Genomic DNA, 57,671 nt, shown 5'->3' on the forward strand with positions numbered 1-57,671 from the left:
CGCGTGTAGCTCAGCTGGATAGAGTACCTGGCTACGAACCAGGCGGTCGGAGGTTCGACTCCTCCCACGCGCACCATAATAAAAAGGCCCTGCATCAATGCAGGGCTTTTTTTTTGGTTAATTTTCATTGTCTTTCTCATCTTACTGCAACCGCTTTATCTCATAAAATTTGATTTTCACATCTTTATTCACTTATTACTCATGTCATGTTTAATCATCTATTTCATCAATTTGTTAAACCAATAAAGTGTGAGTGATTTTTATCATTGAATTATGAATTTGTTAATTTCAAAGTGAATATAGTGATTTTATTGGTGATTCATCAGATTATTATCATTTTTTTGTATTTTATTGATTTTGTTTAATTGGCTCTCTCAATTTTGGTAAGACCAATTTACAAAAAGATAGCATTGTTGGTGTAAATTGTTTATATTTTGTGACAGGATTTTAGGTTTACAAACTCAGTTTGCGGTTTTTACCATGAAATACACCTTCATTGAATAAGCGTTGAGTTTGAATATTTATGCTTCTTGAGTAGTCAAGTTATGTCTGTAGTAGTTAAGGATGTTGTTGTCTTGGTGCACGTTTTGTGACATTGCACCGTGATAGCACATTGAGGGACGGTACAGAATAGTCAACGTATTGGTTTGATGTTTAACAGATAAAGTGAGGACACATGACATCGATATCTGAGCAGTTATCCGATGCGCTAGGCATTATGGTAATGGGCATGGGTTTAGTATTTATTTTTTTGAGTATCTTAATCATCGGTATTGGCATTGTTGCCAAGCTTTTTCCGGCCCCAGTAGAGGTTCCTACGCTAGCAACGGTAAGTGCTAATGTGCCTAAACATACCGTCTTAGACCCTAAGCTGGTTGCCGCTATTACCTCTGCGATACATCAATACCGCGCGAAATAAATTTGGAGTCATTATGAGCAAGCCATTAGCATTAACCGATGTCGTCCTGCGTGACGCACATCAATCATTATTGGCAACACGTTTACGTATTGACGATATGTTACCTATAGCACCGTTATTAGATAAAGTAGGCTTCTGGTCACTTGAGTCTTGGGGCGGCGCAACTTTTGATTCATGCATTCGTTATTTAGGCGAAGATCCATGGGATCGTATTCGCGAATTGAAAAAATCCATGCCTAATACCCCGCAACAAATGTTGCTTCGAGGCCAAAATTTATTAGGTTATCGACATTATGCCGATGATGTCGTTACGCGTTTTGTAGAAAGAGCTCATACCAATGGCGTTGATGTATTTCGTATCTTCGACGCAATGAATGATGTCCGTAATCTTGAAACCGCGGTTAAAGCGGTTAAAAACGTGGGCGGCCATGCCCAAGGCACCATTTCATTTACCACTAGCCCTGTTCACAACATTGATACTTGGGTTGATATGGCTAAACGCCTAGAAGACATGGGCGCAGATTCTTTATGTATTAAAGATATGGCGGGTTTACTTAAGCCAATGCAAGCTTATGACCTCATTAGCCGCTTAAAATCACAAACGGACTTAATGGTGTCGATGCATTGTCATGCTACAACGGGCCTAAGCAGCGCTACATATCAAAAAGCGATTGAAGCGGGCGTTGATGTGCTTGATACCGCAATATCTTCAATGAGCCAAACCTACGGCCACAGCGCTACCGAAACGTTAGTGGCAATGGTTGAAGATACCGACAGGGCAACCGGTTACGATATGGTGTTGCTAGAAGAGATAGCAGCCTATTTTCGTGAAGTGCGTAAAAAATACGTCCGTTTTGAAGGTGCACTAAAAGGCATTGATTCACGTATTTTACGTGCTCAAGTACCTGGCGGCATGCTAACCAATATGGAAAATCAATTAAAAGAGCAGGGCGCAGCAGACAAAATGGATGCCGTGCTTGAAGAGATCCCGCGGGTACGTGAAGATCTTGGTTTCTTACCTCTCGTTACCCCAACATCGCAAATTGTTGGCTCACAGTCGGTGATCAATGTGCTGATGGGTGAGCGTTACAAGTCGATGACCAAAGAGACCGAAGGTGTACTAAAAGGCGAATATGGTGCGACGCCAGCGCCAGTTAATGCAGAACTACAAGCCAGAGTGCTAAAAGGCGAACAGCCAATTACGTGTCGCCCAGCCGATTTAATTGCACCAGAATTAGATAAGTTACGTGTCGAGCTTGCCGAAGCCGCCAAAGAGCAGGGCTTTAGTTTAGCTGCAGAATCAGATGACGATGTAATGACTTATGCGTTGTTCAATCAAATTGGTCTTAAGTTTCTTAAAAATCGCGGCAATCCGGATGCGTTTGAACCTGTCCCAAGTGCAGATGATTTACAAGTGAAAGCCGATAAAGGCCCACAAACCTATACCGTCGATGTCGATGGTCAACATTTTGTGGTCGAAGTGAGTGAAGGTGGTGAGATTGGTCACATCGCGCCAGCATCAGCTGCACCTATTACGGCAGCGTCTGCAACGGTCGCCTCAGCGCCTACGGGTGAGATTAAGTGCACCATGGCCGCGCCGTTATCGGGAAATATTTTCAAAGTGTTAGTCAGTAATGGTCAAGCGGTTAAAACCGGTGAAGTGATCATTATCCTGGAGGCGATGAAAATGGAAACCGAAATTCGTGCTCAACAAGATGGTGTTGTAACTCAGTTAGCGGTTAAGCAGGGTGACAGTGTAACTGTAGGTTCAACATTGTTGTCATTAGCATAAGAGGTCGAAATGGAAGGATTATTGGCTTTTTGGGCTGAAACGGGTGTCGCTAACTTTACTGGTGGCCAACTGCTAATGATGGCTGTTGGTTGTTTATTGTTATTTCTAGCGATAATTAAAGGATTTGAACCGTTATTGTTATTACCTATCGGATTTGGCGCCATATTAGCCAACATTCCTAATGCAGGTTTTACCGATGAAGGTGGCTTACTGTATTACGCTTACCATGTCGGGATTGAGACTGGGGTATTCCCATTGCTCATCTTCATGGGGGTGGGTGCATTAACTGATTTTGGTGCGCTAATTGCTAACCCTAAAACACTATTGTTAGGGGCAGCGGCGCAATTTGGGATTTTTGCCACTTTACTTGGTGCTATTGCCTTAAATTGGGTACCTGGGTTTGAGTTTAGTATGCAAGATGCTGCAGCTATTGCCATTATTGGTGGAGCAGATGGTCCAACGGCAATTTTCTTAGCGTCTAAACTAGCGCCTGAATTGTTAGGTGCTATTGCTGTTGCTGCATACTCATACATGGCGTTAGTGCCATTAATTCAGCCGCCGATCATGAAACTGCTAACCACTAAAGCCGAACGTGAAATTAAAATGGAACAATTGCGTGAAGTCAGTAAGAAAGAGAAGATTATCTTTCCACTGATGGTGCTAGGGTTAACCATTTTATTTTTACCTGCAGCAACCCCATTAATTGGCATGTTCTGTTTGGGCAATTTAATGCGCGAATCGGGCGTAGTGGATCGTTTATCGAAAACGGCGCAAAACGAGTTAATCAACATAGTGACTATCTTTTTAGGTCTTGCTGTTGGGTCTAAGCTATCAGCAGATCAATTTCTGCGTATCGAAACGCTAGGTATTTTAATCCTTGGCGCGGTTGCGTTTAGTATTGGTACTGCTTCTGGGGTATTGATGGCTAAATTAATGAGTAAGCTCTCTGGCGGAAAAATTAACCCACTTATCGGTGCAGCAGGCGTTTCTGCTGTGCCAATGGCTGCACGAGTAGTGAATAAGGTAGGTTTAGAGGCTAACAACCAAAACTTCTTACTCATGCATGCTATGGGACCTAACGTAGCAGGTGTGCTAGGCAGTGCTGTTGCTGCAGGTGTTTTGCTGGCAGTACTAGGCTAAAACTTACCAGATGATTCAAAAGCCAATGCCTTTGCGTTGGCTTTTTTGTTTTTATCTACTGGTACAAAATTACTTATACCTCTTTTGATGCATATTGGTGCACTTAAACTGTTTTATTGCACTGTAGTAGCATTACGTTATTTAATTGTTAAAATTAAAGTTATTCAAAATCAACCTGTTAATGTTTTGGCATGAAAAATGGATAGCAAAGGTTGTATATTTGATGAGCCATATCCAGTCTTTTTAGACAGTACAGGTTATCAATTTTACAACTAACTGACTGATAAATAATATTTAATAAATTCAATTTTAGCAAAGGCGCTATCGAGATATTCCTAAATGGATATCCGAAGCGCCTTTTTTTATTGTCAATTTTCATCACGGGGAAATAATATGAACTGGAAAATATCGTTAACTCAGCAGATTAAGTCTTTATTGCTGGGGGTCAGTATTGGGGCAAGTTTGTGTATCAACACTGTAAGTGCCGAAGTGGGCTTTCCTGAAAAAGAAGAGCTCAGGTTTGGTTTTATCAAATTAACTGATATGGCACCTATTGCGGTTGCTTATGAAAAAGGTTATTTCGAAGAAGAAGGTTTATACGTCACGATTGAAGCGCAGGCAAATTGGAAAGTGTTACTCGATGGTGTGATTGATGGTCGATTAGATGGGGCCCACATGTTAGCGGGTCAACCTATTGCTGCAACAATTGGTTACGGTACTAAAGCGCACATTATTACCCCATTTTCGATGGATTTAAATGGTAACGCAATTACGGTATCAAACGACGTTTGGGCCAAAATGAAGCCGCACATTGCTAAACAGGCAGACGGTTTTCCCGTTCATCCCATTAAAGCTGATGCACTAAAGCCCGTAGTAGAAGAATTTAAAGCGGCTGGTAAGCCATTTAATATGGGTATGGTGTTTCCGGTTTCTACACATAACTATGAATTGCGTTACTGGTTAGCCGCTGGTGGGATTCATCCTGGGTTTTACGCACCTCATAAAGGAGATACATCAGGGCAGATTGATGCACAAGCTTTGCTGTCGGTAACTCCGCCCCCACAAATGCCCTCGACACTGGAAGCGGGCACAATTAATGGCTATTGCGTTGGTGAGCCCTGGAATCAGCAAGCTGTGTTTAAAGGCATTGGTGTACCTGTGGTGACCGATTATGAAATTTGGAAAGATAATCCTGAAAAAGTGTTTGGTATTACAGCCGAGTTTGCCGAAAAATATCCAAATACCACTATACGCCTTACTCGTGCGTTGATCCGCGCCGCTAAATGGTTAGACGACAATAACAATGCTAACCGCCCAGAAGCGGTAAAAATACTGTCTCAATCTAATTATGTTGGTGCTGACTATGAGGTGATTGCTAATAGTATGACGGGTACGTTCGAATATGAAAAAGGCGATAAGCGCGCGGTTCCAGACTTCAATGTATTTTTTAGGCATCACGCAACTTATCCATATTACTCAGATGCGATTTGGTATTTAACTCAAATGCGCCGTTGGGGCCAAATTGAACAAGATAAATCTGACGATTGGTATAAAGACATCGCCGCAAAAGTCTATCGTCCAGATATTTATGCTAAAGCCGCGCAATCACTCATCGACGATAAGCTCATCCCCGCAGCTGACTTTCCAGATTTCAGTAAAGAAACCGGTTTCAAAGCACCGCAAACTCACTTTATTGATAACTTAGTTTATGACGGCAGCAAGCCTAATGCTTACATTAATTCATTTGTAATTGGATTAAAGCAAGGCGACAAGCTGTAACAACCCGTTAAGGAGTCTTGGATGAACAGTCTTTATTCTATTGCACAAAATCGCTTAATTGAACGAGGCAACATGGCAGTTGTTATGCTGAAAATAGCCGAGTTAAGTAGGGCGATACTATTACCGTTTATCGGCATTGCGATATTTTTAGCTCTGTGGGCGGTGACAGCTAATAGTATTGAAACCTCTCTGGGTAAGTTTCCGGGACCGGTTGCTGTCGTGTCGCAATTTGACAATTTGTATCAGGAGCATATAACTGAGCGCGAAAAGGCCGAGGCTTTTTATCAACGTCAAGAAACACGAAATGAGGCGCGTGTTGCTAACGATCCAAGTTATGTCGCCAAAGTACGTGCTTACACAGGTAAAGAAACTTTTTGGGATCAAATTGTCACTAGTCTAATTACCGTCATGAGTGGTTTTATTTTAGCGGCCATTATTGCTATTCCATTGGGGATTTGGATGGGGTTAAGCCGCAGTTTGCAGGCAGCAATTAACCCCATTATTCAAATTTTTAAACCCGTATCGCCACTCGCTTGGTTGCCTTTAGTTACCATGGTGGTCAGTGCGCTGTATGTCTCGCCGGATCCGCTAGTGTCTAAATCATTTATTAACTCCATGCTCACGGTCACCTTGTGCAGTGTTTGGCCAATGATTATCAACACTACAATCGGCGTGACGAGTATCGACAGCGACCTCATCAATGTCAGCAAAGTATTGCGGTTATCGGCAATAACCCATGTGCAAAAAATCGTCTTACCAGCATCTATCCCAATGATTTTTACCGGTATGCGCTTATCCCTAGGGGTCGCGTGGATGGTATTGATTGCCGCGGAAATGCTTGCGCAAAATCCGGGGCTTGGAAAATTTGTTTGGGATGAATTTCAAAATGGTAGTTCTGATTCATTAGCGCGAATTATGGCCGCGGTGGTTGTGATTGGCTTTATTGGCTTTTTATTAGACCGAGGCATTCTGGCCTTACAGCATTGGGTATCTTGGGATCAATGAGGGTAACAACATGAGCACATTTTTAGAGATTAGCGGCGTTGATATGGTTTTTCCCACGCCTACAGGATCTTTTACAGCGCTTAAAGACGTGAATTTGAAGATAAATAAAGGCGAGTTTATCTCTTTGATTGGTCACTCTGGTTGTGGCAAATCGACCGTACTGAATATTGTTGCAGGTTTATACCAAGCCAGCTCTGGTGGGGTCATTTTAAAAAGTACTGAAGTTAAAGCGCCAGGACCTGAACGGGCGGTGGTATTTCAAAATCATTCGTTACTCCCTTGGTTAAGTGCCTATCAAAACGTTGAGCTTGCTGTAAAACAAGTGTTTGCTGGCAAGATGAGCAAAACAGAAATGAAACAGTGGATTGAACATAACCTGCAATTAGTGCAGATGGATCATGCTATGCATAAACGTCCAGGAGAGATTTCTGGTGGAATGAAACAACGAGTCGGTATTGCAAGGGCGCTTGCTATGCAACCGGAAGTGTTGCTGATGGATGAGCCATTTGGAGCATTAGATGCGTTAACACGAGCACACATGCAGGACTCGTTAATGGAGATCCAAAGTCAGTTAAATAATACCGTGATTATGATTACCCACGATGTAGACGAAGCGGTGTTGTTGTCTGACAAAATTGTCATGATGACCAATGGTCCAGAAGCCACAGTGGGTGAAATTTTAACAGTCGACCTTCAAAGGCCAAGAAACCGCCTAGCGTTAGCTCAAGATACTGAGTACAACCGACTGCGTTCTGAGGTACTTAAATTCCTGTATGAAAAACAACGCAAGATAGAATCACTGTCAGCAACAAAACAAGTATTTAAAATGCAAGATAAATCACAGACACCAATTAATGAAGCCGTTAAAGTAAGCAACAGTTAGTTTGCTAGTCGCACTGTTACGCTTTACAGCGTGTTGATAACTTAACTTAAAATAACTATTTGGGATGTAAGATGAATAAAAAACTGCTTGCGAGTCAAGTTGCGGATAAGGCTTGCCTAAATTCTGCCTTTACAAAAAAATGTGCCTTATCAGTACTTAGTTGTTCACTATTACTGGCTATGGGAAATGCTTCTGCAGCGGATGTTAAAGTCACATCAATCGCTGATGCAGTGACTCAGGGAACAGCAAATGTAGATTTGAATTTGCGTTATGAATCTGTCGATCAAGACAATGCGTTAAAAGATGCTGATGCATTGACACTTCGGACTCGTTTAACCTTTGCGACCGCTGAATATTACGGCTTAACAGCTTTAGTTGAGTTTGAGGATTCACGCAGCTTAGCAGGGGTTAATGATTATAATGACGCGATTGGCAACAATGCTGATTACTCTGTGATTGCAGACCCTGAAACAACTGAATTAGACCAGGCTTTCTTACAATACAAGCGTAATGGTTTTACTGCTAAAGCTGGGCGTCAAGTTATTGCTATCGATAACCAACGTTTTATCGGCCATGTTGGCTGGCGTCAAGATCGCCAAACATTCGATGCCGTTACTATGCAATATGCAATGAATGACTTTAGCGTTGACTATGGCTATATCTACAAGCGCAACCGTATTTTTGCAGAAATAAAAGACATAGATTCAAAAGATCACATCATCAATGCATCATATAATTTAGGCTTGGGTAAGCTAAGTGCTTACGGCTATCTGCTTGAGGAAGATACCAACCTTGATAACGGCGTTGACACCTATGGCGTGCGCTTTGCTGGTGCTAAAGATATCGACAAAATCAAACTACTTTATACGGTAGAATACGCCACACAAGATGCCGATACCGCAACTACATCTTATTCTGCTGATTATTTATTGGGCGAAGTTGGCGTAGGTTTTAGCGGGCTGACCGTCAAGTTAGGATACGAGCTGCTTGGGTCTGATAATGGTGAATATGGTTTTGCAACACCGCTTGCCACTTTACACGCATTTAATGGTTGGTCTGATCAATTTTTAGGGACGCCAGCCCAAGGGCTAGCCGATACCTATGTGTCTATTGGTGGTAGTATTGTTGGTGGTAATTGGGCGTTGGTTTACCATGATTTTGAAGCTGACGAATCTAGCGCTACGGTAAACGATTTAGGCGACGAAATTGACGCCGTATTCAGTTTACCAATTGATAAAAATTATACCGTAGGTGTTAAATACGCCGCTTATTCAGCAGGCGATGCTGGAGCCGGTAAAGTTGATACTGATAAAGTGTGGCTTTGGGCAAACGCTAAGTTCTAATTTGGCAAGCTAGTGAAAAAAGCGAGTATCAATTGATACTCGCTTTAATCTTTTTTTACATTGCGTTTTTGTGTCCAGTTTTGAAATCTATTTACCCCCCTAAGCTCAACCAAGTCAGTTAACTATTCCTGCTACTATCTTATGTAGAGCCTAAAATTGCTGCTAATCCGTGGTCTCTAACGGTGCTAAATTAGACTGGCTTAGATAAAATTCACTGCCTGCATAATCAATTTATAATCTAAAGAACTTTAGTCATAATGCATGCTCACCATCATCACCATCATCACTATCATCACTATCTTGTGTTCCTTTTGGGTTGTTATCGTATAATATCTGTTTAACTATCTTGTTAATTAGGCTAAGGAAAGCACAGCACATGAAAAAATGGTTCGCGTTACTCGTTATAATTTTTTCGTCATATCAATGGTTCGTTTTACCGCAATATAGTGTGGCTGAATCATTCACCGATACATCAACCACCGCACTCAAATCTAACTCCACAGTGCAATATTCTGTAGCCCAAAATAACAATGCACTCATCCAACAAGCATTTGAGCACCAGCAGGAAAATGTTCAGGTACAAGGTCTGGGAACCGTGGTTAAACTGCTACCAGATGACAATAAAGGCGCTAGACATCAAAGATTAATTGTTAAGATATCTTCTTCGATCACCGTATTAATTGCACATAATATTGATTTGGCGCCACGGATTGATGCGATATCGGTCGGTGATGAGATACAATTTTACGGTGTGTATGAATGGAATAACAAAGGCGGCGTAGTGCATTGGACTCATGACGATCCTAATGGCCGCCACCTTAATGGTTGGTTGATGCATCAGGGTAAAACGTACCAATAGTAGATCGCAACCTACTCAGTGAATGCCCTAATCACAAGATATTGGCTTAGGTTGTTTTTGTGATACCGATATCTGTTTATGTGACGTGAGGACGACCTTACCTCTCTATTTCATCCGGGGACGGCCCCGTAACACAGAGGTGTGTATGTCTTGGTTTATTTTGGTGGTAGCGGGATTATTTGAAATTGTATGGGCGATAGGACTTAAATATAGCGAAGGTTTTACTCGTTTATGGCCAAGCGTCGGTACTATTGTCGCCATGTTGATTAGTGTTGGGCTACTGGGCATTGCGATGAAATCGTTGCCCGTTGGAACGGCTTATGCTATTTGGGTTGGAGTGGGAATGGTAGGGACTGCAATACTAGGAATGGTATTGTTTAATGAGTCAGTCACATTGATTCGATTAGTGAGTCTACTGTTAATTGTTATTGGCATTATCGGATTGAAACTGTCGGGTTCAACGTAGATCGTTTCTGATGTAGACGACTGTTGACCTAGATTTTTGGATGTGGAGCACTTTTCCAATTTAAGTCATTCCAGCGTTAGCTCAATAGCCTTCACTCATTTATGGGCGTTTATCTTTTTTGACGATTGACACTAAAAAGCCAGCACTAAAAAGTGCTGGCTTGTTTAAAAATGATCAAGGTATTTTAGGTCAAACCATACAATGAAAATATTGTTAAGCGGCTTGCTCAACCGGTTTTTCATCTGAGTAAAATTGCTCTACGTCCAATTGGCCTTCCGATTTTCCAATCACAACCGCAGTCATCATATCGCCAGTCACGTTAGTTGCCGTGCGGATCATATCAATAATACGGTCAATGGCTGCGATAAAGGCAATACCTTCCAGTGGTAAGCCTATCACGCCCAAAGTCACGGTTAACATCACCATCGCACTACCAGGAACTCCTGCTGTGCCGACAGACGCTACCGTTGCCGTTACCGCAATCAACATGTAGTCCGTCATATCAAGCGGAATACCGTAAATTTGCGCAATAAAAATGGCCGCAATAGCAGGATAAATACCACCACAACCGTCCATGTTCATGGTTGCGCCGAGTGGCAGTACAAAAGCACTGTAACGTTTGGACACGCCCATCGCTTCGGTACTGCGTGTGCTGGCAGGTAAAGTACCAAAGCTTGATGCGGTACTAAAGGCCACAATTTGAGCCGGCATGGCTTTACGGAAAAATTGCAGTGGGCTTAAACCCGCAGCAAATTTAACTAAACCACCATACACAAAGATAATATGAATTAACGCGGCAATATAAATCGCAATAATAAACTTACCTAATGGTAATAATGTACTTAAGCCGTACTCACCAACAACCCAGGCCATTAAACCAAATACACCAATTGGTGTTAATTTTAATACCATACGCGTTAATTGAAACATCACTTCAGCACCGGCTTCAATGACATTTTTTAACGGCGTTGCTTTCTCGCCTACAGCATTAATGGCAATGCCAATTAACGCTGCAAAAACAATGATTTGAAGCACATTACCGTCGGCTAGCGAGGCAAATGGATTCACTGGGATCATATTGAGCAAAACTTGAGCAAAGCCTGGGATATCACGTTCGCGGACTTCCGATGTGGCTAAGGCTAGGTTACCGCCCATGTCGATAAGGCTGCCGACAGTTAAACCAATAAATGAAGCAATGGTGCCGGTAAACATAAACATGGCTAAGGTTTTAAAGCTTAAACGCTTTAAATTACCTTGCGAGCCCAGAGAGGTAATGCTCACCACAATGGCACAAAATACCAAAGGAGCAACCAGCATTTTAATGGCACTGATAAACAGATCGCCAAGAGGCTTTAACATCACGGCTGACTCGCCTAATCCGACGCCTGTGAGGGTTCCTAAAACAAAACCTGCAATGACTTTCTGCCAAAAAGGGATGCGTTTGAGCGTTTGCAATATCATGAAAGTTCCAAATTATGTCATTGTGACGTCGCTAAATATGATTAGGCAACATCGTTGTACGTGACCCATTAGTTCACTAATGAGTGATTAATTACTAAAAGCTAAACCCTACAATGGCGATGTGACGCTGTATTACTGTCTAGTTTTTTAGGACTATGCGAAGTATTTACGCTAAATAATGTCCTAATAAACCCGTTGAGGTTAATAAACATTAATCGCATTGTATGAAGTGAGCGAATGACAAACAACGTTATTTTATTATAACTTATATGAATAACTAAATTTGTTATTATAACTTTAAGTTTTTTCACTATTCATTAACGTATTCGCGCTGTTGTTGCTCAATTTTTGTATATTGAGTGGGGTAACCTTGCATGTTTACGTCACAATGAACGGTATCGTGATTGTGTATCTGCATAGTGTTTAAAGCACTCTTGAGATACTGGTGAGTTAATTTAAGATTTATCGCGTTCAATATATTCATATTATGCTGTGCAGATATTCATTGTGAAGGTACGATAAAAATAAAATGAATAGTCATTGGAATGAATATGCTAGTGCACAATAAGATTTATCGATGACGAGTTTATGGTTAATGTTCAGCGGCGCCTTTTTCGCTGCAACGCTTTTGCCTGGCGGCTCAGAAGTGTTACTGGTGGCATTACTTAATCAAACGCCATCTTTATGGTTCGAATTATTAATACTGGCCACTATTGGTAATACGCTTGGTGCGATAACCAGTTATGGTCTTGGTCGAGCAGGGCGGTTAGCCAAGAATCCACAAGATATTCAACGTCGTCAATACCGCTATGCACTCGCATGGATAGAAAAATATGGTATGTGGGCCCTATTATTATCTTGGTTACCGATAATCGGTGATTTGCTATGTTTACTGGCTGGATGGTTAAAAATACCTATCTTGCCCGCCTCATTATTTATGTTTATGGGTAAATTATTACGTTATAGCATCATTGTATTACTGATGACGTATACGTTTGAGTATTGATACCGCGTTACTTCTGCAACGATGGTTTTTTTGTTTTAAGGAAGGAGTCGATTTTGAAACTAAATTTGAATAAATGGATATTAGCAGCGGCCATCAGTGCAGCGTTAAGTGGCTGCGCATATGATGGGTACCAGTCGTCGAGTTTGCCCCAAGGCGTTACCTTAATTGAAAACGCCACGCCGATAGAAAATCAAGTTAGCATTCCTTATAAAAAATATCAGTTAGCCAACGGTTTAACCGTGATTTTACATCAAGATAAGTCAGATCCATTAGCTCATGTCGATGTGACCTATCATGTCGGTTCAGCCCGTGAATTAGCCGGTCGCAGTGGCTTTGCACATTTATTTGAACACATGATGTTCCAAGGGTCACAACACGTTGGTGATGAACAGCATTTTAAAGTGGTTACTGAAGCGGGCGGAACATTAAACGGCACTACCAATACCGACAGAACCAATTATTTTGAAACAGTGCCAAGTAATCAACTAGAGAAAATGCTCTGGTTAGAGTCTGACCGTATGGGCTTTTTACTGCCCGCCCTCACGAGTGAAAAATTCGAAGTGCAACGTGAAACCGTCAAAAATGAACGTGCACAACGGATTGATAATCGTCCTTATGGCCGTTTAAATGAACGTTTTAACCAAGCATTTTATCCAGCGGGTCATCCATATTCTTGGCCTGTTATTGGTTGGCCAGATGATTTAGATCGCGCCACAGTTGCTGATGTGAAACATTTTTTTCAACGTTGGTATGGGCCTAACAATGCGACCTTAACCATTGGTGGCGACTTTGATGAGATGCAAACGCTGGCTTGGGTAAATAAATACTTTGGTGAAATTCCAGCCGGGCCTACGGTTAAGCCTGAAGCTAAAACCATGGTGACATTGGATAAAACCCGTTATATATCGATGGAAGACAAAGTACATTTGCCATTAATATACATGGGATTCCCCACTGTTTACGCGCAACATAAAGACGAAGCTGCACTCGATTTGCTCGCTAATATTCTCGGTGGCGGTAAAACGTCACTTATCTATAAAAATTTGGTCAAAGATGGTTATGCGGTCCAAGCTGCGGTGAGTCATCCATGCCAAGAGCTTACTTGTCAGTTATCTCTTTACGCTGTCGCGAACCCAAGTAAAGGTGGCAGTCTTGCTGATCTTGAAACTAAAATAAATCAAACTATCAGTGAGTTTGAACAACGTGGCGTAACCGACGATGACTTGCAAAAAGTCAAAGTACAGTTCGAAGCCAACACTATTTTTGGCATGCAAAGTGTCGCCGGAAAAGTCTCTACACTTGCCGCTAATCAAACCTTTTTTGGTAAGCCAGACATGGTGGCAGCTGATTTAGCCCGTTATGCTAATGTCACCAAAGCCGATGTAATGCGGGTATTTAATACCTACATTAAAAATAAGCCAATGGTGGTGATGAGTATTGTGCCAGAAGGACAAACACAATTAATCGCCCACGCGGATAATTTTGAACCGACTACTTTGCCTATCGCGCAAGAAGCGGTAACCGGATTATCTGATATCACTTTCGCTAAATCTTCATTTGATCGCAATAAAATACCGCCATCAGCCGCGGCCCCGATACTGACAGTGCCGCAATTATGGGACAGCAAGCTGGTAAATGGCATTAAAGTGATGGGCACTGAAAGTGACGAAACACCAACGGTTGAATTGCTTATTTATTTGGATGGCGGCCATCGTTTAACGCCCAATAATAAGGCGGGTCTTGCTGAGTTAACCGCATCTATGCTTAATGAGTCGAGTGCGCAACGCAGCAGCGAAGATTTAGCTGGGGCGCTTGATATGCTGGGCTCGTCGATTAGTTTTGGCGCCAGCGATTCACAAAGCTACCTTAAAGTGTCGAGTTTAACGGCAAACCTAGATGCCACGCTTGCTATCGTTAAAGAGCGTTTATTCAGTCCCGGTTTTGTTGCTGCAGACTTTGAACGAGTCAAACAACAGCAGTTGCAAGGTTTGCAACATCAAATGTCCGATGCTAACTATCTAGCCCGTAGTGGTTTTGCTGCCTTGTTATATGGCAACAATAGTCCATTAGGGATCAGCAGTAATGGTACGATTAAATCAATATCGGCATTAACGCTAGATGACGTAAAGCAATTTTACCAACAGCAATACCGTGCAGGTAATGCTCAAATGGTTGTGGTATCAGACTTAAATCAACAACAAATAATGCCTAAGTTGTCGATATTTAATGAATGGCAAGGTGAGGCGACTCAGGTTGCAGCACTGCCTGCATTACCAACACACCTTAAAAACACCATTTATTTGATTGATAAACCTGGTGCAGCACAGTCGGTGATTAATATCGGCCAAGTGTCGTTACCGTATGATGCAACAGGCGATTACTTTAAAGCTTATTTGATGAACTACCCATTAGGAGATGCGTTTAATAGCCGTATTAATCTTAATCTGCGTGAAGATAAAGGTTACACCTATGGTGCGCGTACTCAGTTTGGTGGCGCAGAAGATACCGGTCAGTTTATGGCGTATGCTAGCGTAAGAAGCGATGTAACAGGATTAGCATTAGCTGAGTTTATTAACGAAATTAATGCATACCAAGCGTCGGGTATGACCGACGAAGAAAGTGCCTTTATGCGCAGTTCGATTGCGCAAAGCCAGGCATTAGAATACGAAACCCCGTATCAAAAAGCCGGTTTTCTAAGAATGATCCAACGTTATCAGCTCGATAAAAACTTTACGGCTAAGCAAGACAAAATTGTGAAAAACATTTCGACAGATGAATTAAACAAACTTGCCAGTAAGTTATTAAATATCAATGATATGGCAATGTTGGTGGTGGGTGATAAAACCACCGTTGTACCTCAATTAAAAGCCCTTGGGTATCAGATTGAAATGATGACACTTGCCGACTAGTTGAACACTTGTTACTACAAGGGTTAACACTAGCCTTGAAATAAGCTAGTGTTAACCTCATATACATGAGATGTATACTTAGCTCAGTCTATTATAAATATAGGTTGAGCTAAATTATGTGCTTTAATCGTAATACCATACGGTGTTGGTTATTTTGGCAAATAAAAGATAATGTTTAAGGCTCTATCAACGGTGACAATTTGTGTTGCCGTTTTTTAATTTAACACCCATAAACACGCTAATTATACTGAGTTACATTTTTTTTCGCGTTTTCAGTAATAATCTCGTTTATTATCAGGTCTAGCTGTTTACTCGCAATGCGAATCCATAAAAGAGAGTAGTAAATTGAAGTCTTTCAATGAAAAAGTCGAACACTTAAGCGACACTCAAGGCCGTGAGGCTTTATTGGGCATGTTACGTGGTATTGAACGTGAAGCATTGCGTATTGATGAAAACGGCCATTTAGCACAAGACGGACACCCAGAAGCGCTCGGTTCTGCTCTGACCCATTCGCGCATTACCACTGATTACAGCGAAGCCTTATTAGAATTTATTACGCCAGTCTGTCACAGTATTGATGATTTGCTCGAGGGGTTAACGCAAACCCACGCTTACAGTGTGCGTAACCTTAACGGCCAAAAATTGTGGCCTGTCAGCATGCCATGTTACGTAGGTGAAGTCAGTGATATTCCTGTCGCACGATATGGCAGCTCCAATAACGGTAAAATGAAAACCTTATATCGTAAAGGGTTAACCCATCGTTATGGTGCATTAATGCAGATCATTTCTGGGGTTCATTTTAACTTTTCGGTGTCGCAAGATTTATGGCAACGTTTGTATGATGACAAGATGACCAACGGTGCCGCTTGTTGCAGTAAAAATATCAGCTTTGAAGACTTTATCTCAGAATCTTATTTTGGACTGATCCGTAACTACCGTCGTTTAGTGTGGGTGTTACCGTATTTATTTGGTTCAACGCCAGCATTATGCAGTTCATTTATAAAAGATCAAGACGTTGATTTCGAATTTAAAAAAACCGGTAAAGGGACCTTATACCTTCCTTATGCAACCTCATTGCGCATGAGTGATCTAGGCTATACCAATAAAGAACAAGACACGCTTAATATTAGCTATAACTCATTGCCTGACTACCTTGAGGGCGTCGGCGCAGCAATTAAAATGCCATCGAAAAAGTTTGAAGAAATTGGTATCAATGTGGACGGTGAATACCGCCAACTCAATAGTAATATTTTGCAAATTGAAAATGAATTTTACGCGCCAATCCGTGCAAAACGTGTCACCCAAAAAGGCGAGAAACCTTCACAAGCTTTAGCACGTGCAGGTGTTGAGTATATTGAAGTACGTGCCTTAGACGTTAATCCATTTAGCCCTGTTGGGATAGATGCAACTCAAGTACGTTTCCTAGACCTATTTTTATTGTACTGCTTATTATCGCCATCTGAAGATACCGATGCCGTCGGCGACGCAGAGATTGCCGCTAACTTGAAAGCCGTAGTATTAGAAGGCCGTAAACCTGGGCTTGAATTACAACGTAACGGTAAGACCATTAGCTTAACGCAATGGATGCACGAGTTATTTGGACAATTAAACACAATCGCGAAGCTACTCGACGGTGATGATAGCCATGCTTACCAAACAGCCTTAAGCACTTGGTCTGAAGCTATCGATGATCCAGATAAAACCTTATCAGGGCGAGTGATCAACGAAGTCGTGGTTAAAGGCACCGACCATAGCGTGTGGGTTAAACAACTGGCAAATGATTATCATGAATTTTTAAGCCATTACCCATTAAGTGATGAAGTCGAGCAAAGCTATGAAAACGAGGCTAAAAAATCTTTGCTTGAGCAGCACAGTTTAGAGGCTCAACCACAAGATAATTTTGCGACTTTCCTCGCTCACTATTTTAGTGATCTTGTTCCTGCAGGCACTTTCGAGGCGAAGTAATCATGCAAGCTTATTCATCTTGGCGAGCACTGCTTGTAGCGGTAGCGGCATTAGCTTTACATGGCTGTGCTTCATCGCCAGATGAAATGGTAGAGTGCGGTACTGTATCGAGTTATTTAGCGCCCGATAACAGTGCCAACTTATACCGTGTCGTGGTCACTCACTTGGATGGCGTTGCCGTTATTTCAAGGCCCAATTACCTATTATCGCCAGGCGAGCATGCATTTACAGTGGCAGAGCTGATTAACTCACCAGAATTAAAAGTGTCATTATCGGCCCGTAAAGTGAAAGTATTGACTGTTAATGTTGAGCTCGATCAGCGCTATCATATTGCCGCTCAATTCAATACCGATAAAATCTATATTGGTCAAAATCAGGACTACTGGCAGCCAATCATTTGGCAAACAGAATCTCATCAATGTGAAATGAAACGATAATACCCACTCCATTCATTATGTGCTCAATCAGAGTCACTCAGTCTTTTCAGTTTGAGGCGCATTGTTGAAATAATGGGTGTTCCCTTATAAAACAATGCAACAAAAATGTAACGATAATTGCATTGGTTTTTAATTGATGTAAAACTGAGCCCAGAATCAATATCTTAGGTACTGGTAGAGGTGTTATGAAGTTTTTTTTAGGTGTCGTTAGCGCAATTGTATTACTGTCATTAGCAGGTTGTGCCACCTCGCCTCCGAAAGAGCCTGATAATCTGTGTGCTATTTTTAAAGAACACCGTTCTTGGTATGAAGCCGCAGTAGATACCCGTGAAAAATGGGGCGTTCCAGTACATGTCCCTTTAGCGATGATGTACCAAGAAAGTTCATTCAAACATAATGCCGCACCACCAATGGAATACTTTTTAGGTTTTATCCCCACCGGACGAGCCAGCGATGCCTATGGCTACGCACAAGCTAAAACCATGACGTGGGACGATTACGTTCGCGAAACCGGTAACAATTGGTCTAGCCGTAGTGATTTTGATGATGCGATGGACTTTATGGGCTGGTTTATTTACAAAACCCATAAAATTAATGGCGTATCAAAGTGGGATGCTAAAAACCAATACTTAAATTATCACGAAGGCTGGGGCGGTTATAAGCGTGGTAGTTATAAAGCCAAAAAATGGTTAACGCCAGTAGCCAATAAAGTCGACACCCGTTCAAAACGCTACGCTGCGCAATACACTCAATGCAAAGATGATTTAGATTCGTCTTGGTTATGGCGAGTATTCTTTGATTAAGCTTAAGTATAAGTCGCTTTGTGCAGCGGCTTACTGACCACTGCGAACACATTTGACGTGGTTAGCGATTTTTAAGCGAAAGCCCTAGCTATTCAATGACAAGAAAGTATTCAATCATAAAAAATCATTCAATTACAAAAAATAAATCACAAAAAAATCAATAACAAAAAAGGAGCCTAGGCTCCTTTTTTCGTGTGTCTTTAGGTAACGTCCGAATAAACAGATTTGATGACTTGTTTAATTGATTTTACAAACTAATTTAATCAGCCTGTTTAACCCAGCTATTGGGCAAACTCTGCCAAAATCCAATCTAATGGTGCTTGATATTGCTGTGGCATCCACGCTTTTAGTTGGCTAATACTGTCATCTAACATCGTTTTATTATGCACTGACAGGTTCAAGTGACCCACTTTGCGACCAACACGAACGTCTTTGTTGTACCAAAACAGTTCAGCATTTGGCAGGCTTAACCAACGGTCGTCTTTATCAACACCAATTAGGTTAACCATCACACATTGAAAGTTCACTTGTGGTTGATGCAAAGGTAAATTGCATAAGGCACGTAAGTGCAATTCAAACTGGTTAATGTGGCAACCTGCTTGAGTCCAATGGCCAGAATTATGCACCCGTGGCGCTAACTCATTTACCATTAAGTGTTCACCAACACGGAAACATTCCATTGCCATCACACCCACGTATTCAAGGCCATGCATGACCTTGCTTAACATGTCTTCAGCTTCTGCTTGCAAAGGTGCTAAGCGGCTTAATGGCGCGATAGAGGCCATTAAAATACCGTCTTGATGCAAGTTAAGTGCTAGTGGGTAAAATAAGCAGCGGCCATCTTGTGTGCGCACGCCGACTAACGACACTTCTTCATCAAAGTTAATCGCTTGTTCTGCAATGGCTTCGTTGCGCCAATCGGCAGGGATGGTTGTTGCTTCAGCCTGTTTAAGCCAGTGTTGACCTTTACCGTCATAACCACCGGTGCGACGTTTTAACAATACCCGTTCACCATAAGCCTTATGTAACGCTTCAGTGCTGGTATTGTCATCAACTAATTGCCATGGTGATGTGGCGACCGCTAATTCATCGAGTAGACTTTTTTGGCTAAAACGATCTGCTAAACGGCCAAACACAGGACCATTAATAAAATGTGGGTGTTGGCTGAGTTGTAAACTTAACTGCGACTCAGGCCATTGTTCACGTTCAGCGGTAATGATGTCGTCAGCTTCTAGCGGTAATTGTGCATCGGATGGCGTCATAATATCGACTGGGCGCACATTAATGCCTAACGGCTGACCAGCATGACTGAGCATGGCACCTAATTGACCGTCACCCAATACCCAAAGATTTTTTGGCAACGTCATTAGTCTTCTCTCGGATCGGGATTATCAAGGATCGAGCGAGTTTGCTCATCACGAAATGCTTCTAAACGCTCAGCCAAAGCGGCATCGCTAATCGCCAAAATTTGGCTGGCTAATAAACCTGCGTTAAACGCGCCGGCAGTACCAATGGCCAAGGTGCCAACAGCAATCCCTTTAGGCATTTGTACAATAGACAATAGACTGTCCATACCAGATAGCGCCTTGCTTTGTACTGGGACACCCAACACTGGTAAACGCGTTTTAGAGGCGATCATGCCTGGTAAATGGGCTGCTCCGCCTGCGCCACCAATAATGACTTTATAGCCTTTATCTGCAGCAGAACTTGCAAATTCCATTAGCTTGTCTGGTGTTCTGTGAGCTGAAACAACTTCAACATGATAAGGCACTTGTAACTTATCCATAATTTCAGCGGCGGCTTCCATTGTAGGCCAATCACTTTTCGAACCCATTACAACAGCAACTAGGGCTTGCATGTTAACTCCTTAACGTACTTATTCTATTAGTATATTTAGTTAATTTGCTCACTAGAGTATAGCGGCGGTTAACGTCAATATTAAGGCGATAAAAAAGGTGCTAGATAATAGCATAAGCCATGCTCTGTTGGCTTCATTTCAGTGTTTCTTGAGGCTAACACTCAGTTTCTAAATACGAAAACTACTTAAACACATTTTATATCAATAACCCTTTTGCTCATCGCGCTCGTTATTAGCTGTATGCAAAGTCACTTTGTTGACGTGACCAAAATGAAGAATCAATCGATAGATGAGGAAAATAACCATGAACAATACCCATAAGCAACTCACTCGCAGTGTATTAGCCATCGTGATTAGTGCGATTATTATCGGTGGTTGTGCGCAAGAATCCAAAGACAGTGCGAAACAAAGTCAGCCCGCTTCTAAAATTCAATCCGCGAGTAAAACGGATTCCTCTGCACAAGCGCGTCCCGAGTTATCTGAGGTAGCAGGTTTAGTGATGGCATCTGAGCCACAGGCTGATGCATACCAAGGATCAAAGGAGGTGCATCGCAGCGCTAAAGTCATGGCATCGTCAATGGCGGAGCGTATTGTGAGTCCTCAGCATGTCAGCGCAAGCGATCGCAGCTTGTTATTAGCACCTAATGTTAATGACAAATTTGAGTCGCTAGTACAAAACGGCAATATGGTAGCAGGTGAAACGCCGGTATCGACGTTTTCAATCGATGTTGATACTGGCAGTTACAGCACTACGCGCAGATTAATCAGTCAAGGCCAACTGCCGGCAAAGAATAGCGTTAGGGTAGAGGAGTTAGTCAATTACTTCAGCTATGACTACCCAGAACCGACAACCACTGAGCAGCCATTTAGGGTTAATACTGAATTAGCACCATCACCGTATAATGCTGATACTCAATTACTGCGCATTGGTATTAAAGGCTTTGATGTTGCGCCTGATAAGCTTGGTGCGAGTAATTTGGTGTTACTGCTTGATGTGTCAGGCTCTATGTCATCTGCTGATAAATTGCCATTATTGAAACAAGCCATGCTGATGTTGAGTCAGCAATTATCGGCGCAAGATAAAGTATCGATTGTGGTGTACGCCGGTGCCAGCGGTGTAGTGCTTGACGGTGTCGCTGGTAATGACTTTACTGCCATTAAAACAGCCCTAAGTCAGTTAAACGCGCAAGGTGGCACTAACGGCAGTCAAGGTATTGAGTTGGCGTATCAATTAGCGCAAAAGCACTTTATCGAAAACGGCAGTAACCGAGTCATATTAGCTACCGACGGTGACTTTAACTTGGGAATAACAGATCATCAGCAATTGGTCGATTTCGTTGCCAGTCAAAGCAAAAAGGGTATTGGCTTATCAACGCTTGGTTTTGGTCTAGGTTCGGGTACTGCCAGTTATAACGACCATTTGTTGGAGCAATTATCCAATAAAGCTAACGGTCAATATGCCTTTATCGACACCTTAAATGAAGCACGAAAAGTACTAGTTGATCAACTCAGTGCCACACTGTTAACCATTGCTCACGATGTTAAAGTGCAAATTGAATTTAACCCCGCAGTGGTCTCAGAATATCGACTGATTGGTTACGAAAATCGCTTGTTAAATCGCAGTGATTTTAATAACGACGCCGTTGATGCTGGCGAGATTGGTGCGGGTCATACTGTGACTGCACTGTACGAAATCCGTTATAACGACAGCCATAATCGCCTAGTTGATCCGCTGCGTTATGCCGCCACGGAATCAACGCAAATAGATGATGCTAAAGTTCATCAACACACTGTAAATGAAGTGGCTTATTTAAAGCTGCGTTATAAAGCGATTGGCGAACAAACCAGTCAATTAATCGCCTATCCCATTAACCGTGAGCAGCAGCTGACTCATTTGCATCAAGCCAGTGACGATTTTAGATTTGCTGCGGCAGTTGCAGGTTTTGGTCAGCTGCTTAACCAGAATAATTATGTCCACGATACTGATTATGCTAAGTTAATTACACTTGCTGAGTCTGCAATGGGCCAAGACCGTTTTGGCTATCGCCATGAGTTTGTACAAATACTAAAAACCGCAAGTGTACTCGAAGGTCAGGTTATGATGACTGAACCTGATACTCGTTGGGTTAGCCAATAAATGCGTCACAAAAAGGATAAAATGGTGCCAACATCAATACACCCTAAGGATGAGTCGTTAATTCCCCAAGTGGGAAGTGACGAGCAACTGATGCTCGACTACCAAGCGGGTGACGTTCGCGCGTTCGAGGCCTTATACCTTAAACACAAAGGCCCTTTGTATCGTTATTTTGTGCGTCAATTACATGACCAGCAGCTCGCCGAAGATTTGTATCAAGACACCTGGGGTAAGGTGATTAATGCGGCGAGGCAATATCAAGTCACCGCCAAATTCACCACTTGGTTATATAAAATTGCCCATAACTTATTGATTGACCATGTGCGAGCCGTTAAGCCTCTCGATAAAGTGACCCCGCTTGGCGAAGATCAAACCATGGACTGCTTACAAGCCGACGATCAAGCTTCGCCCGAGCCGCAAGTTGAGCAGCAGCAACAAGCCGATATGATGAAGGGTTGCATTGCTAAGTTACCGCCAGTGCAAAAAGAAGCTTTTTTGCTCAACATTGAAATGGGCATGACCGCCGCCATGATAAGCGACATTGCCAATGTGACTTTAGAAGCAACTAAAAGTCGTATTCGTTATGCTTATCAGAGTATTAAGCAATGTATTGCTAATCAAAGGCAGGAGACAACATTATGAGTCAGCAACAAGATCATGATGCAGAGTTCACTGCATTACAAACTGAAATCAAAGATGCTTATCATCAACAACCATTAGAGCAACCTTCTGCAAAACTTGATGAAGCCATATTAACCAAGGCGCGTTCGGAGGCTAATGTATCTAAAGCCAGTTCAGCTAAAAAATCAATCTGGCAACGCAATGCATGGGTGTACTCAAGTGCTGCCTCAGTGTTGCTGGTGGCGGGATTATTTATATTAAATCCAAGTTTGCAAAAAAACCTTGGTACTGACTCGGAGCAAAGCGTACCTGCTCAGCAGCCATCATTTAAGCAGGCCAAATCGACATCGGATGTATCTAAACTAACTGAATCACCAGTTGAAGATGCCGCAGCAGCAGAATCCATTGCAGTGCAGGGATTGTCGATGAAATCGGCACCTGTAAATAATCAGTCAAGAAATCGCGATGCAATTAGTGAAGCATCTGATGACAATCGCTCTGATAGCAATGGATCCATTGAATCTCAAATGGCAGATACATCGTCCGCGGTAATGAGTGCTGCGCCAGCACCTGCCAAAGTAAATGCAGAAGCACAAAAGAAAGCATTAGAGCTGCAATCACGCAGTAATGCCAAGGAGGTACAGCAAGTGAAACAGTCATTTAATGGTTCGTTAAAAGGGGACATTGAGTTAGATACTGCTGATGTTGCCTTGGCTCGTTTAAAAGTATTAATGGTCGACAATAAACTGATTCAAGCTGAGCGTTATATGATCACCATAGATCAACGCTTTCCTGAGTTATCAGATCCGTCGCATCCACTTTATGAGCAATACCATAAAATTGTACTGCAACTGACTTCGCAGTAAGCAAAATACCAGAATACTAAGACGGTAAAATACCCACGGCTAAGCAATTATTGCTTAGCCGTTTTTTGTTCCCTGTAGAGGTTCGTTACATTTTTGTACTGCAACAATTGGCATAACTCTGATAACGTGAATCAATCAATAAAAATAGCCTACTCGATAACGCGTTATCTCTAATTATCGACTTTATAAGGAAGCTCCTCACCATGAAACTTCGTCGCTCCGTTGCGCATTGTATGTTGGCACTAGGCACTTTAGCGTGTTCATCATTGATATTCGCCAACGCCTCTAATCAAGGCTATTACCGCGCTCCTGCATTACACGATCAAACCTTAGTGTTTACTGCCGAAGGCGATCTTTGGACCACTGAACTCAGTCAAAACAATAACCAAACTAAAGCCAGCCGCTTAACCAGTTTAGCTGCTGAAGAGTTGGACGCAACCATTTCTAAAGACGGTAAATGGGTGGCATATACTGCCAATTATGAAGGCGCTACCGAAGTGTATGTTATGCCGATTCAAGGCGGCGTAGCTAAACGGGTGAGCTTTGAAAACAGCCGAGTACGTCTGCAAGGTTGGACGGCATCTGGCGAAATATTGTATTCAACCGACAACGCCTTTGGCCCGGCTAACTTTTGGGTGCTTAAAACCGTTGACCCACAATCCTTAACCATTACCGATTTACCGTTAGCTGACGCAGTCGAAGGCACCATTGATGATAAAGGTGAATATGTTTATTTTACCCAATTTGGTCTGCAAGTTAGCGGCGACAATGTCAAAGTGTATCGCGGCGGCGCTAAAGGCGAAATTTGGCGTTATAAGTTAGGCAGTAAACAAGAAGCACAACAGTTAACCAACGCCCATGAAGGCTCGGTTAAACAGCCAATGCTATGGAACCAACGTGTTTACTTTGTCAGTGATCAATCTGGCAATGACAACATTTGGTCAATGACCCTAGATGGCAAAGACATTAAGCAACACACTCAATATTCCGACTGGCAAGTGCGTGACGCCCAGCTTAATAATGGCCGTATTGTGTTTCAGCAGGGCGCCGACATTAAGTTACTTAATCTAGCCGATCTTGCGGAATCAACAGTAGCCATTGAGCTTACCAGCGACTTTACGCATCGCCGCGAACAGTGGGTTAACGACCCAATGGATTACGCCACCTCGACAGTATTTTCTCATCAAGGCGATAACGTCGTCATAACGGCCCGTAGCCATGTAGCTATTGCCAGCAACGACGGTCGTCGTTTAGTGCAAATAGATTCACCCGCCGATAGTCGTGTACGTGATGCACTATTAAGTGATGACGGCAAATGGGTTTATGGCATTAGCGATGCGTCTGGCGAACAAGAAATTTGGCAATATCCTGCCGACGGTTCTGCCGGTGCTAAGCAACTTACTAAAGATGGCAGCACTTTACGCACCAGTTTATCGTTATCACCAAATGGCCGTTATTTAGTGCATGACGATTACATGGGTAATGTGTGGTTACTTGATTTAAGCCGCAACAATAACCAAAAAATCATTAAAAATGGCGAAGGTTTAGGCCCTTACCAAGACATAAAATGGTCTGGCGACAGTCAATTTATTGCGCTAACCAAGGCTGAGATTGGCAAACAACGTCCGCAAATTGTGTTGTATTCCATTAACGAGTCAAAATTACAAACCTTGACTACAGACAAATACGAGTCTTTTTCGCCTAGTTTTAGCCACGACGGTAAATGGTTGTATTTCTTGTCTAACCGCGAATTTAAAGCCAACCCTGGTTCGCCTTGGGGCGACCGTAACATGGGGCCGATATTTGATAAACGCACTCAAGTGTTTGCCTTAGCATTAGATGCTAAAGCATCATTTTCGTTTGCCAAACCAACCGAGCTTACCGTTAACAAAGACGCTAAAAAAGCTGACAGTAAAGACCAAGACACCCCAGCAAAAGTCAAAGTAGAGTGGGACGGATTAAACCAACGCTTATGGCAAGTGCCAGTTGATGCAGGTAACTACAATAGCTTAACCGCAACCAAAGATAAGCTGTATTTATTAGATGGCAGCCAAGATAAAAGCGAGCTAAAACTGATTAAGTTTGACCCGCTTAATATTAAAGTCGACACCTTTGGTGAAGATGTAGGCCAATATTCGTTATCAAAAGATGGCAGTAAAATCATGCTGCGCAAACAGTCTGATCCTAAAAGCCTTATGATTGTCGATGCCGGTGACAAACTACCCAGCGATGTATCGCGCGCCAAAGTCAGCACCGACCAATGGCAATTAAGTATTTCTCCGCAGCAAGAATGGCAACAAATTTTTGAAGATGCGTGGTTAATGCATCGCGATTCGTTTTTTGATCCAAAAATGCGCGGCGTAGATTGGCAAGCAGCTAAAGCTAAATATCAACCTTTGGTAGACAGACTGACCGATCGTAATGAGCTGAATGATATTTTCACCCAAATGATGGGTGAACTGAACTCATTACATTCACAAGTACGAGGTGGCGATATTGCCCAAGATGCCGATGCAGCCAAAGCCGCTGCATTAGGGGCTAGGCTGACACAAACCGATAAAGGTGTGGTGATAAGCCATATTTATCAAACCGACCCTGAGTTGCCGTTGTCGGCATCCCCATTAGCCCGTATTGAGGTTGATGCGAAAGAAGGTGATGTGATTGCGAGCATCAATGGTAAGAAAATTACTAACATTGCCGATGTGACTCAACTACTGCGAAACCAAGGCAACAAGCAGGTGTTGCTCGGTTTAGTCCGTGGTAAAACAGTCATCAATACCATAGTCACCCCCCATGATATAGGTACCGATGCCAAGCTGCGTTACCTTGATTGGGTTGAGCATAACGGCGACAAAGTGGCCAAAGCCTCTAAAGGGAATATTGGTTATTTACACTTGTATGCCATGGGCAGCGGTGATGTCGAAAGCTTTGCTCGCGAGTTTTATACCAATTACGACAAAGATGGCTTAATCATCGATGTTCGTCGCAATCGTGGTGGCAATATCGACAGTTGGATTATCGAAAAACTGTTACGCCGTGCATGGGCATTTTGGCAGCCAACTCATGGCAGCACCAACGCAAACATGCAGCAAACCTTTAGAGGCCATTTAGTGATATTAGCCGATCAAATGACCTACTCAGATGGTGAGACTTTTTCTGCCGGAATTAGAGCGCTAAACATTGCGCCTATTATCGGTAAGCAAACTGCGGGCGCTGGAGTGTGGTTATCGGGTCGCAATTCGGTGACCGATAAAGGCATGGCACGAGTGGCAGAATACCCACAATATGCCATCGATGGGCGTTGGGTTGTTGAAGGTCACGGGGTTGAGCCAGACATTGAAGTCGATAACTTACCTTATGCCACTTTTAGCGGTAAAGATGCACAACTTGATGCTGCTATCAGTTATTTGAAAGATGAACTAGTACAACAACCTATTGCGCCATTACAAGGCTTGCCAATGCCAAAAATAGGTAAAGCAGCTGACATAAAAGCCAAATAACTTTAAATTGGCTTCAGTAAACCAATAAATAATAACCCTCTCAGCGTCATGTTGAGAGGGTTATTATTAAAACTTTAAAACTTTAAAACTTTAATACTTTAAAACAGTAAAACAGTAAAACAGTAAAACAGTAAAACAGTAAAAAAATCTTACTGCTTTATTTCAACTTCGCATGCTAATGAGTTAGCAATAAAGCAATTTGCATGGGCTTTTTCATGTATCTTCGCTAACGTTTCTGCGTCAACTTCAATCCCTTCTGCAAACGTCACTTTAGGCACTAATGTCATTTTAACCACGGCGACTTTACCTGCTTCATTTTTACCTAAATCAGCAGTAGCATTATCAACATATTTGGCAACAGGCAGTCGCTTTAAATGGGCAATCGCTAAAAAGGTCAACATGTGGCAAGAAGACAAAGCAGCCAGTAAGCTTTCTTCTGGATTCACTTTATCGGCATTGCCTTTGTATTCAGGGGCTGATGACGCTTGAATCGTTTGCCCTGTACCAAACTTAACCTCATGGTCGCGATTAAATTCACCTTCCTCACTTGGTGAAGACTGCCAATTTACCGTTAATTTAAAGCCCATTTTGTACTCCCCAAACCACATAAAAGTGGTGTTTATAACAACTTAATTTAGCGTGTATTACCCTGAAAAGCGGTCACTCACCAAACGGTAACACATCTCTATTGATTCAACACTAGGCGTACCTTAATGTCCATTAATTTGAGCTAAATAGTCAAACCGAAACGACCACTACATGTGGCGAAATCGATACAAACAAAATTGATAAAGCCTTTTCCATTAAAGCGATTTAAATACCATTTAAATCAGCTTTTTAGATGGATTTATTGCTATTTAACTATCTGTTTTAAAACAACGAAAGACTATCTATTGGTAATCAATGCATATGTGCTGTGTTATGCCATCTACCACGTCGATATTGCGTTAGCTACCGATGATAATGAATTTAAAATAGCGACAGCAGATTGGTCGACAATTGACTTTAGCGCAATAGCCGGTGATGACGCTGTGACTGAAGGGCTGTTGAAAACCTTAGTGGAAAAAGGCGCCAACATGCACTTTAATGCCACAAGCGTCGGTACCTATTGCTTTACGGTGACAGGTTCAAGCACTGAATCGCCAACCTTATTAGTTACCAAGTTGAACTAGGCTTAAGTGATTGCCTCGTAAAAAACAAAACCCAGCTAAAGCTGGGTTTTGTTTTTTAATGAAAACGGCTTAAGCTTCTTCTGTAGTCAGTTTGGTAATCAACTCAGCAATAGTGTCGGGATCTTGTGCGCCAGACACTAAATATTGTTGATTAAACACAATGGCCGGTACGGCTTGAATTCCGCGGCTGATCCACAGTTGCTCTTCCTCTTTTACAGCAGCTTCAAAGCGTTTGTCGGTGAGCACAGCACGAGCCTCATCAGCATTTAACCCTACCTTTGCTGCAGCTTCAATGAGTACTTCAATGTCATCTGGGTTTTTCTGCTCAGTAAAATAGCTGCTAAACAGCGCCAATTTCAAGTCAGTTTGCTTACCAGACTCGGCAGCCCAATACAGTAGCTGGTGGGCCAGTAGCGTGTTGTAAATACGTGATGAGTCGGAAAAGTTAAACTCAAAGCCTAAATCGGCACCCATTTGGGTTAACCGTTGACGATTTTGAGCACTTTGCTCAGGTGTTGAACCGTATTTTTCAGCAATGTGCTCGCCTAAATGTTGCCCTTCAGGCCCCATTGCTGGATTTAACTCAAACGGATGCCACTGCAATGTAACTTCTAAATCATCAAATTTGCTCAATGCTTGTTCAAGTCGGCGATAACCGACAATGCACCACGGACACATTACGTCGGAAATAATGTCAATTTGGAGCTGATTAGTCGTCATAAATGTTCCTGTTAATGATTAATTCGACTTAATTTAGCTAAGTCTACAAAAATAAAATGAGTATAGTTGCTTATAAATTAACTGTTTTTAGTGGTTAATTGATTGGTTTACCATCACTTGTGTAAACAACACAAAAGTTGCAACCTTTGGGACTAAATTGTGTCTATACTTAATCAGTAATCTGATGTTTAATCAATGTAAGGGTTAGGTCAATTAGATATACCCCATGCACGTTTATCAATGTTGTCGCTGTTAAAGTATACAAGTAGATATAAAACACATTATAGGCTTGAGCACTTGTGATACAAAGCACACGTTCCATGTCTAAATATGTCAGCCTGCATTTGTACAACAACACTATTTATGTCAGCATGCAATTGTAATACGCAATACATTTGGCAAGTAAATTCTTTTAAGGATAATCTATGAAAATAAATCTTTCTGGTCACCATGTTGATGTTACTGATACTGTCAAACAACACGTAGATGAAAAATTCGCTAAAATAGCTAGCCATTTCCCGACGCTTATCTCGCTAGATATCATCATAGCTAAAGAGCATGGTGAATATGATGTTGAAATTAGAACTAACTATGAAGGAACTCGCATTGCTGCCAAAGGTACTGACTTAGTCATGTATCCCGCTATCACGAGCGCCGCTAAAAAATTAGATGCGGCACTAAAGCATCGTAAAGGCCAATTAAAAGCAGATTTACATGAAAAACCAGATGTAACTGCACCTGAAATCGCTTACGAAAAAGTTCAAGAAATGGACTTACGTTAACCGTTAACCCTAGTCGTTTATTCAACGATATCCAAAACGCAGCCTAGGCTGCGTTTTTTGTTAGAGCATCATAAAAACTAACCTTGTCCAGTCATAACAACCTAGCAACTCAAGCTAACTTCAACTTGCTAGAACGCTGCATTGCTAAAAAGCTAAGCGCAGTAAAGCATCAATACATTCATCGCAGCTTGTTAAGTTTGTAAATCATCTGCGCTATCGCATTTATAGAATCTAGCCGCGAAGCGTTCTAGCATTTAGCATTTATTGTTGGATATAAAACAGTACAACATTTATGTGATGGAAAACACTCCAATCGGCTCATAGGTCGATAGAGCCTGCTTACTGAGGATATACTTGGTTTCTGCCATTCTTTTTTGCTTGATACAAATATCTGTCGGCATTGTTAATAAGCTCATCAATAGTTTGGTTATCGGTTAACTGTGAAATACCCATACTGATGGTTAGGCTAATCTCTTGCTTATGAAAAAGCACCTTATGATGTTGTACATTAGTACGAATTTTTTCAGCAATGATAAAAGCTTGTTCCGCCGAGGTTTGCGGCAGAATAAACAGAAACTCTTCACCACCCCAGCGTGCAACGCAATCTTGTTGCCTCACACTTTGTTTAAACACTTGCGCTAGCTCGGTAAGCACGATATCGCCGCAATTATGACCGTATTTGTCATTGACCATTTTAAAATGATCAAGATCGCACAGCAAAACGGATAATGATTCGTTGTTTCTTGATACTCTTGATTTTTCCTGCTGTAAAATAGTTAACGCATTACGTCGGTTAGCCAGTGTCGTTAATGGATCTGATAACGCGAGTTGTTGATATTTTTTACTGAGCTTCAGCGCACTATTGTAGGATAACATTCTTGAGTATTCATATAACGCAGAGAGAAAGGTGGTGGTTAAAAATGACAATATTAACCGGACTTTAAACTCAGTTGAATAGGTTGCATATTGAGGCATCTCTATCGGTGAAAACATAATAATAGCGACAACACTTATGAAAAATAGCAGGTTAATCAGACCATAACTTAACCCCAGTACATAAACGGAAACTGGCGCCACAATAAATATCCACAATGGACCGGTTTGTTCCACCCCGCCAGTAAACACCAAATAGAACATCAGTAAATATAACGAGTAAATGATAATAAAAGAGCTAAGGTTAAGCTTGTTGTATTTTTTTAGCGCCACGTAAGCCAAACAATAAATAATGCTGGAGACAAATAGAGTGATGGTTAACACATGATTACTGTTAAATAAGCTTATTACTCCCATCACAAAAGTCATCGACATTCCGACCAATGAAAACAGGGATATAACGTGAGTTTGCTGAAGTTCTCCGTTACTTTTACTTTCATTTTTAATGAATGTTAGCAATGGGTCATCCTTTAAATGTTTGGTGCCGATATGACATTTGAATTGATTTTAGCGATGTTAGCTATTCAAAAATAACATGTATAAAGAGTATTATTTAGAGTGACATGAAATGAGCTATTATCCAATGATCTTTTTTGATCATGCTTAAAGTAATCAAAGTGGTAACATCGGTAAGGGTGATAACCCCTAATGCATTGCTAATAAAGTGTTCGGTGTATTATTAGGCAGATAACAACGATGAAAAGCGCATGCTTCACTTACGTAAATCACTAAAAAGTTATAGCAACATAAAGCTATAGCAAAATAAAGCGGGAAGGGGATTGTTTTAGACTGTTGAACTTTTAGCGTTTCAGCATTATCGTTTTTATAGAATTTATCAGCGAAGCGTCTTGGCATTTTAACATTGAGGCGTTTAGGTTGTGGATCTTGAGAGTGACAAAATGACGTGACGGCTTTAATAGAAACAAGCTGCAAAGTGTTCTAGTACGTAGGCTTAGAACACTTTAACAGCCTAAGTTTGAGTTATTCGTCGTCGTTAATGTCTGCATTGTGGTAAACGTTCTGAACGTCATCACAATCATCAAGAGCGGCTAAGAACTTTTCAAAACTTTCAATATCTTCTCCAGTAAGTTCAGTCATTGTTTGTGGCACAAATGCTAAATTCTCTACCTTAAAGTCTATCTCTGGAAAGGCTTCAGTTAACACAGTGCGCGCATTGTTAAACTCAGATACGGGTGCAAATACGCTGATGATGCCATCTTCTAGCTCTACATCGGCAACGTCGACGTCGGCCATCATAAGCAATTCAAGAATGGCTTCATCGTCTTCACCTTCAAACACAAAAACGGCTTGATGTTCGAACATATGGCCAACAGTACCAGGGCTACCTAACTTGGCATCATTTTTAACAAATGCTTGGCGAACCTGAGTAAATGTGCGATTACCATTGTCTGTTAAGCAGTCAACAATCACCATGCAGCCGCCAGGACCAAAACCTTCATAGCGGGCGGTATCATAATCTTCACCACCACCACCACGAGCTTTTTCAATGGCACGTTCAATAACGTGTGCAGGAACTTGATCTTTCTTCGCGCGGGCAATCAAGCTACGTAGTGCTAGGTTGCCATCTGGGTCGACGCCACCTTTAGCGCAAATATAAATCTCTTTACCGTAACGTGAGTAAATTCGTGTCTTTTGGCCAGCGGTTTTCGCCATGGACTCTTTTTTATTTTGATATGCTCTGCCCATCTTAATCTCGTTTTATTAAATGTTTAAAGGCTAAAAATTGTCACCGATTCTAGCAGGAATAAGTGGTGCTGTTTAGGTGCTGGTTCTAAATTTTGCATAAATAACCTTGTAGCAAAATAATAAAAGGTTATCAAACAGTCCTTTGCCCTAGTCACTAGGTTGCATTCACGTACAATAGATCTGCAATTGCCAAGTAAATTGGTGTTGTTTATAAGGCAACAAAAACGTTTGCGATGACCCTCGTGAAATCGTCTGACTTTTTGCGTTGGCCTATTTCTCATCCCGAGATGAGGTTTAATAGGCTTGTTTACAGTGTAAATACTGCATAATAAAGTGTTAGTGCTTCGCACTTACAGGCATAAGTATTCATATTTACACATCAGATGTGTTAAGTTTATGTATCAAGAGCCTTCAATCAATAATACAATTTAATAATATATTGTCGTATAAAGCCGAAATATAAAAATAAGAGAAACGACTCCTCTATTGGGAGAACTCAATATTGAAAGTCCATTGTTTCATCCTTTTACCCTGAGATGTATTGATGAGTTAGATGATCAATATCATTTTTACACTTAATCAATATGCTAGAAATGAGAGTCCGAATATGAAATCTGAATCTGCTGAAGGTCAAACGTCAAATGCGACAGTGACTATTTTGTATTACGAAGCCCCTGTGGGTTTAGAAATGCATAATGCTGTGATGACCGATCTGCAAATCAGCCAAACTGGACGTGTAATGATCCCTGAATCATTTCGTCGAGGTAAATCTATTATTGCGGTATTAGAAGGCGAGTGCAAAATACTTAACTCACTGGGTGAGCGAGTTTATTCGCAACGAGTTATGAGCAAAATAGACAATTAAATGAATCTTAAGTAAAAAAAAGACACGTAAAGTGTCTTTTTTTTTGTAATTTTTGTATGTGTTGCCTTTCACGCATGAGCTAACGGCAAGAGTTAGGCATGCTAGTTTACCGTCTCGCAGCGTAATAAGTCGGCTAACAGTTTATCAGCTAAAGGCTGTAATACTTGCTCATGAGGCTGGGTGTGAGCTACCGTTCGTAAACCGTAAATTCCCATCACTAAATACTGTGCTAAAAATTGGCTGTCACAGTCTTGAGCTATTAGCTTCTGCGCTTTTGCTGTATCGAACACCATTACTAATGACTGCTGCCATAGCTGCAAAAACTGACAAGTCATTTGTTTAATTTGCTCATCTTGCTCGCCCATCTCACTGAGTGACTTGGTCAGTAAACACGCCTGAGTAGCATCACAACTTAAGCATTCTTGTACAATTAAGGCTAAATAAGCCCCTAAGTTGTCTACTGCTGAACGGTCATTAGCAAACAATTGCTGAAACTGTTCATTGCGATCTTGTTGGTACTGCTCAATAGCCGCAATATACAAGCCTTTCTTATTGTCAAAAGCGCAATAAATTGACCCCGGATGTAGCCCCGTTGCTTTAGTGAGATCTTGCATGCTGGTTTTAGCGTATCCATTCACTAAAAAGGTGCTCATGGCAGCACGTAAAACCGTTTCTCTATTAAATTCAGCGTGTCTCATATCTGGTCACTTCTGGTCAACATCAAAGCGTGATAACTCATAACGCTCGAGTCTAACTAAATTTGATCGATTATTCAAAAAATACTTGAATGTGTATTCAATTAAGATTAATCTTGAATGTATATTCAAGAAAGGAGATCGTCACATGACGGCAAGTTTATTTACACCATACAAACTCAATGACACCCTAACATTATCAAACAAGATTTTAATGGCACCATTAACGCGTTGTATGGCGGATGATGATCTTGTTCCTACTCAAGCTATTGCAGACTATTATGCTCGCCGTGCTGAAGCAGGCTTAATAATCAGTGAAGCGACAATTATCCGTCCAGATGCGCAAGGCTACCCAAATACCCCTGGTTTATTTACTCCAGCTCAAATCGACGGCTGGCGCGTAGTGACCGATGCGGTGCACAAAAATGATGGCAAAATTTTTTCTCAGCTTTGGCACACTGGCCGTGTAGCACACTCACACTTTTTTGATGGTGGCGACGTGTTATCTGCTTCTGCTCAAGCTGTAGAAGGTACTGTGCCTAGAATGCGCGAATTAGTTTACCAAACGCCAAAGGCTGCCACGTTAGATGATATCAAGCAGTTAGTGATTGACTATGCTCAAGCCGCTGCAAATGCGATTGATGCTGGTTTTGATGGCGTCGAAATTCATGCTGCAAATGGTTATTTGATTGATCAATTCTTACATCATGACAGTAACCGTCGTGAAGACGAATACGGCCAAACTCCTGAAAATATGTCACGCTTTGCCTTAGAAGTGGTTGACGCTATTGTGGCTAGAATTGGCGCAGATCGCACCGCTATTCGAGTATCTCCTGGTGCCTATTTTAATATGGCAGCCGATCCTCGCGACCGTGGCGTGTTTGACTATTTATTACCTGAGTTGGCTAAACGCAATTTAGCATTTTTACATGGCGGTATTTTTGACGACTCAATGCAGTTTGATTACTTAGGTGGCAGCATATCGACCTACCTACGCAGTGTTTACACTGGCACGTTAGTGGGTGTAGGTAGCTATACCGCCGAAACGGGCAGTGCAGCCATTAGCGACAATAAGTTTGATTTGTTGGCGATTGGCCGTCCATTTATTGCTAATCCAGATTATGTGGCAAAAGTGCGTGATGGCGGCGAATTAGTGGCATACGCCGACACCATGTTAACGGAATTGATTTAACCTAGTTTGTTGTTTTACGTTACTGATTTCAGCAGAGGTTAGTCAAACGTAGTTTGTAGGAATCCATTTCTAAGCAGTATTTTCTATGCTAGAAATGGCGCTAAAACTATCAACCCCAATTTGTATTTTTTAGCATCCGTCTTGGCCACAGCTTTTGCTGTGGTCTTTTTTTTGGCAGAAATTTGTCTCAGTGAGTGCACTCTATTACTATGTCGACAATTTTCGGCAAAGAGAAACATGATGCAAACACTGCAACAATTAAATGATGGTTTGTTACTGGGTTATCAACGGGTCAGTATCGCAGAACAACTGACGGAATTTCCTGTAAAACTGTTTGAGTTAGCCGATACCCTAGAAGTGCTCGATCTTGGCAATAACCAATTATCGTCATTGCCCGATAACTTTGCTGACTTGCATCAACTTAAAATCTTGTTTGTGTCGAATAACCTATTTGATCATCTGCCAGCAGTATTAGGCCAGTGTCCAAAGCTCGAAATGATAGGTTTTAAAGCTAATCAAATTCGCACCGTACCCGAAGCATCCATTCCAAAGCAAACCCGTTGGTTAATATTAACCGATAACCACATTGAGCAGTTGCCAGACAGTTTAGGCCAATGTCATCGTCTGGAAAAACTCGCGTTAGCGGGTAACCGATTAACCGCACTGCCTAATAGCATGGCTAATTGTCATCAATTGGCTCTTATCCGTTTATCGGCTAACCAGCTTACCACCTTACCACATTGGTTATTTGAGCTACCTAACTTAGCCTGGTTGGCTTTTGCAGGTAACGCGTTTAGTCATGTAGAACATTGCGATAATACTCGCGTACCTATCGTGCCATTAACCCAGTTTACCTTAGGTCAGTTACTCGGGCAGGGTGCATCAGGATTGATTTATCAAGCAACTCACCATACAGAAAACTCAGTTGAGGCAAACTTTAGCAGCGACGCTGATGTCGCAATTAAGTTGTTTAAGGGCATGGTGACCAGTGATGGTTATCCAGCAGATGAGCTTGATTGTTGCTTAACCGCTGGCGAGCACCCTAATCTGATTAATGTGGTGGCACAAATTAATCAACCAGAACAACTGGGTTTAGTGATGCAACTTATTCCACCAAGCTACGGTAATTTAGGTTTACCGCCGTCGTTGCAAACCTGTAGCCGTGACACTTTTGAAGCGCAAACGGTATTTACCTGGGCGCGCATTACTCATATTGCCAGCCAAATGGCTGATATTTTGGCTCATTTACACCAAAATGGTATAAGCCATGGTGATATTTATGCCCACAACATCATGATAAATACCCACGATAACGTGCTGTTTGGTGACTTTGGTGCCGCCTCAAATTTAAAGCAGTTCACCCCACAGCATTTGCAATTAATGCAAGCTATTGAGGTTAGGGCATTTGGTTATTTGGTCGATGACATGCTAAACCTCATCGATAACCCAAACACACCACAAGCGATAATGTTGCGCCAGTTAGTGCGAGATTGCTTGCAGCATAGTTCATCAACAAGACCGAGTTTTAAAGCGCTGTTACCCCGTTTAGCGAGCATTGCTTAACAGATAAACACACTCGTGCTAAGACATGATTAGGTTTAACCTACGTAGTTGTTTCTTAGCTCGAGTGAATCGCCTGAGTGAATGGCTCGAGCTAATCGTACGGCGAATAAAAAATCCAGAATATGGTCTTTAGCCACACACTGGATTATAATCAAATTATCATGTCGTAATGAAAGGCTAGCCACTGTGGAAAATAAAACTGCACGTTTTACTGTATTAATGGACCCGCTAAAAAAGCAGGCATTTGAACAACTGTGTGCTGCGCAAGATCTCACCCCATCACAAGTCACCCGTCAGCTTATTCGCGAATACCTCGAAAAGCATGATGTGAGTTTTGCTGACAATCAAAGTCGTCCGAACCCACAGGTAAAAAGCTAAGCTTTAATTCGCCAATTGTTAGGCTATTGGTGACGCGAGTGGTTATGCAAATTGCTACGCTAGTCGTTACGCTAGCAGGTGAGTAGATCTGCTGGTTTATTGCCCTAGGGTAGTCAATTTGTGATAATGGCATTATAATGTAATTACAATATTCGGCAGGATAGATACTTTTCTATCTCACGCCAATCGATAAAGCCTGTCGAACTGCGTATTAGCGCAATTTATTTGTTCGACAACTGCAAAGAACACAGAGAGTAAAGATATGAGTGATGTAATTCCGCCATGCCCAAAATGTGAGTCTCCGTATGCTTATTCAGACGGCACATTATTAATTTGCCCAGAATGCGCCAATGAATGGAACCCAAATGAAGAAGTGGTTGATCCAGACGCCATCATTTTAAAAGATGCCAACGGCAATTTATTAGCAGAAGGCGACAAAGTCACCTTAATCAAAGACCTTAAAGTAAAAGGTTCATCACTCGTGCTTAAAGTCGGCACTAAAGCAGTGATCAACCACTTTGTCGACGGCGACCACGATATCGATTGTAAAGTCGATGGCAATGGCCAAATGATGCTGAAATCGAAGTTTGTGAAAAAACAAAGCTAATAACGATTAATCTAATTGTTATAAGTGACCATTAATCAGCTTGTGGCTGATTAACAAAAAATCCCCGCAGGCAGGAATGCCAGCAGGGATTTTTTATGGACGCGGGTTCAAGTCCCGCCGCCACATCTGACCGGTTATTGTTGTTCCAAAAGTATATTGTTTAGCAATGCCCGATCGCATGCTTACCCAGTTGTGCTCCCCAAGTGCAATCACTTCCGTGACACGCTGTTAACCCATCCATGTTATTGATTTTATAGCCTCCAGCCTCCAGCCTCAGAGCGTCTTAGCAACGCAGCGCTCTAGGCTCTTAGTTTGTCATCGCTGGTATAGGGGCAGCTTCGCTGCTAAGATTTTATAGCCTCTAGCTGCGAAGCGTCCTAGCAGCAAATAACAAATCAAACGAATAAGGATTCAAAATGAGTAGTAATGTAGATATTAACAATCGTCCCGATTACGACCATGTCATCCAAGATATTGCTGATTATGTATTAACGTTTGAAGTCTGCAGCGAAGAAGCTCTCGACACCGCTCGTAACTGTTTAATGGACACAATAGGTTGTGGGCTGCTCGCGCTGCGCTTTCCTGAGTGCACCAAACACCTCGGACCTATCGTACAAGGCACATTGGTGCCAAATGGCGCCCGAGTGCCAGGAACATCGCTGACACTCGATCCGGTAAAAGCCGCGTGGGACATTGGTTGTATCATTCGCTGGCTCGATTACAACGACACTTGGTTAGCAGCTGAATGGGGGCATCCATCGGATAATTTAGGCGCCATTCTGGCCGTGGCGGATCATTTATCTCAAGTTAGACTGTCAAATGGCGAGCCGCCTCTCATGATGCGAGAAGTACTTGAAGCGATGGTCATGGCACATGAAATTCAAGGCGTGATTGCGCTAGAAAACTCGTTTAATCGGGTTGGTTTATGCCACGTATTATTAGTACGAGTGGCCTCCACTGCGGTTGTTACTAAAATGATGGGCGGCAACAGAGAGCAAATCATGGCGGCAATATCTCAAGCTTGGGCCGACGGTGGTGCACTGCGCACCTATCGTCACGCACCAAATGCGGGCTCTCGTAAATCTTGGGCTGCGGGCGATGCCACCTCACGAGCGGTTTGTTTGGCCAACATGTCAATGCGCGGTGAAATGGGTATACCAAGCGTGTTAACCGCGCCACAATGGGGATTTTACAATGTCTCCTTCTCGAAAACCAATAAAGACCAAGCGCTCAAACCCCAGGCTGAACGTCAGTTTTCATTTTCCCAAGATTATGGCTCTTATGTGATGGAAAACATCTTGTTTAAGATTTCCTTTCCTGCCGAGTTTCACGCGCAAACCGCCGCAGAAGCGTCGGTTATACTACATCCTCAGGTAAAATCTCGTTTGGCGGAAATTAACAAGATTGTGATCCGCACCCACGAGTCAGCCATTCGCATTATTTCAAAAACGGGTTCGCTTGCCAACGCTGCGGACCGCGACCATTGCTTGCAATACATGATTGCGGTTCCGTTGGTGTTCGGCAGTTTGACCGCCGACCATTATGAAGACGAATTTCACGGCGCACATCCCATCATCGATGAGCTGCGTGACAAAATGGAGATTGTCGAAGATAAGCGCTTTACGGCAGAGTATTTAGAAGCGGATAAACGCTCTATCGCCAATGCGATTCAGGTTTTCTTTAACGATGGCAGCAGTACAGAAGAAGTGGTTGTAGAATACCCAGTGGGTCATCGCCGCCGTCGTAAGGAAGGAATGCCGCTATTGGAGCTGAAATTCAAAGCGAACTTAGCATCACGTTTCCCAAACCAGCAGTGCCAAACGATCTTCACTGTGTGTAAAGATCAAACCACGCTAGAGGCCACGCCAGTAAACCGCTTTATGGACTTATTTGTTATCGGGTTCTAGGTGCTAGATTCTAGGAACTCGCAGGCTCGCCAGAGGGCGTGACTTCGTCACTGCTAGAGCGGACTTCGTCCTGCTAGGATCGCTGCGCGACTAGGCTGTTGCTATTGATTGTATAGCATCTAGTCGCGTAGCGTCCTAGCAGCGCAGCGTTCTAGGCTCTTAGATTGTCATCGCTTGATATCGCCTGCCACCGCTTGCCATCTAGCCGAAATTAACCATGCCACCCATTTTATGATAATTAACATAACTGCTTTTAGCTTTAGTTGCGATAACCTTCTGGACTATTCAAATGTATAAATTATATGGGAATTATCAATAAACTGAGCGCTAGATGGAGAATGGTGAGCAATGCGGTAGATCAAACACAGCACTAGTGGCTTGATTGATATCAAGCTGGAAATCAGGTTTTAGTTTTAGTTTTAGTTTTAGTTTTAGTTCTAGTTTTAGTTCTAGTTTTAGTTTTAGAGATTAAGCCTTAAGCGCACAGCCAGCGCTGGCAGTTTGAAGCGCTTTGCATCGTTTTCGCTCTAGATGCTCACAATCTTCTGTTAAGGCAGGTAACGCCTCGACTGCACCTTTAAATAAGGCACCAAACTCTGTGGTGATTTTTAACCAGTTTTCAGCGGGTATATTCAGTCTATTGAGAATATCTTGGTTACTTTAACTCATTGCCCCTCGCTTATCTTGACGAATAATTCGCCCGGTATCTTTAACCAGCACTATGTAGTCTTTTACACTGAACATTAAACCATTAGGCATGTTTACACCCTCATTACCTATAAAAGGCAATAATTCTGCTGGTTGTTCATCTTTTATCGCTGAGTTTATTCGGCGTTGAATGCTGGTGTAATCAGTGGTTTCTGGTGTAGATGCCAGCTTGGCGCGTATAGGCCTTTCTATTAATAAAGAATGGTCGACATAAGCCATACAAGCTAATACTGCAGCTTCATCTAATAAGGCTTGAGATTTGAATCTTCCTTCACACAAATTCATCGGGAATGGATTTGAACAGCTTTAGCTGGCCCGAAGGGTGAGCGCCATGGATGGCGGTGAATAAAATCTGCCAGTGCACTTATCTTCTTTGTTAGCCATTCTAGCTATCGGCTCACTGAGTGAGCGCATAAACCATCTGATATCGACTAAGCGTTGTCTGTACTTGGCTATATGTTATTGAACCGCTCCATATAGTTTATTTACCTAAGGTTCTAACTCCATGAGCGTTGGTTTATTTATACTTCGATTGCTTTTAACAAATGGATAAATTTTACGATTGTTGGAAACAAAAGAGAATTGTGACCTTTTTAGTATAACTGGAGAAAACATAATACTTTTTCATCTATGTCGAGTGACAAATAAGTTGCGGCAAAGAATCCTTCGTAACCTATCACGGTATTCATGCGTTTATTACCAGATGGTGTGATAGTAGAATATTTTAATAATTTAGTGCAGTGTGTCATGACAATAAATATGATGGCCAGAGACTTGTTGCCACCAATGCACAGGGTGATCATAAATATGGAAATAGCTTTCACTTGCTGGTTTTTTAAACGAATTTAATTTGTCTGAAATATTGTTGTGAAACAAGGGTTCTTCAAGCAACATTATTGATAAAGTAATAAACTAAAATCGTGATACTCTAATTGGCAAAAGGTATGATTAAATACGATAAAAGCTTAAAGCATCGAGGGAATGATGGCATTAGATACAGCAAACCAACAAAGTGCAGAAAATCTGTCTAACTTTGTTTTTCTCACGCCTTACGATCCTATTTTTATCGATTTAGCCATCAGTGCTGAGCGCGTCTTCACCAGCGACCCTAATACTACCCTAATAAAATTACGCCAACTCGGCGAAGCTATGGCACAAGATATTGCTGCCAGATGTGGTATAGAATTCGACGATAAAACTACTCAAGCAGACCTGCTGTACAAAATCCATCGAGAACTGAATTTAGAGCCTGTTGTACGCCAGTTATTTCACTCATTACGTATTGAAGGTAATAAAGCGACTCATCAATTCAAAACCCAGCATAAAGAAGCTTTAGAAGGTTTAAAGTTAGCTCGTAGCCTAGCGATTTGGTTTCATCATACATTTGGCGATCAAAAGACCGCATTTAAAGCTGGTCCGTTTGTTGCGCCTCAAGATCCAAGTCAACACCTACAAAATTTACAAACCCAGATAGATCAGCTGCGCAGTGAACTTAATGAAAACCACCAGCAATTAGCAGATAACCACCAGCTAACTGATTTACTAACGCGTGAAAAAGAAGAGTACGCAGTATTAGCTGAACAAATGGATGCCGAAGCGCGTGAGTTTTCTCAACAAGCATCAATGCATGAAAAGGCACTAGCAGAGCAAAAATGTCAATTTGAAGCTCGTATCAAAGCACTTCAAATTGAACTTGTCGAGCAAGCTAAGACTGATACTAAAGCAGCAAGTAAACATAAATCTGATTTAAGTAAACGGGCTAGTAACGCAGGTATTCAAGTTGAATTAAATGAAGAGTTAACCCGTGTCCTTATTGACCAGCAACTCCAGGCTTTTGGCTGGCTTGCAGATACCCAAAGGCTAACGTTTAATAAGGGTACTCGACCAGAAAAAGGCAAAAATCTAGCCATTGCGGAATGGCCAACACTTCATAAAGGTCAAAGAGGTCGCGCCGACTATGTATTATTTTGTGGCTTAACGCCTATTGCCGTAGTTGAAGCGAAAAAAGAAAACGCCAATGTTGCTGGTAAAATTACTCAAGCCGAGCGTTATTCAAAAGGATACAAAGTAACTCCCTTCCAACAAAGCGCTTGGGAGTTAGAAGGTCGCACCGTTGCTTGGGCGGATGAAGACGATGGCCACTATCACATTCCCTTTGTCTATTCCTGCAATGGCCGCGAATTTAATAAGCAACTGGCCGAGTTATCAGGCACTTGGTTTCGGGATACGCGCAAACCCAGCAATGCAAAGAAAGCATTGCAACAGTTTCACTCCCCAGATGGCCTGCTCGACAAGTTAAAACGTAGCCGTGAAGATGCAGAGAAATCTCTTCAACAGGAAGAATTTGATTACCTCGGCTTGCGTGATTACCAGCAAAAAGCCATCGCTGCGGTTGAATCGGCTTTAGAGCAAGATAAAACTGAATGTCTGCTGGCAATGGCAACAGGTACAGGCAAAACCCGCACTATTATTGGTTTGATGTATCGATTTTTAAAGGCCGAGCGTTTTAGGCGTATTTTGTTCCTCGTCGATAGAACCGCCCTGGGTGAGCAAGCGTGTGACTCCTTTGATGAAGCTAAGCTTGAGCAAAACAAAGTGCTGTCGTCTATCTACAATATTGCCGAGCTTGGCGATATGAGCAGTGAAGCCGAAACTCGTATTCAAGTGGCAACAGTGCAAGCGATGGTAAAGCGTATCTTTATGTCCGACACCCCGCCGCCACTGGATGAATTCGACTGCATCATTGTCGATGAAGCCCATCGGGGTTATGCCCTAGATCAACAAATGACAGAAGGTGAGCTTGTTACTCGCGATGCCAGTCAATATTTGTCTAGCTACCGGCGGGTATTGGATTACTTTGATGCGGTACGCATCGGCTTAACGGCAACCCCAGCCAAGCATACCAGCGAAATTTTTGGTAAACCGGTTTACACCTATAGTTACCGTGAGGCAGTTGCTGATGATTGGCTTATCGACCACGAGCCACCTATCCGATATGAAACCCTATTAAATAAGCACGGAATCAAGTTTGAAAAAGGCGAAACCGTCACGTCTATTAATACCCAAACCGGTGAAGTTGAAACAGCTGATTTAGAAGATGAATTACAGTTCGATGTTGAATCCTTTAATAGAAGAGTGATTACCGAGTCCTTTAATGAAGTCATCTGCCAAGAGTTAACTAAAGAGTTAGACCCTTTTGGCGATGAGAAAACCCTAATTTTTTGTGCCACAGACGTGCATGCAGACATGGTCAAACGCTTATTAGATAAAGCCTTCATTGACATGTACGGCGATGATTATAACCAAGCCGCAGTGGCTAAAATTACCGGTCAAAGCGACAAGGTCAGTCAGCTTATCCGCAAATACAAAAATGAGCGTTATCCTAATATAGCCATTACAGTGGATCTGTTATCTACGGGTATAGACGTACCTAAGATTTGTCACATAGTTTTCTTGCGCCGAGTTAAGTCGCGTATTTTGTATGAGCAGATGATGGGCCGTGCTACCCGTTGCTGTGACGATATAGGTAAAACCGTATTCAAAATTTATGATCCGGTTGATATCTATAGTGCCCTTGAAGCCGTCAATACCATGAAGCCGATAGTCAAAGACCCTAACATCACTCTTGAGCAGTTGGTGGACGAGTTAAGTGACGATACCTTTTTAGAGCGTGCGCTTAATACCCCAGGTGAGCAGGTTGGCACTAGTCATGCCCATGATGTGCTAAATCAACTTGGGCAGAAAGTGATGCGGGTGATGCGTAAAGCGGCCAAAAAAGCCGAAGATAAGCCTGAGCTTAAAGCTAAGCTAGACCAACTTCAGGAGCTATGGGGCGTAGCGCCCGATAAGCTCCACCAGCATTTACATCAAATTGGCCCTAAAGAGGCGGCACATTTTTTTAAGCAGCATCAAAGTTTGATTAATCAGCTAGCCGAAGTTCGTTATCTTGTTGGCAGTGAAAGTATGCCAATCATCTATGAAGGGCGAGATGAGTTCATAGAGCGCCATCAAAACTATGGTATACACGAAAAGCCCGCTGACTATCTTGAAAGCTTTAACCATTTTATTAAGCAGAATATCAACCAATCAGCGGCCTTGTCTGTGGTGGTGAATCGTCCTAAAGATCTCACCCGTGCAGAACTTAAAGAGGTCAAACTCTTGCTAGATGAGGCGGGATTTAGTGAAGCGCATTTGCAAAGTGCATGGCGTAAAAATACCAACCAAGATATTGCGGCCAGCATTATCGGTTATATCCGCCAAGCGGCGCTCGATGAAGCATTAATCCCTTTTTCACAGCGGGTTGATCACGCCATGCAACGCATTTTTAGTCAACACGATTGGAATCCTAACCAACGTAAGTGGCTGGAACGCTTAGCTAAGCAGTTAGTTCATGAGGCGGTGATTGATAAAGAATTTGTTAATCAACGTTTTGCCGATCAAGGAGGGGCAAAGCGTTTTGACAGCGTGCTCGATGATCAGCTCGACACTATCCTCGATGAGCTGAATGAATACCTGTGGCAGATTGGTTAGTTTTTGGTGATGCAGATAGCTATAGTAAATAGGGATATTTATATATCTTGCCTGTTTTGTGTATAGAAACCATATTTTAGTATATATGAAATATATGAAATATATAGAAAACGAGATTTTTTATATATGTCTTCGTTGATATGTATAATAATATCCGACATTTATGCATGTAGCTTTTCAGTACCAAGGAAATAATATGCCTCAGCTTCTCCACTTACCACTACCTAATCCTGAACAATTAGAGACACGTGCAGTACTCAAACAGTTAGCCGTGGCTCACCGTTATCTTGCTGAGTTAAAGGGAGTAGCAGCAACCATCCCTAACGAAAATATTCTCATTAGCACATTAACGCTGCAAGAGGCGAAAGACAGTTCGGCGGTTGAAAATATTATTACCACCCATGATGAGCTGTTTAAGGCTGAGCTATTATCCGAACAAACCAGTATTGCAGCAAAAGAAGTGCGGGATTATTCTGCAGCGTTACGACAGAGCTTCGTTAACGTGCGTAAGCAAGGTTTGATCAGGTTAAGTGATATTTTAGAAGTACAATTAGCGCTAGAAAAAAATAGGGCAGGCTTTCGAAAAGTCCCAGGTACGGCATTGAAGAATGCTGCTACCGGTGAAGTAATATATACCCCGCCTCAAGATGCCATTGAAATTGAAAAATTAATGGGGAATCTGGTTAATTATATTAATGACGACGATTGCTGTGAGCTTGACCCATTGGTAAAGATGGCACTCATTCACCACCAATTTGAAAGCATCCATCCCTTCTATGATGGCAATGGTAGAACAGGCCGAATAATCAACATTTTGTACTTAGTGGCGAAAGGGCTCCTCGATCTACCTGTACTGTATTTAAGCCGCTATATTATTCGCAATAAATTAGATTATTACAACTATTTACAAACCGTGCGCGATAACGGTGATTGGCAGCCATGGCTGCTATTTATCCTCAAAGGAATAGCCGAAACAGCTCAACAAACCATTGAATTAATTCAACAGATTAAATTGCAAATGAGCCAAATGAAAAAGGGTATTCGCAGCCAATTACCAAACATTTATCGTCAAGAGTTACTGAATAATATCTTTAGCCATCCCTACACAAAAATTGATTTTGTGGTGCAAGATCTTGGCGTCTCCCGTATCACAGCCACTAAATACCTAGAGCAATTGGTCGAACATGGCTTCTTAGTCAAGGAAAAAATCGGTCGCAGTAATTACTATATCAACCAACCATTATTTGCTTTATTCGCCCAAAATTAAACGAACAAGCGTAGATTATTGGAATAAATAGTCAGTAAATTCAGTCAGCGTATTTTATATAAAATTGAGAATCAAATGAGCAACAACGATATTGTCCAAAAATTATGGAACCTGTGTGACGTTCTCCGTGACGACGGTATTAACTATTCCGACTACGTGACCGAGCTAGTCTTGCTGCTGTTTATTAAAATGGTGCACGAGAACACCGAGGCAGGCTTACTTAACAAACATACCCTGCCAACAGGTTGCCGCTGGACTGACTTAAGTGATAAAGACGGCTTAAACCTGCTCGATGACTATAAGCGCATGTTGCTCACCTTATCCACAGGGAAAGACAGCGAGGGTAACACCCTCCATGCAGACCCATTGATTTTAGCCATTTATGCCGATGCACAAACCCGGCTGCGTGAACCGCGCCACCTAAAGCAGCTCATCAAATCACTGGATTCTATCGACTGGTTCAGCGCCCAGAAAGACGGCTTAGGCGACTTGTACGAAGGCTTATTAGAGAAAAACGCTAACGAGACTAAATCCGGTGCGGGCCAGTACTTTACCCCCCGTGCCTTGATTGATTCCATGGTGCGAGTGATTAACCCACAAGCCGGTGAAGTCATTCAAGATCCCGCTGCAGGCACCGCAGGTTTCTTGATAGCCGCCGACAGCTTTATTAAAGCCAAGACTGATGAACATTTTGATTTAGATGCTAAGCAGGTCGAATTTCAAAAGAATAAAGCCTTTGTCGGCGTAGAGTTGGTACCGTCTACTCGCCGATTAGCATTGATGAACTGTTTATTGCATGGCATGGAAGGCGATGAAGAAGGTGTCGTGCATTTAGGTAACTCATTAGGCCAAGTCGGCATGAGTTTACCCAAAGCTGATGTTATTTTAGCTAACCCGCCCTTTGGTACCAGTAAAGGCGGTGATGCCTCTATCACCAGAGATGATTTAACCTATCCCACCAGCAACAAACAGCTGGCATTTTTGCAGCACATCTACCGCAACTTAAAACCGGGTGGCCGTGCGGCTGTTGTGCTTCCTGATAACGTGTTATTTGAAGCCGGCGTCGGTACCGATATCCGCCGTGACTTAATGCATAAGTGTAACCTGCACACTATTTTACGTTTACCGACAGGTATCTTCTATGCGGCAGGCGTTAAGACCAACGTTCTGTTCTTTACTAAGGGGTCAGAGGCCGACAAGCACCAAGAAGAAAACTGCACCACCAACACTTGGGTGTATGACTTACGCACCAACATGCCAAGCTTTGGCAAACGCACACCATTCGGAGAGCAACACTTAACCCCATTTGAAGTTATGTGTAATGTTCCGTTAGGTGAACGTGTAGAGGGAGAATGGTCTTTCAATGCCGAAGAAGTTGAAGCTGAGAATGCTGAGGTAAACCAAGGTATCGGCAAGCGCCTAGCACAAAGCCGCTGGCGGGTATTTAGCCGTGAATTTATCCGTGATACCAAATCAGACTCGCTAGATATTTCATGGCTTAAAGATGCCAACAGCGTCGATGCCGCCGACTTAGGTACACCAGAAGAATTGGCCGGTGAAGCCATGACTGAGCTTAAAGGTGCATTGGCGGATCTTGAGGCTTTGATGAAATCCCTAGGTGCAGAGCTAGCTGGTGGGGTGAAAGGATGAGCGGTTTGATTCCTGAAGGTTGGTTAGATCAGCCCATTGGCGATATCGCGAATGTAGTCGCTGGTGGTACTCCAACAGCGGGTAACCCTGATAACTTTGCTGCACCAGGTAGTGAAGTCGCTTGGCTTACGCCTGCAGATTTAAGCAAATATAAAAGTAAATTTATTTCGCATGGTGCTAGAGATTTAACTCAAGAAGGTTACAACTCAAGTTCCGCGAAATTAATGCCGAAAGGGTCGCTGTTATTTAGTAGTCGAGCTCCAATAGGTTATGTTGTTATAGCTGCAAATCCAATTTGTACTAATCAAGGTTTTAAGAACTTTGTTTTTACCGAACAGGTTGACTCTACTTATGCGTTCTATTACCTAAAAAGTATTCGTGATTTAGCAGAGAGCTTAGGTTCTGGCACGACATTTAAAGAGCTTTCTGGGGCTACAGCTAAGACAATACCATTTCGCTTAGCCCCACTAGCCGAACAAAAAGTCATAGCCGACAAGCTGGATGAGCTGCTGGTGCAGGTGGAAAGCACCAAAGCCCGCCTCGATGCCATCCCCGCCATCTTAAAATCATTCCGCCAATCCGTCCTCGCCGCCGCAGTCAGCGGTAAATTAACAGAAGAGTGGCGAGAGGGGATGCAGTTACCAGCAAATAACAACGATGCACTTCGAAATAAGATTTATAATGCGTGGCTTGAAGCTAGAAATGCTGAATTCGATAGGAAAGGGAAACAACCTAAGACTCAAACTTGGTTAACTAAGTTTTCTGAACCTCAATTTATTAAGTCAGCATCACTTAGTTGGATCTCATTATCTCTAGAGAATATTGCCGAAGTGGTTGATCCTAACCCATCCCATCGAATGCCTAAGTATGTAACAGATGGGATACCGTTCATTTCAAGCGAAAATATTCAAACAATAAATAAATTAGACTTCAACAAGGGAAAGAAGATAACAAATGAGGAATTGGTAAAACAAAAAACAAGATATGAGATTACCGACGGTACTTTTGCTTTTACAAGAATAGGCACCATAGGGAAGTCAGTTTTATTACCATCTCCCCATGAGTACGGAATAAGTCATGCTATGGCTGTAGTAACCCCGTACAAAACGATAATTGATAGCTCATTTTTAATACTGACAATGAACTGCACAACAATATTAAAGCAAGCGACTGACGGCATTCAAAGTGTTGGTGTTCCTGATCTGGGCATTGGCAAAATGAAGGGGTTTAAAATTCCAGTTCCCACATTGGTTGAGCAAACCGAAATCGTCCGTCGTGTCGAAGAGCTGTTTGCCTTAGCCGATAAAGTCGAAGCGCAGGTTAATGCTGCACAATTACGGGTCAATAATCTCACTCAGTCGATACTCGCTAAAGCCTTCAGAGGCGAACTCACCGCCGACTGGCGCGCCGCGAACCCTGAACTGATTAGCGGCGAAAACAGCGCAGAGGCGTTACTTAAGCGTATTAAAGCTGAACGCGAAGCACTATCTGTTAAAAAGAAGCCTGCTAAAAAGGCAAAAGCATAATGAGTGCTATGTATAGAATGAGTCTAGCTGGTGGCCCAGAACAAACCGAAATTGCAAACTACTTCCCTGTAGTTTGCCCTTCGGGCCAACCTGTGGTCGTCCAAAATCGTTCCCGACGATTTTGTGTCCGTCGTGTCGAAGAGCTGTTTGCCTTCGCTGATAAAGTTGAAGCGCAGGTTAATGCAGCACAATTACGGGTTAATAACCTCACTCAGTCGATACTCGCTAAAGCCTTCAGAGGCGAACTCACCGCCGACTGGCGCGCCGCTAATCCTGATATTAGTGGCGAAAACAGCGCACAGGCGTTACTTAAGCGTATTAAAGCCGAGCGTGAAGCACTTGCGACTAAAAAGAAGCCAACTAACAAGCTAAAATAATAAAGTATCGTTTAGAGATACTTTAGGAGATTATAGGTAATGGCAAGCAGACCAGTATTTAGACCATCTAATGAGTACCCATATGTAACCGAAGAACTCGTCGAGTTTCAGTGGCATGCTGGTTTTGCTGCTTCACAAAAACAAAAATCAGTTCAAGAATTACATACCAGAATTATTGAGACTCATTTAGGTGTTAACCCATTAGAGGTTTCGTCAAAAAGTTTACTTGAACTGGGTGTTGCCCTAAGCGCATTTAATTTGATGGTCGAACTACCTAACGGGAAGGTGGTTGCGCTTGAAAACATATTTCAAGCCGCTAAAATTTTCCAGCACGGCGGGCCTTTTAAAGATTTACTTCAAGTGAGCCCTCTTGATGCAAAGCGCGATGTAAGATTAAAAGCGTCTGGAGATTTAACTGGTTTTCAAGGCAAGGAAGGTGTTTGGCCATTAGAGCCAAAAACACTTTTTTATGATTGGATTTATCTCAATGCATTGCACAGAAATCAGGCATTAGTAGATGAAATTCAGGGGTTTGATAGTTTTACCGATATTGAGTTTAATCCTAGCAAAAGCTTTAACTGCCAAGCACGCTCTTTGGCCTTATACCTCAGCTTATTTAAGGCTGGAAGAATTGATGTGCTATTAAAAGACTCTAAAAGTTACCAAGACCTGTTCAATGCGAGCTCTAATAGTAGAGACAAAATACCTACACAACAAAGTCTTATCTAAGTATAGGGTTGGAAAACAGCTCTTGATTCACTGAAAATATATCAGATTTCAAATTTAATATTTTAAACGCCGCTTGATGCTGATTAAGCTTACTTTGGCTAGGAACGAATACAGTTTTGATGCATTGGGCAACAATTGCATCTTTAACTAAAACTTCAGCTTGTATATCTGTAGTATAAAGTTGGCTTAGGTTGCGCCGAGAATACGTTTTACTAGGCGTAACCACATCAGGCATAAACATCCTTTCAAATCCAATATCACCACCACAAATACCATATCGTTTAGCCGTAGTTGAAGCTGCGTTACAAACAGAGAATAGTGTTGAATCTTCGAACATAGGTTGAGTATCTAAGCACAATATACACCAACTAAGATGACTTAACTCTTGGCGCTGTTGGTACTTATTCAGTAGGTACCAATTAGGCCGAGATAAACTTAAATTCACATAATTTCTTAAGCCATCAAAGCGGTCATCATCCATATGCTCTACATAATCACCAGTAAAGTAGCCATCGTTAGCTAGCTTTAATTCATCGACTTTTTGGCGAGAGTAAACAAACCCGCGCTCCATAATACTCATCAAATTTTCAATTGAAGTGAAATGGTATAAATGTTCAATACCTCTATCAAGCGTTTTTTGTTGAACAGACATAAGCTACATACTCTCCCATAAAGTAGGTTCGATTTCTCTAATGTAGCGTGAAGGTACTCCGTTATAAGTTAGTATTAAGCTTTTAGCTGCTCGAGTAATGCAGGTGTAAAGTAATCTTCTTTCTGTTGTAATGTGTAAGTCATCATCAGGTTCACTAAATCCTGATTTTACTGGAAGATTGTCATCATTGAGATCACATATAATAACATGATCAAATTCTAGGCCTTTTACTGAGGGCATAGTTGATACTTTGATATCAGTCTTCGAATAATTTACCGTATCGTTGCCGCTAATTTTTTCATAATCAATTTTGTATTTCTCGAGACAATTAACGACTTTTTTCAAACCATAATGGGTGCGATGTAATATACAAATACTATCCAGTGGAAAGTCTCGGCGGAGCTCTTGAACTCTTGCGGCAATAAACTCTTGCTCAACTTCAAAATTGGTGAATTTTCGTAATTGCGGCTTATCTCCTGAAATAGCTCCTAATTCAACCTTAGTGAATTCATCGGAGTCATTATCGTGTTCTAGTAGCGAGAGTGCAGCTTTTGCTATCTCGATAGTATTTCGATAATTTTTTTTAAACTCTATAGTTCTTCCGCCTACCACATTAAGTCCAACGTCTTTCCAGCTAAAGCCACTTTTGTAAATTCGTTGAGCGGCATCAGCAATAATGGTTATGCTACTCGTGTTAGGGGACACAATTTTAGTTAGAACAGACATCTGAGCTTTATTCAGATCCTGGGCCTCATCTATAACTAAATGAGTAAAAGGCGAAACAAATGCATCCCCTTTTTTTTCAATTATCGCAAGGCATAATAGGGCGTAGTCATCATAATCATACTTCCCCGTTTTGCGTAACTCTTGGTTATATCTATTGAATAAATCCCAGATTACCGGTTTATCTGTTTGTGTAATTCGATCTGAAGTTCCTCTACCCGTTCTTGAAGTCGCTAGGTATTCTTCAAGTGAGTCAATACAGCGACTTTTAATCCAAGAAAATTCGTTTAAAAAGAACTCAATCGACTTTGCCAGCATTCGGCTATTATCAGTAGTGACTGGTATTGTATTTTTTATAGTTTTAAGAATAGGGATAATTTGAGAATCAGAGAGTGTGATGCCGTAAAGATTTAGTCCATTTTCTTTTATAAATGCAAAAGCCCATTTATGGAAATTGGCGATTTTCATACCCGAATAATCTTTTTTATTTAAGCTATGTGTGAGTTCACTCAAATAGCCTGATAAAGATTTATTAAAAGTAAATATCGCAACTTTACTAGGCTCAAACATATCTGAATGTGAGTCCATTAAGTGGCATGCTCGATAAACGGCTACTGTCGTTTTACCACTACCTGCGGCCCCTTTTATTTGAATTGGGCCTTCAGGATTTAAGGTTAAAACTTTTCTTTGTTCGCCAACGAGTGTGACAGGTTTAAGCATTTCAGAATCCTTCCTTAAAAATGACTTGCTTACTTCTGATAATCTACACTTTTCATCTTGTTAGCAACAAGGTTAATCTAATATTTTGATGTAAATGATTATATTTACGATATTTTTAGACCTAAGGTTCTCAATTTATGCTTTAAGAATACTTATATGAAGTATTCTTACTCGGCTTTTCCTGCATGAGATAATCATGAGTCAAGGTGACTTTGCTGGTTGACTCATATTGAGCCAAGCTAAGCTCACAAGCTGTTACTTTGTCTACCCCGATTAAGTCCCTGAGCCACTTTCAATATTAAGTAACGATTTGATGTTTACTTAACTATTGCTCTGATATCATCATTGAACCAATATCGGGTGTAAATAGGCTTGTCGTTATTACGGCTTCCATTACAAATTGAGCCGCGCCATCAGTGAAACAATATAAAAGGGGGGGGAATAATGAGTAGAAAAATGTCTCATCAACAAGAAGTGGAAAGACGTCATATAAACAATGGAAGCTGGTCCCCTGACCACCTCGACGATAATAGTTACAATGCCCGTTCTTCAAGCGAATTTAAGTATTCGTCAAGGACTCAGTCCGCAAGCGACATTAATGAAAAAGAAAAAATGAGGGCTGTAATCTACTTCAATAACAAGTTACACCATACACTGCATGACTCTCTAGTCGCTATAGTATCTCTATATCAAAGTATTAACGTACCAAGCGATTTATTTGAAAAAGTGTTGGATGTATATAACATTTTGCTTAGGCTAGACCGCAGAAACGAAACAAATACTGCAATATCCCATCTTCAATCTATATTGAATTCTGAGAATAAGCTTAAGCTCATTAATGAAGTCATTTCTCGTAAAAATATATAAGTAAACCGAGCGTTAGGAAAGGCTGAAATGCAGAATATGCAAGGGGCCATGTTGCCCTGATACTCGGCCTTTTTCCACTATTTTAATAGGGAATTTAGCGTCAATTTTGGCATAATGTCATTTCATCGAAGAGCAACTCGGAGATTCTGGTGGAGAGTTTACTTTGGTTGGCTGAATACCTTCGAGGTTGAAGGACTTATAGGTAAATGATGGGAGTAAATATGGCTGCAATTACACCAGAGCAATACGAGCCAGCATTCGAGTTCGCTTTAAAAGTTGAATTGGGGCAGACAAGTCGAAGTGCCGCGACAGCACTGTTATCTAGTCATACGGGGTTAAAATCAAGTTCAGCGGCATTCTACTTGAACGCATTGCTAGCAATGTTTGAGGGGACTATTTACAAAAAGACAATAAGCTTGGCGGCAACTCGTTATTATCTTGAGCGCTTCAAAAATGATATGCCGCCTGAAGCCCTTGAACGAGCACTGGTTGCCGTTGAATTGCATTTAGATTATTACGCTGTACAAGGAAAAGGTGAACAAGTCTCCATAAGAACGCTGTTGGACTCATATAAGGCAAAACTACAAAGGTTGTCTATCTCGATGAAGTCCCTGAGCTGCTAACAGACTTCACCGAAGGCGGAGTAAAGCAAGTTACCATCAATGCCTATGAGCGGAATTCCGAAGCAAGAACGGTTTGTATTGCCAAGTTCGGTGCTATCTGCCAAGTTTGTGATTTCGATTTTAAAAAGACCTATGGCGAAATAGGTAAAGGCTTTATCCATGTTCACCATAAAGTTGATTTAGCCACGATTGGTGAAAGCTACCAAATCGACCCGATTAACGACCTCATTCCTGTTTGCCCTAACTGCCATGCAATGTTACACACTGAAAAGCCTGCTATGAGTATCGATAAATTAAGAACGATCATCTGTATGAGATAGCAGTTTTAAGTTTATTTTCAACCGTCTGTTATTCAGCCATAAAACTTCTTAGTTGAAGGTTTTCAATGCTATTAAATAAATCAGAAGAATAGATAAAGGGGGAGTTGGTCTGCTGTATATGGGCAGTACTGATTCCATAACATTGACGTCTAACACACGCCCAGTTGTAGTGGTCAAGTAATATTGGCCACGGTTTTAGAGTCATTCCAATATAAACGTTCTGACTCATTTGGCGTTAACCCACCATTATATTGATGGGGTCTAGTTTCACTGTAATATCCAGTGATGTAATTTGTGATCGCTTTGTCTGCTTCTGTAAAATTCCCATAGCCACTTGCGGGTACCCATTCAGATTTCAAACTTCTAAAGAAACGCTCCATTGGTGCATTATCCCAACAATTCCCGCGACGACTCATGCTTTGCTCAATCTGAAGACGCCATAATAACTGTCTGAATTTCAAGCTTGTGTAATGTGAACCTTGGTCGCTGTGATATATCACATTCTCAGGTTTCCCCCTTAACTCAAATGCCATTTTCAAGGCTTTAGAGGTCTGCTCGCTGTCAGGCGATAATGACAAAGTCCACCCAACAGGTTTGCGGGAAAATAAGTCTAAAACAACGGCTAAATATGCCCAACGATTACCGACCCAAACATACGGCACATCACCACACCACACTTGATCTGGTTGAGTTACTGCAAACTGTCGATTAAGCGTGTTTGGGATCGCTACATGCTCTTGTGCAGCTTTCCTATAAGAATGCTTAGGCTGCTGACAGCTTAATAATCCAAGCTTTCTCATTAGATTACGGGCTCGATAACGACTGAGATTAATCCCTTTGTTAGTCACTAATTGCGCTATCGTTCGAGCACCGGCAGAGCCATTACTAATACGATGCGCGGCCTTCACTTCACTGCATAAAATTGTAAAATCAGCATCGATATGTTCTTTTCTTTTTAGCCAATATTTATAGCTACTTCGATGCACTTTGAATGCATTACAAATTGTGAGAATAGAGTGGCTCTGCTTGAGTGCGCTCATCAGCGTAAATTGTTCATCGAGTCTGACATCAAGAGAGCGGTAGCCTTTTTTAGAATAAGATTATGCTCCTCAAGACGGGCTACCTGTTTCTTCAGTTCACGGATTTCAATTTGTTCAGGGGTAATGGGAGAGGCTTTTGGCGTGCCACCCTGGCGTTCTAGTTTTAACTGTCTCACCCATTTATCCATGGTTGATTTACCCACGTTCATCGCCTTTGCAGCTTCGATGATGCTATGGTTTTTATCTAGAACTAATTGGGCTGCTTCAAGTTTGAATTCAGCACTAAATGTTTTTCGGGTTGTCGATCTCATGTGTTCACCTAAAGTAATTTACGAGGTAATAATATCACCTCTATTTAGGTGGCCAAAATAACTATGCCACTACATAAATCATCTTCACCTATTGCTGGGTGTCTTTTTCTTTTTTCTTGAAACTGCCTCTTAATATATGTGTCTGCTTCTTTCAAATCATCCATCTTCCATGAGTAATTCTGTTGGACATACTTTATATGCATATTAGCTATAACTTTGTTATCAGGTTTATCAAAGGCATACATAGCAATCTGATCGCCTCGAAGGGGGGAGTTGAAGTTCTTGCTTAGATGGTTGTAATTTTCTGATTCATCTTCGGCAACTTTGGTAGTCATAGGGGTTATATTTAGTTCACACCAATTGCCAATTTTTTGTATTGAATGTGCGTCTAATTGGATTTTTGAAGCATCTGAAACGCTTTGCACAAAAACAGTCTTTGACCATGTATTATTCCCAATTTCAGTACTATAACAGCGTATTAACTGTATATGTTAAAAAGTAACGTGTTGAAATTTATATGAAACGTAATGGGGGGATTGTGTTGTTGATATGATGTTTGTTTTAGAAGTAAAGAATTTAGTAATGGGCTATATTTTTATTCGGCTGTCGCCACTTTGTTGCCATTAGACAAACAAAAAGGGCTTAGCATTGCTGCTAAGCCCTTCTATAAATTGGTGGAGGCGGCGGGACTTGAACCCGCGTCCAGAAAGCCTACATCCTCGGCACTACATGTTTAGTCTCTCTTTTATTTAACCAAGCAGTCTCCGAAAGACAGGATGCTACTTGGTGAGTCCGGTACTGTTTCGCGGTTCACCCCCGGACGGAGTTCCCTCGCTAGCACACTGTAATATGACCATCAGGATCCACTGTCCACGTGCGAAACGTGTGGTTGATGGCTAGCTAGCCTAAGCTGCTAGAGAGTAGTTAGAGTCGTTTGCAACTATAACGGTGCGGCTTTTTACGAGGCCAACCGCCCCTCGACATGCTCCTTGGGTTTCGTGAATCCTGTCGAATCCAGAATCGCCCCCAATTGAGTTAACTATAACGCTTTGTTAGATGAATACCTAGTATCCATTAACAAAATATAATCGTTTGTTCACTATCTGTTCGTTATAGGCCTATGTTCAATAACAACTTATCAATTTTAATCGTTTCAGTGGCCTATCAACGAGATTAAGCGTTTTCTTTGTCTTTTTTCATTACGCGAGCTTTTTCAATTTTCCACTCACGTTCTTTGGTATCTTCACGTTTATCGTGATCTTTTTTACCTTTACCTAAGCCAATTTCGACTTTTACCCAGGCACCTTTGCGCCAGTACATTGATAATGGTACCAAGGTGTAGCCTTGACGCTCAATTAGGC

Annotated in this window: 47 protein-coding genes, 1 other RNA gene and 1 pseudogene (1 of these 49 running past the window's edge); 34 read left to right on the plus strand and 15 right to left on the minus strand. The window is 41.9% G+C overall.

The genetic code is table 11. The features are described from left to right. Positions 1 to 676 precede the first annotated feature (676 nt). The 9 genes from AAEY98_RS02430 to sugE all read left to right on the plus strand — a co-directional run bounded on the left by AAEY98_RS02430 (position 677) and on the right by sugE (position 10,186). Positions 677 to 919, plus strand: a complete 243-nt coding sequence (locus tag AAEY98_RS02430; RefSeq protein ID WP_101085616.1) for an OadG family transporter subunit — start codon at positions 677 to 679, stop codon at positions 917 to 919. Positions 920 to 932: 13 nt separating this feature from the next. Further along, positions 933 to 2,711 carry a sodium-extruding oxaloacetate decarboxylase subunit alpha gene (oadA, locus tag AAEY98_RS02435; RefSeq protein ID WP_101085614.1) on the plus strand — a complete coding sequence of 593 codons (1,779 nt, stop codon included), beginning with the start codon at positions 933 to 935 and terminating at the stop codon, positions 2,709 to 2,711. 9 nt (positions 2,712 to 2,720) lie between these two features. After that, on the plus strand, positions 2,721 to 3,851 hold the full coding sequence (locus AAEY98_RS02440; RefSeq protein WP_101085612.1) for a sodium ion-translocating decarboxylase subunit beta: 1,131 nt from the start codon (positions 2,721 to 2,723) through the stop codon (positions 3,849 to 3,851). A 393-nt stretch (positions 3,852 to 4,244) separates the two neighbouring features. After that, entirely contained in the window at positions 4,245 to 5,630 is a 1,386-nt protein-coding gene (locus tag AAEY98_RS02445; protein ID WP_101085610.1) for a CmpA/NrtA family ABC transporter substrate-binding protein, read from the plus strand. 72 nt (positions 5,631 to 5,702) lie between these two features. Next, the gene (locus AAEY98_RS02450) at positions 5,703 to 6,635 is read left to right on the plus strand and encodes an ABC transporter permease (RefSeq protein WP_197708419.1); all 933 of its coding nucleotides are present in this window, start codon (positions 5,703 to 5,705) and stop codon (positions 6,633 to 6,635) included. Between the two features lie 10 nt (positions 6,636 to 6,645). Continuing rightward, complete coding sequence (locus AAEY98_RS02455) at positions 6,646 to 7,518, plus strand: ABC transporter ATP-binding protein (RefSeq protein ID WP_192114462.1); 873 nt, start codon at positions 6,646 to 6,648, stop codon at positions 7,516 to 7,518. Between the two features lie 179 nt (positions 7,519 to 7,697). Further along, entirely contained in the window at positions 7,698 to 8,861 is a 1,164-nt protein-coding gene (locus AAEY98_RS02460) for an alginate export family protein (protein ID WP_162024291.1), read from the plus strand. A 376-nt stretch (positions 8,862 to 9,237) separates the two neighbouring features. After that, a complete protein-coding gene (locus tag AAEY98_RS02465; RefSeq protein ID WP_351014796.1) occupies positions 9,238 to 9,720 on the plus strand; it encodes a DUF3465 domain-containing protein in 483 nt (160 codons plus the stop codon). Between the two features lie 145 nt (positions 9,721 to 9,865). Further along, positions 9,866 to 10,186 (plus strand): quaternary ammonium compound efflux SMR transporter SugE, encoded by a 321-nt coding sequence (gene sugE / locus AAEY98_RS02470; protein WP_101085602.1) that lies wholly within the window; start codon positions 9,866 to 9,868, stop codon positions 10,184 to 10,186. A gap of 213 nt (positions 10,187 to 10,399) precedes the next feature. Here the strand turns inward: sugE and AAEY98_RS02475 are convergent, their stop codons facing one another. Beyond that, positions 10,400 to 11,647 carry a dicarboxylate/amino acid:cation symporter gene (locus tag AAEY98_RS02475; protein ID WP_351001016.1) on the minus strand — a complete coding sequence of 416 codons (1,248 nt, stop codon included), beginning with the start codon at positions 11,645 to 11,647 and terminating at the stop codon, positions 10,400 to 10,402. Between the two features lie 577 nt (positions 11,648 to 12,224). On the opposite strand from AAEY98_RS02475, the gene AAEY98_RS02480 reads away from it, so the two are divergent. The 5 genes from AAEY98_RS02480 (at position 12,225) to AAEY98_RS02500 (ending at position 18,767) form a co-directional block, all read left to right on the plus strand. Further along, the gene (locus AAEY98_RS02480; protein WP_351014798.1) at positions 12,225 to 12,653 is read left to right on the plus strand and encodes a YqaA family protein; all 429 of its coding nucleotides are present in this window, start codon (positions 12,225 to 12,227) and stop codon (positions 12,651 to 12,653) included. A 65-nt stretch (positions 12,654 to 12,718) separates the two neighbouring features. Further along, positions 12,719 to 15,562, plus strand: a complete 2,844-nt coding sequence (locus AAEY98_RS02485; protein ID WP_192114753.1) for a M16 family metallopeptidase — start codon at positions 12,719 to 12,721, stop codon at positions 15,560 to 15,562. Positions 15,563 to 15,889: 327 nt separating this feature from the next. After that, positions 15,890 to 17,527 carry a glutamate--cysteine ligase gene (gene gshA, locus AAEY98_RS02490; protein ID WP_409085809.1) on the plus strand — a complete coding sequence of 546 codons (1,638 nt, stop codon included), beginning with the start codon at positions 15,890 to 15,892 and terminating at the stop codon, positions 17,525 to 17,527. 2 nt (positions 17,528 to 17,529) lie between these two features. After that, positions 17,530 to 17,964 (plus strand): hypothetical protein, encoded by a 435-nt coding sequence (locus AAEY98_RS02495; protein WP_162022563.1) that lies wholly within the window; start codon positions 17,530 to 17,532, stop codon positions 17,962 to 17,964. A gap of 185 nt (positions 17,965 to 18,149) precedes the next feature. Further along, entirely contained in the window at positions 18,150 to 18,767 is a 618-nt protein-coding gene (locus AAEY98_RS02500; RefSeq protein ID WP_192114465.1) for a transglycosylase SLT domain-containing protein, read from the plus strand. Between the two features lie 281 nt (positions 18,768 to 19,048). On the opposite strand, the gene purK is transcribed toward AAEY98_RS02500, so the two are convergent. Both purK and purE read right to left on the minus strand, forming a co-directional pair. After that, positions 19,049 to 20,134 carry a 5-(carboxyamino)imidazole ribonucleotide synthase gene (gene purK / locus AAEY98_RS02505; RefSeq protein WP_351014800.1) on the minus strand — a complete coding sequence of 362 codons (1,086 nt, stop codon included), beginning with the start codon at positions 20,132 to 20,134 and terminating at the stop codon, positions 19,049 to 19,051. Further along, complete coding sequence (gene purE / locus AAEY98_RS02510) at positions 20,134 to 20,625, minus strand: 5-(carboxyamino)imidazole ribonucleotide mutase (protein ID WP_101085588.1); 492 nt, start codon at positions 20,623 to 20,625, stop codon at positions 20,134 to 20,136. Before purE ends, purK begins: the two co-directional genes overlap by 1 nt. 304 nt (positions 20,626 to 20,929) lie before the next feature. Between purE and AAEY98_RS02515 the strand changes: the two genes are divergently transcribed. The 4 genes from AAEY98_RS02515 to AAEY98_RS02530 all read left to right on the plus strand — a co-directional run bounded on the left by AAEY98_RS02515 (position 20,930) and on the right by AAEY98_RS02530 (position 27,746). Further along, on the plus strand, positions 20,930 to 22,762 hold the full coding sequence (locus AAEY98_RS02515; protein WP_351014802.1) for a vWA domain-containing protein: 1,833 nt from the start codon (positions 20,930 to 20,932) through the stop codon (positions 22,760 to 22,762). 21 nt (positions 22,763 to 22,783) lie between these two features. Beyond that, positions 22,784 to 23,401: a sigma-70 family RNA polymerase sigma factor gene (locus AAEY98_RS02520; protein WP_351015111.1), complete on the plus strand. Its 618-nt coding sequence runs from the start codon at positions 22,784 to 22,786 to the stop codon at positions 23,399 to 23,401. Continuing rightward, positions 23,398 to 24,246, plus strand: coding sequence for a hypothetical protein (locus tag AAEY98_RS02525; protein WP_351014804.1), 849 nt, complete (start codon positions 23,398 to 23,400; stop codon positions 24,244 to 24,246). Before AAEY98_RS02520 ends, AAEY98_RS02525 begins: the two co-directional genes overlap by 4 nt. A 203-nt stretch (positions 24,247 to 24,449) precedes the next feature. Continuing rightward, a complete protein-coding gene (locus AAEY98_RS02530) occupies positions 24,450 to 27,746 on the plus strand; it encodes a S41 family peptidase (protein WP_351014806.1) in 3,297 nt (1,098 codons plus the stop codon). A gap of 149 nt (positions 27,747 to 27,895) precedes the next feature. On the opposite strand, the gene AAEY98_RS02535 is transcribed toward AAEY98_RS02530, so the two are convergent. After that, complete coding sequence (locus AAEY98_RS02535) at positions 27,896 to 28,333, minus strand: OsmC family protein (protein WP_351014808.1); 438 nt, start codon at positions 28,331 to 28,333, stop codon at positions 27,896 to 27,898. A 306-nt stretch (positions 28,334 to 28,639) separates the two neighbouring features. On the opposite strand from AAEY98_RS02535, the gene AAEY98_RS02540 reads away from it, so the two are divergent. Then, positions 28,640 to 28,918, plus strand: coding sequence for an early set domain-containing protein (locus AAEY98_RS02540; RefSeq protein ID WP_351014810.1), 279 nt, complete (start codon positions 28,640 to 28,642; stop codon positions 28,916 to 28,918). Between the two features lie 69 nt (positions 28,919 to 28,987). Here the strand turns inward: AAEY98_RS02540 and AAEY98_RS02545 are convergent, their stop codons facing one another. Beyond that, the gene (locus tag AAEY98_RS02545) at positions 28,988 to 29,638 is read right to left on the minus strand and encodes a DsbA family oxidoreductase (protein WP_101085574.1); all 651 of its coding nucleotides are present in this window, start codon (positions 29,636 to 29,638) and stop codon (positions 28,988 to 28,990) included. Between the two features lie 425 nt (positions 29,639 to 30,063). Here AAEY98_RS02545 and hpf point away from each other — a divergent pair, with 425 nt between their 5' ends. Continuing rightward, positions 30,064 to 30,420 carry a ribosome hibernation-promoting factor, HPF/YfiA family gene (gene hpf, locus AAEY98_RS02550; RefSeq protein ID WP_011636558.1) on the plus strand — a complete coding sequence of 119 codons (357 nt, stop codon included), beginning with the start codon at positions 30,064 to 30,066 and terminating at the stop codon, positions 30,418 to 30,420. 339 nt (positions 30,421 to 30,759) lie between these two features. Here hpf and AAEY98_RS02555 read toward each other — a convergent pair whose 3' ends face one another. Both AAEY98_RS02555 and AAEY98_RS02560 read right to left on the minus strand, forming a co-directional pair. Continuing rightward, positions 30,760 to 31,812 carry a GGDEF domain-containing protein gene (locus tag AAEY98_RS02555; protein ID WP_351014812.1) on the minus strand — a complete coding sequence of 351 codons (1,053 nt, stop codon included), beginning with the start codon at positions 31,810 to 31,812 and terminating at the stop codon, positions 30,760 to 30,762. Positions 31,813 to 32,334: 522 nt separating this feature from the next. Next, positions 32,335 to 33,060: a YebC/PmpR family DNA-binding transcriptional regulator gene (locus AAEY98_RS02560; RefSeq protein WP_059746407.1), complete on the minus strand. Its 726-nt coding sequence runs from the start codon at positions 33,058 to 33,060 to the stop codon at positions 32,335 to 32,337. Positions 33,061 to 33,667: 607 nt separating this feature from the next. Here AAEY98_RS02560 and AAEY98_RS02565 point away from each other — a divergent pair. After that, positions 33,668 to 33,925: a TIGR02922 family protein gene (locus tag AAEY98_RS02565; protein WP_101085570.1), complete on the plus strand. Its 258-nt coding sequence runs from the start codon at positions 33,668 to 33,670 to the stop codon at positions 33,923 to 33,925. Positions 33,926 to 34,026: 101 nt separating this feature from the next. Here the strand turns inward: AAEY98_RS02565 and AAEY98_RS02570 are convergent, their stop codons facing one another. Beyond that, positions 34,027 to 34,623: a TetR/AcrR family transcriptional regulator gene (locus tag AAEY98_RS02570; RefSeq protein WP_350976760.1), complete on the minus strand. Its 597-nt coding sequence runs from the start codon at positions 34,621 to 34,623 to the stop codon at positions 34,027 to 34,029. Positions 34,624 to 34,768: 145 nt separating this feature from the next. On the opposite strand from AAEY98_RS02570, the gene AAEY98_RS02575 reads away from it, so the two are divergent. From AAEY98_RS02575 to prpD, 5 genes are all read left to right on the plus strand, one after another. Further along, a complete protein-coding gene (locus AAEY98_RS02575; RefSeq protein WP_162022573.1) occupies positions 34,769 to 35,812 on the plus strand; it encodes an alkene reductase in 1,044 nt (347 codons plus the stop codon). 240 nt (positions 35,813 to 36,052) lie between these two features. After that, the gene (locus AAEY98_RS02580; protein ID WP_351015114.1) at positions 36,053 to 37,375 is read left to right on the plus strand and encodes a leucine-rich repeat-containing protein kinase family protein; all 1,323 of its coding nucleotides are present in this window, start codon (positions 36,053 to 36,055) and stop codon (positions 37,373 to 37,375) included. Between the two features lie 186 nt (positions 37,376 to 37,561). Next, positions 37,562 to 37,753, plus strand: coding sequence for a ribbon-helix-helix protein (locus AAEY98_RS02585; protein WP_101085561.1), 192 nt, complete (start codon positions 37,562 to 37,564; stop codon positions 37,751 to 37,753). A gap of 262 nt (positions 37,754 to 38,015) precedes the next feature. Continuing rightward, positions 38,016 to 38,360 (plus strand): zinc ribbon domain-containing protein YjdM, encoded by a 345-nt coding sequence (locus AAEY98_RS02590; RefSeq protein ID WP_011636566.1) that lies wholly within the window; start codon positions 38,016 to 38,018, stop codon positions 38,358 to 38,360. A gap of 416 nt (positions 38,361 to 38,776) precedes the next feature. Next, positions 38,777 to 40,267: a 2-methylcitrate dehydratase gene (prpD, locus tag AAEY98_RS02595; RefSeq protein ID WP_351014814.1), complete on the plus strand. Its 1,491-nt coding sequence runs from the start codon at positions 38,777 to 38,779 to the stop codon at positions 40,265 to 40,267. Positions 40,268 to 40,742: 475 nt separating this feature from the next. On the opposite strand, the pseudogene AAEY98_RS02600 reads toward prpD, so the two are convergent. Further along, positions 40,743 to 41,431: pseudogene (locus AAEY98_RS02600) on the minus strand (hypothetical protein); the annotation flags it as partial. Between the two features lie 528 nt (positions 41,432 to 41,959). On the opposite strand from AAEY98_RS02600, the gene hsdR reads away from it, so the two are divergent. From hsdR to AAEY98_RS02630, 6 genes are all read left to right on the plus strand, one after another. After that, complete coding sequence (hsdR, locus tag AAEY98_RS02605; protein ID WP_351015117.1) at positions 41,960 to 45,505, plus strand: type I restriction-modification system endonuclease; 3,546 nt, start codon at positions 41,960 to 41,962, stop codon at positions 45,503 to 45,505. Between the two features lie 196 nt (positions 45,506 to 45,701). Then, entirely contained in the window at positions 45,702 to 46,772 is a 1,071-nt protein-coding gene (locus tag AAEY98_RS02610; RefSeq protein WP_182750266.1) for a Fic family protein, read from the plus strand. 75 nt (positions 46,773 to 46,847) lie between these two features. Beyond that, positions 46,848 to 48,422 (plus strand): class I SAM-dependent DNA methyltransferase, encoded by a 1,575-nt coding sequence (locus AAEY98_RS02615; protein ID WP_351014817.1) that lies wholly within the window; start codon positions 46,848 to 46,850, stop codon positions 48,420 to 48,422. A gap of 5 nt (positions 48,423 to 48,427) precedes the next feature. After that, positions 48,428 to 49,948 carry a restriction endonuclease subunit S gene (locus AAEY98_RS02620; protein WP_351014818.1) on the plus strand — a complete coding sequence of 507 codons (1,521 nt, stop codon included), beginning with the start codon at positions 48,428 to 48,430 and terminating at the stop codon, positions 49,946 to 49,948. Beyond that, on the plus strand, positions 49,948 to 50,325 hold the full coding sequence (locus tag AAEY98_RS02625) for a restriction endonuclease subunit S (RefSeq protein WP_351014820.1): 378 nt from the start codon (positions 49,948 to 49,950) through the stop codon (positions 50,323 to 50,325). The genes AAEY98_RS02620 and AAEY98_RS02625 overlap by 1 nt, the downstream gene beginning before the upstream one ends. Positions 50,326 to 50,364: 39 nt before the next feature. After that, a complete protein-coding gene (locus AAEY98_RS02630; protein ID WP_351014822.1) occupies positions 50,365 to 51,054 on the plus strand; it encodes a DarT1-associated NADAR antitoxin family protein in 690 nt (229 codons plus the stop codon). Here the strand turns inward: AAEY98_RS02630 and AAEY98_RS02635 are convergent. Both AAEY98_RS02635 and AAEY98_RS02640 read right to left on the minus strand, forming a co-directional pair. Next, positions 51,047 to 51,706 (minus strand): DarT ssDNA thymidine ADP-ribosyltransferase family protein, encoded by a 660-nt coding sequence (locus AAEY98_RS02635; RefSeq protein ID WP_351014824.1) that lies wholly within the window; start codon positions 51,704 to 51,706, stop codon positions 51,047 to 51,049. The genes AAEY98_RS02630 and AAEY98_RS02635 overlap by 8 nt on opposite strands. Before the next feature lie 3 nt (positions 51,707 to 51,709). Then, on the minus strand, positions 51,710 to 53,149 hold the full coding sequence (locus AAEY98_RS02640; protein ID WP_351014826.1) for a UvrD-helicase domain-containing protein: 1,440 nt from the start codon (positions 53,147 to 53,149) through the stop codon (positions 51,710 to 51,712). Positions 53,150 to 54,237: 1,088 nt separating this feature from the next. Between AAEY98_RS02640 and AAEY98_RS02645 the strand changes: the two genes are divergently transcribed. Together AAEY98_RS02645 and AAEY98_RS02650 are read left to right on the plus strand one after the other, a co-directional pair. Next, a complete protein-coding gene (locus AAEY98_RS02645; RefSeq protein WP_351014828.1) occupies positions 54,238 to 54,639 on the plus strand; it encodes a hypothetical protein in 402 nt (133 codons plus the stop codon). Positions 54,640 to 54,734: 95 nt separating this feature from the next. After that, positions 54,735 to 54,959 carry an HNH endonuclease gene (locus tag AAEY98_RS02650; RefSeq protein ID WP_351015119.1) on the plus strand — a complete coding sequence of 75 codons (225 nt, stop codon included), beginning with the start codon at positions 54,735 to 54,737 and terminating at the stop codon, positions 54,957 to 54,959. A gap of 173 nt (positions 54,960 to 55,132) precedes the next feature. On the opposite strand, the gene AAEY98_RS02655 is transcribed toward AAEY98_RS02650, so the two are convergent. From AAEY98_RS02655 to smpB, 4 genes are all read right to left on the minus strand, one after another. Then, a protein-coding gene (locus AAEY98_RS02655; protein WP_351014830.1) for an IS3-like element ISShfr6 family transposase occupies positions 55,133 to 56,310 on the minus strand; the annotation gives its coding sequence in 2 pieces (ribosomal slippage) (positions 55,133 to 56,052 and positions 56,052 to 56,310; 1,179 coding nt in all). A gap of 44 nt (positions 56,311 to 56,354) precedes the next feature. After that, positions 56,355 to 56,735, minus strand: a complete 381-nt coding sequence (locus tag AAEY98_RS02660; RefSeq protein ID WP_351014832.1) for a hypothetical protein — start codon at positions 56,733 to 56,735, stop codon at positions 56,355 to 56,357. Positions 56,736 to 56,982: 247 nt separating this feature from the next. Next, positions 56,983 to 57,338, minus strand: a transfer-messenger RNA (tmRNA) gene (gene ssrA, locus AAEY98_RS02665). Positions 57,339 to 57,483: 145 nt separating this feature from the next. Next, on the minus strand, positions 57,484 to 57,671 hold the end of the coding sequence (smpB, locus tag AAEY98_RS02670; protein ID WP_011636568.1) for an SsrA-binding protein SmpB. The gene runs 301 nt beyond the window's last position; only the last 188 of its 489 coding nucleotides appear in the window; the start codon falls outside the window, past its right edge — the gene reads right to left on this strand; the stop codon is at positions 57,484 to 57,486.

The sequence above is a fragment of the Shewanella sp. AC91-MNA-CIBAN-0169 genome, assembly GCF_040310165.1.
Lineage (GTDB): Bacteria > Pseudomonadota > Gammaproteobacteria > Enterobacterales > Shewanellaceae > Shewanella.

What these genes read in the sequence shown, in the direction of transcription:
- AAEY98_RS02635 (WP_351014824.1), bottom strand. Translation starts at nt 51,706, where the DNA reads ATGTCTGTTCAACAAAAAACGCTTGATAGAGGTATTGAACATTTATAC.
- AAEY98_RS02455 (WP_192114462.1), top strand. Translation starts at nt 6,646, where the DNA reads ATGAGCACATTTTTAGAGATTAGCGGCGTTGATATGGTTTTTCCCACG.
- AAEY98_RS02535 (WP_351014808.1), bottom strand. Translation starts at nt 28,333, where the DNA reads ATGGGCTTTAAATTAACGGTAAATTGGCAGTCTTCACCAAGTGAGGAA.
- AAEY98_RS02440 (WP_101085612.1), top strand. Translation starts at nt 2,721, where the DNA reads ATGGAAGGATTATTGGCTTTTTGGGCTGAAACGGGTGTCGCTAACTTT.
- AAEY98_RS02590 (WP_011636566.1), top strand. Translation starts at nt 38,016, where the DNA reads ATGAGTGATGTAATTCCGCCATGCCCAAAATGTGAGTCTCCGTATGCT.
- AAEY98_RS02530 (WP_351014806.1), top strand. Translation starts at nt 24,450, where the DNA reads ATGAAACTTCGTCGCTCCGTTGCGCATTGTATGTTGGCACTAGGCACT.
- AAEY98_RS02520 (WP_351015111.1), top strand. Translation starts at nt 22,784, where the DNA reads ATGGTGCCAACATCAATACACCCTAAGGATGAGTCGTTAATTCCCCAA.
- AAEY98_RS02575 (WP_162022573.1), top strand. Translation starts at nt 34,769, where the DNA reads ATGACGGCAAGTTTATTTACACCATACAAACTCAATGACACCCTAACA.
- prpD (WP_351014814.1), top strand. Translation starts at nt 38,777, where the DNA reads ATGAGTAGTAATGTAGATATTAACAATCGTCCCGATTACGACCATGTC.
- AAEY98_RS02560 (WP_059746407.1), bottom strand. Translation starts at nt 33,060, where the DNA reads ATGGGCAGAGCATATCAAAATAAAAAAGAGTCCATGGCGAAAACCGCT.
- AAEY98_RS02610 (WP_182750266.1), top strand. Translation starts at nt 45,702, where the DNA reads ATGCCTCAGCTTCTCCACTTACCACTACCTAATCCTGAACAATTAGAG.
- AAEY98_RS02475 (WP_351001016.1), bottom strand. Translation starts at nt 11,647, where the DNA reads ATGATATTGCAAACGCTCAAACGCATCCCTTTTTGGCAGAAAGTCATT.
- AAEY98_RS02450 (WP_197708419.1), top strand. Translation starts at nt 5,703, where the DNA reads ATGGCAGTTGTTATGCTGAAAATAGCCGAGTTAAGTAGGGCGATACTA.
- AAEY98_RS02645 (WP_351014828.1), top strand. Translation starts at nt 54,238, where the DNA reads ATGGCTGCAATTACACCAGAGCAATACGAGCCAGCATTCGAGTTCGCT.
- hsdR (WP_351015117.1), top strand. Translation starts at nt 41,960, where the DNA reads ATGGCATTAGATACAGCAAACCAACAAAGTGCAGAAAATCTGTCTAAC.
- AAEY98_RS02495 (WP_162022563.1), top strand. Translation starts at nt 17,530, where the DNA reads ATGCAAGCTTATTCATCTTGGCGAGCACTGCTTGTAGCGGTAGCGGCA.
- AAEY98_RS02500 (WP_192114465.1), top strand. Translation starts at nt 18,150, where the DNA reads ATGAAGTTTTTTTTAGGTGTCGTTAGCGCAATTGTATTACTGTCATTA.
- AAEY98_RS02545 (WP_101085574.1), bottom strand. Translation starts at nt 29,638, where the DNA reads ATGACGACTAATCAGCTCCAAATTGACATTATTTCCGACGTAATGTGT.
- hpf (WP_011636558.1), top strand. Translation starts at nt 30,064, where the DNA reads ATGAAAATAAATCTTTCTGGTCACCATGTTGATGTTACTGATACTGTC.
- AAEY98_RS02580 (WP_351015114.1), top strand. Translation starts at nt 36,053, where the DNA reads ATGCAAACACTGCAACAATTAAATGATGGTTTGTTACTGGGTTATCAA.
- AAEY98_RS02515 (WP_351014802.1), top strand. Translation starts at nt 20,930, where the DNA reads ATGAACAATACCCATAAGCAACTCACTCGCAGTGTATTAGCCATCGTG.
- purK (WP_351014800.1), bottom strand. Translation starts at nt 20,134, where the DNA reads ATGACGTTGCCAAAAAATCTTTGGGTATTGGGTGACGGTCAATTAGGT.
- sugE (WP_101085602.1), top strand. Translation starts at nt 9,866, where the DNA reads ATGTCTTGGTTTATTTTGGTGGTAGCGGGATTATTTGAAATTGTATGG.
- AAEY98_RS02625 (WP_351014820.1), top strand. Translation starts at nt 49,948, where the DNA reads ATGAGTGCTATGTATAGAATGAGTCTAGCTGGTGGCCCAGAACAAACC.
- AAEY98_RS02615 (WP_351014817.1), top strand. Translation starts at nt 46,848, where the DNA reads ATGAGCAACAACGATATTGTCCAAAAATTATGGAACCTGTGTGACGTT.
- AAEY98_RS02565 (WP_101085570.1), top strand. Translation starts at nt 33,668, where the DNA reads ATGAAATCTGAATCTGCTGAAGGTCAAACGTCAAATGCGACAGTGACT.
- AAEY98_RS02570 (WP_350976760.1), bottom strand. Translation starts at nt 34,623, where the DNA reads ATGAGACACGCTGAATTTAATAGAGAAACGGTTTTACGTGCTGCCATG.
- AAEY98_RS02465 (WP_351014796.1), top strand. Translation starts at nt 9,238, where the DNA reads ATGAAAAAATGGTTCGCGTTACTCGTTATAATTTTTTCGTCATATCAA.
- AAEY98_RS02480 (WP_351014798.1), top strand. Translation starts at nt 12,225, where the DNA reads ATGACGAGTTTATGGTTAATGTTCAGCGGCGCCTTTTTCGCTGCAACG.
- purE (WP_101085588.1), bottom strand. Translation starts at nt 20,625, where the DNA reads ATGCAAGCCCTAGTTGCTGTTGTAATGGGTTCGAAAAGTGATTGGCCT.
- AAEY98_RS02430 (WP_101085616.1), top strand. Translation starts at nt 677, where the DNA reads ATGACATCGATATCTGAGCAGTTATCCGATGCGCTAGGCATTATGGTA.
- AAEY98_RS02445 (WP_101085610.1), top strand. Translation starts at nt 4,245, where the DNA reads ATGAACTGGAAAATATCGTTAACTCAGCAGATTAAGTCTTTATTGCTG.
- AAEY98_RS02460 (WP_162024291.1), top strand. Translation starts at nt 7,698, where the DNA reads ATGGGAAATGCTTCTGCAGCGGATGTTAAAGTCACATCAATCGCTGAT.
- AAEY98_RS02630 (WP_351014822.1), top strand. Translation starts at nt 50,365, where the DNA reads ATGGCAAGCAGACCAGTATTTAGACCATCTAATGAGTACCCATATGTA.
- AAEY98_RS02525 (WP_351014804.1), top strand. Translation starts at nt 23,398, where the DNA reads ATGAGTCAGCAACAAGATCATGATGCAGAGTTCACTGCATTACAAACT.
- oadA (WP_101085614.1), top strand. Translation starts at nt 933, where the DNA reads ATGAGCAAGCCATTAGCATTAACCGATGTCGTCCTGCGTGACGCACAT.
- AAEY98_RS02640 (WP_351014826.1), bottom strand. Translation starts at nt 53,149, where the DNA reads ATGCTTAAACCTGTCACACTCGTTGGCGAACAAAGAAAAGTTTTAACC.